The organism is Streptomyces sp. NPDC101219 (genome assembly GCF_044767675.1).
Taxonomy (GTDB): domain Bacteria; phylum Actinomycetota; class Actinomycetes; order Streptomycetales; family Streptomycetaceae; genus Streptomyces.
On record NZ_JBIWOK010000003.1, the window covers coordinates 164,696 to 221,750 of the forward strand.

The 57,055-nt window shown below is 73.8% G+C and carries 48 protein-coding genes (2 of these 48 cut by a window edge); 26 read left to right on the forward strand and 22 right to left on the reverse strand.

Annotation, left to right across the window (positions count from 1 at the left end; translation table 11 throughout):
• Positions 1 to 595 carry the 5' portion of a M23 family metallopeptidase gene (locus tag ACIRPP_RS06940; protein ID WP_403638609.1) on the reverse strand. The gene continues 101 nt to the left of window position 1, outside the view, so the window shows 595 of its 696 coding nt (coding positions 1-595); the start codon lies at positions 593 to 595; the stop codon falls past the left edge of the window.
• 793 nt (positions 596 to 1,388) lie between these two features.
• On the opposite strand from ACIRPP_RS06940, the gene ACIRPP_RS06945 reads away from it, so the two are divergent.
• Both ACIRPP_RS06945 and ACIRPP_RS06950 read left to right on the forward strand, forming a co-directional pair.
• Positions 1,389 to 4,568: a sacsin N-terminal ATP-binding-like domain-containing protein gene (locus ACIRPP_RS06945; protein WP_403638611.1), complete on the forward strand. Its 3,180-nt coding sequence runs from the start codon at positions 1,389 to 1,391 to the stop codon at positions 4,566 to 4,568.
• A gap of 180 nt (positions 4,569 to 4,748) precedes the next feature.
• On the forward strand, positions 4,749 to 5,627 hold the full coding sequence (locus tag ACIRPP_RS06950; protein WP_403638612.1) for a hypothetical protein: 879 nt from the start codon (positions 4,749 to 4,751) through the stop codon (positions 5,625 to 5,627).
• A 228-nt stretch (positions 5,628 to 5,855) separates the two neighbouring features.
• Here ACIRPP_RS06950 and ACIRPP_RS06955 read toward each other — a convergent pair whose 3' ends face one another.
• A complete protein-coding gene (locus tag ACIRPP_RS06955) occupies positions 5,856 to 8,258 on the reverse strand; it encodes an HAD-IC family P-type ATPase (RefSeq protein WP_403638614.1) in 2,403 nt (800 codons plus the stop codon).
• 142 nt (positions 8,259 to 8,400) lie between these two features.
• A complete protein-coding gene (locus ACIRPP_RS06960; RefSeq protein WP_403638616.1) occupies positions 8,401 to 8,712 on the reverse strand; it encodes a DUF2530 domain-containing protein in 312 nt (103 codons plus the stop codon).
• 284 nt (positions 8,713 to 8,996) lie between these two features.
• On the opposite strand from ACIRPP_RS06960, the gene ACIRPP_RS06965 reads away from it, so the two are divergent.
• Entirely contained in the window at positions 8,997 to 10,448 is a 1,452-nt protein-coding gene (locus ACIRPP_RS06965) for an NCS2 family permease (protein WP_403638618.1), read from the forward strand.
• Positions 10,449 to 10,485: 37 nt separating this feature from the next.
• Here the strand turns inward: ACIRPP_RS06965 and ACIRPP_RS06970 are convergent, their stop codons facing one another.
• Positions 10,486 to 10,668: a ribbon-helix-helix protein, CopG family gene (locus ACIRPP_RS06970; protein ID WP_403638620.1), complete on the reverse strand. Its 183-nt coding sequence runs from the start codon at positions 10,666 to 10,668 to the stop codon at positions 10,486 to 10,488.
• Between the two features lie 155 nt (positions 10,669 to 10,823).
• Here ACIRPP_RS06970 and ACIRPP_RS06975 point away from each other — a divergent pair, with 155 nt between their 5' ends.
• From ACIRPP_RS06975 to thpR, 3 genes are all read left to right on the forward strand, one after another.
• Complete coding sequence (locus tag ACIRPP_RS06975) at positions 10,824 to 11,261, forward strand: MarR family winged helix-turn-helix transcriptional regulator (RefSeq protein ID WP_403638622.1); 438 nt, start codon at positions 10,824 to 10,826, stop codon at positions 11,259 to 11,261.
• Between the two features lie 96 nt (positions 11,262 to 11,357).
• Positions 11,358 to 12,719, forward strand: coding sequence for an MFS transporter (locus ACIRPP_RS06980; protein ID WP_403638624.1), 1,362 nt, complete (start codon positions 11,358 to 11,360; stop codon positions 12,717 to 12,719).
• 363 nt (positions 12,720 to 13,082) lie between these two features.
• Positions 13,083 to 13,655: an RNA 2',3'-cyclic phosphodiesterase gene (gene thpR / locus ACIRPP_RS06985; protein WP_403638626.1), complete on the forward strand. Its 573-nt coding sequence runs from the start codon at positions 13,083 to 13,085 to the stop codon at positions 13,653 to 13,655.
• Positions 13,656 to 13,785: 130 nt separating this feature from the next.
• On the opposite strand, the gene ACIRPP_RS06990 is transcribed toward thpR, so the two are convergent.
• From ACIRPP_RS06990 to ACIRPP_RS07000, 3 genes are all read right to left on the reverse strand, one after another.
• Entirely contained in the window at positions 13,786 to 14,778 is a 993-nt protein-coding gene (locus ACIRPP_RS06990; protein ID WP_403638628.1) for an aldo/keto reductase, read from the reverse strand.
• A 43-nt stretch (positions 14,779 to 14,821) separates the two neighbouring features.
• Positions 14,822 to 15,409 (reverse strand): Uma2 family endonuclease, encoded by a 588-nt coding sequence (locus ACIRPP_RS06995; protein WP_403638630.1) that lies wholly within the window; start codon positions 15,407 to 15,409, stop codon positions 14,822 to 14,824.
• 110 nt (positions 15,410 to 15,519) lie between these two features.
• Positions 15,520 to 16,197 (reverse strand): GDSL-type esterase/lipase family protein, encoded by a 678-nt coding sequence (locus ACIRPP_RS07000; RefSeq protein ID WP_403638631.1) that lies wholly within the window; start codon positions 16,195 to 16,197, stop codon positions 15,520 to 15,522.
• A 107-nt stretch (positions 16,198 to 16,304) separates the two neighbouring features.
• Here ACIRPP_RS07000 and ACIRPP_RS07005 point away from each other — a divergent pair, with 107 nt between their 5' ends.
• Positions 16,305 to 17,312, forward strand: a complete 1,008-nt coding sequence (locus ACIRPP_RS07005; protein WP_403638633.1) for a WD40 repeat domain-containing protein — start codon at positions 16,305 to 16,307, stop codon at positions 17,310 to 17,312.
• Positions 17,313 to 17,359: 47 nt separating this feature from the next.
• Here ACIRPP_RS07005 and ACIRPP_RS07010 read toward each other — a convergent pair whose 3' ends face one another.
• Positions 17,360 to 18,175, reverse strand: a complete 816-nt coding sequence (locus tag ACIRPP_RS07010; protein WP_403638635.1) for a TetR/AcrR family transcriptional regulator — start codon at positions 18,173 to 18,175, stop codon at positions 17,360 to 17,362.
• An 85-nt stretch (positions 18,176 to 18,260) separates the two neighbouring features.
• Between ACIRPP_RS07010 and ACIRPP_RS07015 the strand changes: the two genes are divergently transcribed.
• Positions 18,261 to 19,235 (forward strand): ATP-binding cassette domain-containing protein, encoded by a 975-nt coding sequence (locus ACIRPP_RS07015; protein ID WP_403638637.1) that lies wholly within the window; start codon positions 18,261 to 18,263, stop codon positions 19,233 to 19,235.
• Positions 19,232 to 20,053, forward strand: coding sequence for an ABC transporter permease (locus tag ACIRPP_RS07020; protein ID WP_403638639.1), 822 nt, complete (start codon positions 19,232 to 19,234; stop codon positions 20,051 to 20,053). Before ACIRPP_RS07015 ends, ACIRPP_RS07020 begins: the two co-directional genes overlap by 4 nt.
• A 55-nt stretch (positions 20,054 to 20,108) precedes the next feature.
• On the opposite strand, the gene serC is transcribed toward ACIRPP_RS07020, so the two are convergent.
• From serC to ACIRPP_RS07055, 7 genes are all read right to left on the reverse strand, one after another.
• The gene (gene serC / locus ACIRPP_RS07025) at positions 20,109 to 21,227 is read right to left on the reverse strand and encodes a phosphoserine transaminase (protein WP_403638641.1); all 1,119 of its coding nucleotides are present in this window, start codon (positions 21,225 to 21,227) and stop codon (positions 20,109 to 20,111) included.
• Positions 21,228 to 21,324: 97 nt separating this feature from the next.
• Complete coding sequence (locus ACIRPP_RS07030) at positions 21,325 to 22,611, reverse strand: cytochrome P450 (RefSeq protein ID WP_403638643.1); 1,287 nt, start codon at positions 22,609 to 22,611, stop codon at positions 21,325 to 21,327.
• Entirely contained in the window at positions 22,608 to 23,855 is a 1,248-nt protein-coding gene (locus ACIRPP_RS07035) for a cytochrome P450 (protein WP_403638645.1), read from the reverse strand. Before ACIRPP_RS07035 ends, ACIRPP_RS07030 begins: the two co-directional genes overlap by 4 nt.
• Complete coding sequence (locus ACIRPP_RS07040; protein WP_164350803.1) at positions 23,852 to 24,487, reverse strand: ATP/GTP-binding protein; 636 nt, start codon at positions 24,485 to 24,487, stop codon at positions 23,852 to 23,854. Before ACIRPP_RS07040 ends, ACIRPP_RS07035 begins: the two co-directional genes overlap by 4 nt.
• Positions 24,468 to 24,815, reverse strand: a complete 348-nt coding sequence (locus ACIRPP_RS07045) for a DUF742 domain-containing protein (protein WP_164350805.1) — start codon at positions 24,813 to 24,815, stop codon at positions 24,468 to 24,470. The genes ACIRPP_RS07040 and ACIRPP_RS07045 overlap by 20 nt, the downstream gene beginning before the upstream one ends.
• Positions 24,812 to 25,219 carry a roadblock/LC7 domain-containing protein gene (locus tag ACIRPP_RS07050; RefSeq protein ID WP_164332398.1) on the reverse strand — a complete coding sequence of 136 codons (408 nt, stop codon included), beginning with the start codon at positions 25,217 to 25,219 and terminating at the stop codon, positions 24,812 to 24,814. Before ACIRPP_RS07050 ends, ACIRPP_RS07045 begins: the two co-directional genes overlap by 4 nt.
• Complete coding sequence (locus ACIRPP_RS07055; RefSeq protein WP_403638648.1) at positions 25,216 to 27,684, reverse strand: ATP-binding protein; 2,469 nt, start codon at positions 27,682 to 27,684, stop codon at positions 25,216 to 25,218. The genes ACIRPP_RS07050 and ACIRPP_RS07055 overlap by 4 nt, the downstream gene beginning before the upstream one ends.
• A 432-nt stretch (positions 27,685 to 28,116) precedes the next feature.
• On the opposite strand from ACIRPP_RS07055, the gene ACIRPP_RS07060 reads away from it, so the two are divergent.
• Positions 28,117 to 31,224, forward strand: a complete 3,108-nt coding sequence (locus ACIRPP_RS07060; protein ID WP_403638650.1) for an FAD-binding and (Fe-S)-binding domain-containing protein — start codon at positions 28,117 to 28,119, stop codon at positions 31,222 to 31,224.
• Positions 31,225 to 31,254: 30 nt separating this feature from the next.
• Here ACIRPP_RS07060 and ACIRPP_RS07065 read toward each other — a convergent pair whose 3' ends face one another.
• Positions 31,255 to 31,548 carry a hypothetical protein gene (locus tag ACIRPP_RS07065; RefSeq protein WP_403638652.1) on the reverse strand — a complete coding sequence of 98 codons (294 nt, stop codon included), beginning with the start codon at positions 31,546 to 31,548 and terminating at the stop codon, positions 31,255 to 31,257.
• Between the two features lie 87 nt (positions 31,549 to 31,635).
• Here ACIRPP_RS07065 and ACIRPP_RS07070 point away from each other — a divergent pair, with 87 nt between their 5' ends.
• Positions 31,636 to 31,905: a GntR family transcriptional regulator gene (locus ACIRPP_RS07070; protein ID WP_403638654.1), complete on the forward strand. Its 270-nt coding sequence runs from the start codon at positions 31,636 to 31,638 to the stop codon at positions 31,903 to 31,905.
• Positions 31,906 to 31,918: 13 nt separating this feature from the next.
• Here ACIRPP_RS07070 and ACIRPP_RS07075 read toward each other — a convergent pair whose 3' ends face one another.
• Entirely contained in the window at positions 31,919 to 32,371 is a 453-nt protein-coding gene (locus ACIRPP_RS07075; RefSeq protein ID WP_403638656.1) for an NUDIX hydrolase, read from the reverse strand.
• A gap of 271 nt (positions 32,372 to 32,642) precedes the next feature.
• Between ACIRPP_RS07075 and ACIRPP_RS07080 the strand changes: the two genes are divergently transcribed.
• The 11 genes from ACIRPP_RS07080 (at position 32,643) to ACIRPP_RS07130 (ending at position 46,363) form a co-directional block, all read left to right on the forward strand.
• On the forward strand, positions 32,643 to 33,602 hold the full coding sequence (locus ACIRPP_RS07080) for an EamA family transporter (protein ID WP_403638658.1): 960 nt from the start codon (positions 32,643 to 32,645) through the stop codon (positions 33,600 to 33,602).
• A gap of 94 nt (positions 33,603 to 33,696) precedes the next feature.
• Complete coding sequence (locus tag ACIRPP_RS07085) at positions 33,697 to 35,469, forward strand: serine/threonine-protein kinase (protein WP_403638660.1); 1,773 nt, start codon at positions 33,697 to 33,699, stop codon at positions 35,467 to 35,469.
• 279 nt (positions 35,470 to 35,748) lie between these two features.
• A complete protein-coding gene (locus ACIRPP_RS07090) occupies positions 35,749 to 36,543 on the forward strand; it encodes a TIGR03084 family metal-binding protein (protein WP_403638661.1) in 795 nt (264 codons plus the stop codon).
• On the forward strand, positions 36,540 to 38,222 hold the full coding sequence (locus ACIRPP_RS07095; RefSeq protein WP_403638663.1) for an acyclic terpene utilization AtuA family protein: 1,683 nt from the start codon (positions 36,540 to 36,542) through the stop codon (positions 38,220 to 38,222). The genes ACIRPP_RS07090 and ACIRPP_RS07095 overlap by 4 nt, the downstream gene beginning before the upstream one ends.
• Positions 38,219 to 39,817: an acyl-CoA carboxylase subunit beta gene (locus ACIRPP_RS07100; protein ID WP_403638665.1), complete on the forward strand. Its 1,599-nt coding sequence runs from the start codon at positions 38,219 to 38,221 to the stop codon at positions 39,815 to 39,817. Before ACIRPP_RS07095 ends, ACIRPP_RS07100 begins: the two co-directional genes overlap by 4 nt.
• A 5-nt stretch (positions 39,818 to 39,822) precedes the next feature.
• Complete coding sequence (locus ACIRPP_RS07105) at positions 39,823 to 41,691, forward strand: biotin carboxylase N-terminal domain-containing protein (protein ID WP_403638667.1); 1,869 nt, start codon at positions 39,823 to 39,825, stop codon at positions 41,689 to 41,691.
• Positions 41,688 to 42,851 (forward strand): acyl-CoA dehydrogenase family protein, encoded by a 1,164-nt coding sequence (locus tag ACIRPP_RS07110; protein ID WP_403638669.1) that lies wholly within the window; start codon positions 41,688 to 41,690, stop codon positions 42,849 to 42,851. Before ACIRPP_RS07105 ends, ACIRPP_RS07110 begins: the two co-directional genes overlap by 4 nt.
• Positions 42,852 to 42,888: 37 nt before the next feature.
• Positions 42,889 to 44,469 (forward strand): 4-coumarate--CoA ligase family protein, encoded by a 1,581-nt coding sequence (locus ACIRPP_RS07115; protein WP_403638671.1) that lies wholly within the window; start codon positions 42,889 to 42,891, stop codon positions 44,467 to 44,469.
• On the forward strand, positions 44,466 to 45,200 hold the full coding sequence (locus ACIRPP_RS07120; RefSeq protein ID WP_403638673.1) for an enoyl-CoA hydratase family protein: 735 nt from the start codon (positions 44,466 to 44,468) through the stop codon (positions 45,198 to 45,200). Before ACIRPP_RS07115 ends, ACIRPP_RS07120 begins: the two co-directional genes overlap by 4 nt.
• Positions 45,188 to 45,802: a TetR/AcrR family transcriptional regulator gene (locus tag ACIRPP_RS07125; protein ID WP_403638675.1), complete on the forward strand. Its 615-nt coding sequence runs from the start codon at positions 45,188 to 45,190 to the stop codon at positions 45,800 to 45,802. The genes ACIRPP_RS07120 and ACIRPP_RS07125 overlap by 13 nt, the downstream gene beginning before the upstream one ends.
• Before the next feature lie 3 nt (positions 45,803 to 45,805).
• Positions 45,806 to 46,363 carry a hypothetical protein gene (locus ACIRPP_RS07130; protein ID WP_403638677.1) on the forward strand — a complete coding sequence of 186 codons (558 nt, stop codon included), beginning with the start codon at positions 45,806 to 45,808 and terminating at the stop codon, positions 46,361 to 46,363.
• A gap of 30 nt (positions 46,364 to 46,393) precedes the next feature.
• On the opposite strand, the gene pdxH is transcribed toward ACIRPP_RS07130, so the two are convergent.
• The gene (gene pdxH, locus ACIRPP_RS07135) at positions 46,394 to 47,080 is read right to left on the reverse strand and encodes a pyridoxamine 5'-phosphate oxidase (RefSeq protein ID WP_403638678.1); all 687 of its coding nucleotides are present in this window, start codon (positions 47,078 to 47,080) and stop codon (positions 46,394 to 46,396) included.
• A gap of 367 nt (positions 47,081 to 47,447) precedes the next feature.
• On the opposite strand from pdxH, the gene ACIRPP_RS07140 reads away from it, so the two are divergent.
• The gene (locus ACIRPP_RS07140; RefSeq protein ID WP_403638680.1) at positions 47,448 to 48,548 is read left to right on the forward strand and encodes a citrate synthase 2; all 1,101 of its coding nucleotides are present in this window, start codon (positions 47,448 to 47,450) and stop codon (positions 48,546 to 48,548) included.
• A 489-nt stretch (positions 48,549 to 49,037) separates the two neighbouring features.
• A complete protein-coding gene (locus tag ACIRPP_RS07145; RefSeq protein WP_403638682.1) occupies positions 49,038 to 50,438 on the forward strand; it encodes a PAS domain-containing protein in 1,401 nt (466 codons plus the stop codon).
• 50 nt (positions 50,439 to 50,488) lie between these two features.
• Here the strand turns inward: ACIRPP_RS07145 and ACIRPP_RS07150 are convergent, their stop codons facing one another.
• A complete protein-coding gene (locus ACIRPP_RS07150) occupies positions 50,489 to 51,244 on the reverse strand; it encodes an SIS domain-containing protein (RefSeq protein WP_403638684.1) in 756 nt (251 codons plus the stop codon).
• 285 nt (positions 51,245 to 51,529) lie between these two features.
• Here ACIRPP_RS07150 and ACIRPP_RS07155 point away from each other — a divergent pair, with 285 nt between their 5' ends.
• Both ACIRPP_RS07155 and ACIRPP_RS07160 read left to right on the forward strand, forming a co-directional pair.
• Positions 51,530 to 52,222, forward strand: a complete 693-nt coding sequence (locus ACIRPP_RS07155; RefSeq protein ID WP_164334528.1) for a metal-dependent transcriptional regulator — start codon at positions 51,530 to 51,532, stop codon at positions 52,220 to 52,222.
• 645 nt (positions 52,223 to 52,867) lie between these two features.
• On the forward strand, positions 52,868 to 53,752 hold the full coding sequence (locus tag ACIRPP_RS07160) for an alpha/beta fold hydrolase (RefSeq protein ID WP_403638686.1): 885 nt from the start codon (positions 52,868 to 52,870) through the stop codon (positions 53,750 to 53,752).
• Positions 53,753 to 53,994: 242 nt separating this feature from the next.
• On the opposite strand, the gene ACIRPP_RS07165 is transcribed toward ACIRPP_RS07160, so the two are convergent.
• From ACIRPP_RS07165 to ACIRPP_RS07175, 3 genes are all read right to left on the reverse strand, one after another.
• On the reverse strand, positions 53,995 to 55,560 hold the full coding sequence (locus ACIRPP_RS07165; RefSeq protein ID WP_403639163.1) for a transporter: 1,566 nt from the start codon (positions 55,558 to 55,560) through the stop codon (positions 53,995 to 53,997).
• A gap of 23 nt (positions 55,561 to 55,583) precedes the next feature.
• Positions 55,584 to 56,360, reverse strand: coding sequence for an ABC transporter ATP-binding protein (locus ACIRPP_RS07170; protein ID WP_403638688.1), 777 nt, complete (start codon positions 56,358 to 56,360; stop codon positions 55,584 to 55,586).
• Positions 56,361 to 56,433: 73 nt separating this feature from the next.
• Positions 56,434 to 57,055, reverse strand: the 3' portion of a protein-coding gene (locus tag ACIRPP_RS07175; protein WP_403638690.1) for a bifunctional DNA primase/polymerase. 32 nt of this gene lie beyond the right edge of the window; the window shows 622 of its 654 coding nt (coding positions 33-654); the start codon falls outside the window, past its right edge; the stop codon is at positions 56,434 to 56,436.

The following is a 57,055-nucleotide window of genomic DNA, read 5'->3' on the forward strand; positions in this document are numbered from 1 at the left end:
AGTTTCCGGTGTTGCCGGACAGGGCGATCTTCTGGCCGGTCTTGACGACCTGGCCGATCTTGACGTTCACCTTCGAGAGGTGGGCGTACTGGGAGTAGGTCTTGTTGCCGTGCTTGATGACGATGGCGTTGCCGTAGGCGGGGCCGTCGCCGCCGCCGTTGGGGCCGGCCTTGACGACGGTGCCGCCGTGGGCGGCGACGACCGGGGTGCCGGTGGGAATGGCGTAGTCCTGGCCGCTGTGCTTGGAGGCCCACATGCCGCCGTTCGCGGCGAAGCTGGCCGACAGCTTGTACTTCTTGACCGGGTCGACCCAGGAAGCGGCCTTCTTCTTGGCGGCGGCCTTCGCGGCCTTCGCCGCCTTGGCGGCCTGGGCGGCCTTCTTGGCCTCGGCGGCCTTCTTCGCCTGGGCGGCCTTGGCCTGGGCGGCGGCCTGGGCCTGGACCGCGTGGGCGACGCCGGACGTGGTGGTGTCGGCGGCGGCGGTCGCGACTCCGGCTCCCAGGGCGACCGAGGCACCGAAACCGGCGACCAGGACGGCGGCGCGGGTACGGATGCGGGCCGGACGGAAGGAACGGGACGTGACGCGCTGGGACATCGAAACCTCACGGGATGGGGACAAAGGTGAACCACCCGGTGCACAGGACCGCGCCGTGGTGGCCGTTCCTTGGTAACCGCCCCCGGTCAAAAGCCGCAAAGGTGTGACCTACGACGAAAGGCCGTAGGTCAGGCGTGAGACCCATATCTCTTGACGGAGGGGGTCGCACGGGGTGAAACCCCCCATTTCAAGCTGATCGATCAGAACGGCGCACCAAATGTCCGATTTGGCATGGGGTGCTTCGCCACTATTCCGGGTAGTACGGCACCTCGGCCCTGTGCCGCTTGTCACCGGGGGCCGGATCCGGGCCGCTCGGGGATGTGGCGTGGGTCTCCGGTCTGCGACGGAAATCGACCATCAGCCGGTCGAGCCCGGCGGGCTGTTCGGTGGGGGATCGAGTGGTGGTGGCACCCGGAAGGATCACGGCCTCCGCCCCGGGCAGGACACGGCGTGCGGCGGCCGCCGCCCGGGGTGTGCCGTGGACGCGACTCCACCCGGCAGGGGGCCTGCCCTGTCGACGGCGGCCTGCGACGTGGATGCCTCGACGGGGGCCCGCGACGTGGATGGCACCCAAGTCCGCGTTGCGTGCACAGCGGGCGCGTCATCGTCCGCGCGGCGCTCAGACGAGCGGTCCGCGAGCAGTCGGTGCCGCGGTGCTCACACGTGCCGGCCCCACCCCACCGGCCCGGCCGACAGGCCGTCCGGTGCGGAACGCGGGCGGCGGACCGGGGCCGACCAGGGGCGTCGCCGGGAACGCGGGGCACCCGGCTCGCGGTACCTTCGTCGTCACCCGATGAGGAGAGTCAACGTGAGCAAGTTCGTGCGGCCCGCCGCCGAGGGGGCCGACCCGTTCGGCACGGTGCAGTTGCGGCGGGGTGTTCTGGACGCCTGGGCCGCCAGTCCCGCCCGGTTCCGGGAGGACGCGAACGCCGAGGAGGACCTCGTCCTCGGCGGCTACCGCGACCGTCTCGTCGTCGAGCTCGCGCAGAACGCCGCCGACGCCGCCGCCCGCGCCGGTGTGCCGGGACGGCTCCGGCTCACCCTGCGGGACGGGGTGCTCGTCGCCGCCAACACCGGCGCGCCCCTGGACGCGGCCGGGGTGGAATCGCTGTCCACGCTGCGCGCCTCCGCGAAGCGGGACACGCCCGACAGCTCGGTGGGCCGGTTCGGTGTCGGATTCGCGGCGGTGCTCGCCGTCACCGACGAACCCGCCGTGGTCAGCCGCCACGGCGGTGTGCGCTGGTCGCTCGCCGAGGCCCGGGGGCTCGCCCACGAGGCCGCCGGGACCAGCCAGGCCCTGGGCGACGAGATCCGCCGCCGGGACGGGCACGTGCCGCTGCTGCGGCTCCCCTTCGCCGCCGAGGGCAGCGCCCCCGCCCCCTACGACACGGCCGTCATCCTCCCCCTGCGCGACACGGCCGCCGCCGACCTCGCCGAACGGCTGCTGCACGCCGTCGACGACGCCCTGCTGCTGGCCCTGCCGGGGCTGGAGGAGATCGTCGTGGAGGCGGGCGACGCCCCGTCCAGGACGCTGCGGCGCCGCACCGAGGGCGCGCTCACCGTCGTGGAGGACTCCCGCGAGGGCACCACCCGCTGGCGCAGCGTCGCCGCGCACGGGCCGCTCACCCCCGACCTGCTCGCCGACCGGCCGATCGAGGAGCGGCTGCGGCCGCACTGGTCGGTCACCTGGGCCGTGCCGGTGGACGCCGACGGCTCTCCGGCCCGCCCCCGCACCAGCCCCGTCGTGCACGCGCCGACGCCCAGCGAGGAACCCCTCGGGGTCCCCGCCCTGCTCATCGCTTCCTTCCCGCTGGACTCCACCCGGCGGCACGCCGCCCCCGGCCCGCTCACGGACTTCCTGGTGGAGCGCGCCGCCGACGCCTACGCCGAGCTGCTCGCCGGCTGGCGGCCGGTGACCGCCGGGATCCTCGACCTGGTGCCCGGGCCGCTCGGCAAGGGCGAGCTGGACGGCGCCCTGCGCCGGGCCGTCCTGGAGCGGCTGCCGCGCACCTCCTTCCTGCCGCCCGCCGCCGAGGCACGGGACGAGGACGACGAGTCCGGGCTGCCCGAGTCGCTGCGGCCGAGGGACGCGGAGGTCGTGGAGGGCGCGGGCGCCGACACCGTCCGGGTGCTGGCCGAGGTGCTGCCCACCCTGCTGCCCGCCGGGCTCGAACGGCGCGCGGAGCTGCGCGTGCTCGGCGTGGCCCGGATCCCGCTCGGCGACGCGGTCGACCGGCTCGCCGGGCTGGAGAAGGAGCCCGGCTGGTGGCGGCGGCTGTACGAGAGCCTCGCGGGCGTCGACCCGGACCGGCTGTCCGGGCTGCCCGTGCCGCTCGCCGGGGACCCGGCCGGCGGGTTCGGCTCCGGTGCGGCACGCACCGCCATCGGCCCCCGTCAGGTCCTGCTGCCCGGCGACGGGGTGGCCGGCATCGAGCCGGGGGTGCTGACCCGGCTCGGGCTCAAGGTCGCCCACCCGGACGCCGCCCACCCCCTCCTGGAGAAGCTGGGCGCGCTGCCCGCGAGCCCGCGCGCCGTCCTGACCACCCCGCAGGTGCGGGCCGCCGTTGCCGCGTCCCTCGACGACGACGGCGGCGGCCTCGGCTGGGAGGACGACGCCCCGGACGCCGAGGAGCTCGCCGACACCGTGCTCCGGCTGGTCCGGGACGCCGGGCTCGAACCGGGTGACGAGCCCTGGCTCGGCGCCCTCGCCCTGCCCGACGAGGACGGCGAACTGTCGCCCGCCTGCGAACTCGTCTTCCCCGGCGGCCCCTTCGCGTCCGTGATGCGGGCGGGCGAACTCGCCGCGGTGGACGCCGAACTGGCCGAGAAGTGGGGCGAGGCCCCGCTGGCCGCCTGCGGGGTGCTGGTCGGCTTCGCGCTCGTCCGCGCCACCGACGTCGTCCTCGACCCCGACGAACTCGAACCCCGCGACGGCGACTTCACCGAGCCCGACGACGCCGGGCTGCTGGACGCCGTGGACGTGTGGTGCGAGGACGTCCTCGACCGGTTCCCCGACAGCCCGGTGCCGCCGGTCGCCACCGAGATCGTCGCCGTGCGCGACCTCGACCTCGTCGACGACGACCAGTGGCCCCGCGCGCTCGCCCTGCTCGCCCGCCCGCCGCTGCGCGACGCCCTCACCCAGCCGGTGCGGATCCTGCTGCCCGACGGCACCCACGAGACCGTCCGCCCCTACACGGCGTGGTGGCTGCGCGGGCACCCGGTGCTCGGCGGCCGCCGCCCCGCCGGACTGCGGGCCGCGGGCGGCGACCCGCTGCTGCGCGGGCTGTACGACGAGGCCGACGCCACCGGGTTCGAGGACGAGCAGGTCCTGCGGGCCCTCGGCGTGCGCACCTCGGTCGCCGCGCTGCTCGACGAACCCGGCGGCGCCGCCGAACTCCTCGACCGGCTCGCCGACCCCGGCCGGGAGGTCACCGCCGCCCAACTCCACGCCCTGTACGGGGCGCTGGCCGACCTCGACCCCGAGGACGTGACCCTGCCGGACGAGCTGCGGGCCGTCGTCGACGGGCAGGTACGGGTAGTGGACGCCGCCGACGCGGTCGTCGCCGACGCGCCCGACCTGCTGCCGTTCACCGCGGGCATGCCGCTGCTGCCGGTCCGCCCCGGGCGCGCCGCCGACCTCGCCGAGCTGTTCCAGGTGCGGCGGCTCAGCGAGTCGGTGACCGGGCGGGTCGGCTCCGACGGCACCGAGCACGAGGTGCCGGAGCCGGTGCGCGTGCTGCTCGGCCCGCGCACCCCGGCCACCTACGTGGAGCACGAGGAACTCGTCGTGGACGGCGTGGAGACCGACTGGCGGCTCGCACCGGACGGTGTCCTGCACGCGGCCACCCTGGAGGGGGTCGCCGCCGGTCTCGCCTGGGCGGCCGGCCAGTGGCCGCGCCGGTTCGAGGTGGCGGCGCTGCTCGAAGACCCCTCCCGCACCGAGGAGTTGGCGCGGGACCGCTGGTTCGACTGATTCGACCGACCGGAAACGATCGCGCTTACAAATTTTTCACTTTCCGTACAACCATTGGCCCCACTTGGAGATCTGATCATGCGAGCCAACAGGCTCCACGATCACTCGGGGCCCCGCGCCGACGACGAGCCGTACGAAACGACCAGAGCCGGGGCCCCCTTCCTCCACCAGGGGAAACGCATGCGTATACGCGCCACCGTGGCCGCCGTCTCCGGCGCCCTGGCCCTGTCCGCCCTCGCTGTTCCGGCGGCGCAGGCCGACGACGCCCCCTCCTTCCGGGAGGCTGCCGCCGCCGCGCTGGAGGCGGACCGGAACGCCCCGGCCGAGCGGTCCGCCTTCGCCGCCGCTGCCGCCATCGGTGACCTGGACGTCTCCTTCTCCGGCCTGAAGATCGCCGCCGCGGTCAAGGTCGGGACGACGAACAAGGTCTCCACCACCGTCACCTACAAGATCACGCACGGCGCCGACGTGGACATCAAGTCCGCCGACTTCGCGACCGGCCCGTACATCTACAAGGGCTCCTACGAGCAGCCGGTCAACCTGCTGCTCGGTGACAACCCGGCCACCTGCACCGCCACCTCGGCGACCACCGCCACCTGCAAGGGCAAGATCGACGTCTACCCCGCGTACGACGAGCTGATCAACTCCGACGCCGGCACCTGGCGGGCGGGCGCGCTGGCGCTGAACTACGCCACCGAGCAGTTCTCCGACCAGGGCGCGATGGGCACCACCAAGGTCCAGCGCATCTCCCGCCTGACCGTCAACGCCTCCCCGGAGCCGGTGAAGAAGGGCAAGACCATCACGGTCACCGGCAAGCTGTCCCGGGCCAACTGGGAGACGCACAAGTACCACGGCTACAGCACCCAGAAGGTGCAGCTGCAGTTCCGCAAGAAGAACTCCAGCACCTACACCACCGTCAAGACCATCAAGACCAGCACCACCGGTCAGCTGAAGACCACGGTCAAGGCGACGGTCGACGGCTACTACCGCTACAACTTCGCGGGCACCACGACCACCCCGGCCATCAAGGCCGCGGGTGACTTCATCGACGTGAAGTAGACCGTGAAGCACGGCGTGAAGCAGACGTGCGGCAGACGGTGAAGTAGCGGCACCGCGCGTCAGGCGCACCCACCCGGTTCCCCGCGTCCCCGCCAGGGACGCGGGGAACCGTGCGTCGTGGGCCCGTTCCTGCGCGGGGAACCGTGCGTCGTGGGCCCGTTCCTGCGCGGGGAACCGTGCGTCGTGGGCCCGGCCCTGTGCGGGGAACCGCGCGTCGTGGGCCCGGCCCTACGCGGGGAACCGGCGGTCCACCCACCGCCACAGGAACTCCAGCGTCGCCGCCGCCACCGCGGCGATCCCGACCGCCGTCCACGGCATCGTCATGCCGACCAGCTTCAGGGCGAAGAACTCCTGCAGCCACGGCACGACCAGCACCAGCAGGAACCCGGCGCCCATGGCCGCGACCAGACCGACCCGCCACCAGGTGTAGGGGCGGGCGATGATCGCCAGCACCCACATCGAGATCAGGAACAGCGTCAGGGTCGCCGCGCTGGTCTCCGCGCCGAGCGCGTCCGGGCCGCTGTAGTGGTGCCGGGCGATCAGATACGTAGCGAACGTCGCCAGCGCGGCCAGCGCGCCGCCCGGGATCGCGTACCGCATCACCCGCCGCACGAAGTGCGGCCGGGCCCGTTCCTTGTTGGGGGCCAGGGCCAGGAAGAACGCCGGGACGCCGATGGTGAGGGTGGACAGCAGGGTCAGGTGCCGCGGCAGGAACGGGTACTCGACCTGCCAGCACACCACCAGGATCGCCAGCAGCACCGAGTACACCGTCTTCACCAGGAACAGCGTGGCGACCCGGGTGATGTTGCCGATGACCCGCCGCCCCTCGGCGACCACCGACGGCAGCGTGGCGAAGCTGTTGTTCAGCAGCACGATCTGCGCGACCGCCCGGGTGGCCTCCGAGCCGGAGCCCATCGCCACCCCGATGTCCGCGTCCTTCAGCGCCAGCACGTCGTTCACCCCGTCGCCCGTCATGGCGACCGTGTGGCCGTGCGACTGGAGCGCGCCCACCATCTCCCGCTTCTGCTGCGGGGTGACCCGCCCGAACACCGTGCCCTCGTCCAGCGCCCCCGCCATCCCGTCCGGGTCGGACGGCAGCCGGCGGGCGTCCACCGTCGACCCCTCCAGGCCCAGCTTGGCGGCGACCGCGCCGACCGACACCGCGTTGTCCCCGGAGATGACCTTGGCGCGGACGTCCTGCTCGGCGAAGTAGCGCAGGGTGTCCGCCGCGTCCGGCCGCAGCCGCTGCTCCAGCACCACCAGCGCCACCGGCCGCACGCCCTCGGCGGCCTCCGGGGCGTCGACGTCCACGCCGTCCCGGGCCCGGGCGAGCAGCAGGACCCGCAGCCCCTGCTCGTTCATCCGCACCGTCTCCGCCAGCGCCGGGTCGCCGGGCGCCAGCAGCACGTCGGGCGCGCCCAGCAGCCAGGTCACCGGACGCCCGCCCGGCTCCTCCTCGAAGGCCGCGCCGCTGTACTTGCGGGCGGAGGAGAACGGCAGCGTGTCCGTCAGCCGCCACTCGGTGGTGTCCGGGTACGCGTCGATGATCGCCTGGAGGGAGGCGTTCGGCCGGGGGTCCGCCGACCCCAGCTCGCCCAGCACCTTCCGCAGATACGCCTCGTCCCCGTCGCCGAGCACCCGCAGCTCGGTGACGTCCATGCCGCCCTCGGTGAGCGTGCCCGTCTTGTCCAGGCAGACCGTGTCGACCCGGGCGAGACCCTCGATGGCGGGGAGTTCCTGCACCAGGCACTGCTTGCGGCCCAGCCGGATCACACCGATCGCGAAGGCGACCGAGGTGAGCAGCACCAGCCCCTCGGGGACCATCGGGACGATGCCGCCGACGGTGCGGGCGATGGAGTTGCGCAGCTCGTTGTGCTTCACCACCAGCTGACTGATGATCAGGCCGATCGCGGTCGGCACCATCATCCACGTCACGTACTTGAGGATCGTGGAGATGCCCGAGCGCAGCTCGGAGTGGACCAGCGTGAAGCGGGACGCCTCCTCGGCGAGCTGCGCCGCGTACGCCTCGCGGCCCACCTTGGTCGCCTGGAAGGCGCCGCCGCCCGCGACCACGAAACTGCCGGACAGGACCGGGTCGCCCGGCTGCTTCACCACGGGGTCGGCCTCGCCGGTGAGCAGCGACTCGTCGATCTCCAGCCCGTCCGCCTCCGCGCACGTGCCGTCCACGACCACTTTGTCGCCCGGACCGATCTCGATCAGGTCGCCGAGCACGATCTGGGACGTGCTGACCTCCACGGCCGTCCCGTCCCGCCGGACCGTCGGCCGCACCTCACCGATCAGCGCCAGCGAGTCCAGGGTCTTCTTCGCCCGCCACTCCTGGATGATGCCGATCCCGGTGTTGGCGAGGATGACGAAGCCGAACAGGCTGTCCTGGATCGGCGCCACGATCAGCATGATCACCCAGAGCACGCCGATGATCGCGTTGAACCGGGTGAAGACGTTGGCCCGCACGATCTCGGCCATCGACCGGCTGCTGCGCACGGGCACGTCGTTGACCTGCCCGCGGGCCACCCGCTCGGCCACTTCCGCGGAGGTCAGTCCGGTCACGCGGGACGTGACCGTGCCGGGCTGCTCCGCCGTGATCCGGCCGCCCGTGTCGAGATGCGTCATGCCTCTGACGTTACGTGCGGCCGGGGCGGCTCACCCACCGGACCCCGGCAACTTCCGACCTGGGAAGGAGAGGCGTCCTGCCGTGGTCGTACGGGACCCTCGAAGGGGACCCCCGAACAGCGCGCCGGACCGGGGCCGTCCGTCAGTCGGCCGGGGTGGCCGGGGCGCGGCCGTCGGCCCGGGCCGCGCCGCCCGCCGTTGCGTCCCGTGCGGCCTGCGCCTGCTTGATCGCGGCGTCGCGCCGACGGACGTACCAGATGCCGATGAAGCCGAGCCCGCCGCCGGCCAGGCAGGTCCACAGCCACCAGGTGCTGTCGCGGTCGTCGAACCAGCCGTAGAACGGCAGCTGCACCAGGAAGAGGACGAACCAGACGACGGTGCCGCCGACGATGGTGGCGACCACGGGGCCCTCCAGGGGCTCCGGTGCCTCGTGCTTGGGGGTCCACTTCTCCATGCGGGCAGTCTACGAGGGGCCGCGGCGGGCCGTCGTGCCACGTCCGCGGGGTGCTTCCGGCGTCGTTCTCCCCAGCCGGTCCGCGTGCGGTCCGCGTACCCGGCACGCACGCGGCACGCACGCGGCACGCACGCAGCGCCTACGCAGCGCGCACGTGCGTCTACGCGCGGAGATAGCGGAGCGGCCGTTATATGTTCATACTGAAACGGTTTGTCTCTGACCACTTCTGTTCGTAGGAAACGCCAAAGAGTCTCGCTTTGAGGCCACCGGTGATGAGGTCCCGCATGTCCACGTCGGCTCCCGCCAAGGCGCCCACCCCGGAACACCCGGAGGGCGGCCCGGCGTACGGCGCCCTCGACCGCTACTTCAAGATCTCCGAGCGCGGCAGCACCCTCGCCCGCGAGATCCGCGGCGGTTTCGCCACCTTCTTCGCGATGGCCTACATCATCGTGCTGAACCCGATCATCCTCGGCAGCGCGAAGGACATGTACGGCCACCAGCTCGACAACGGCCAGCTGGTCACCGCGACCGCACTGACCGCCGCGTTCACCACCCTGCTGATGGGCGTCATCGGCAACGTGCCGATCGCGCTCGCGGCCGGGCTCGGCGTCAACTCGGTCGTCGCGCTCCAGCTCGCGCCCCGGATGTCCTGGCCGGACGCCATGGGCATGGTCGTGCTGGCCGGCTTCGTCGTCATGCTGCTGGTCGCCACCGGGCTGCGGGAACGCGTGATGAACGCCGTCCCGTACGGCCTGCGCAAGGCCATCGCCATCGGTATCGGCCTGTTCATCATGCTGATCGGCCTGGTCGACTCCGGCTTCATCACCCGCATCCCGGACGCAGCCCAGACCACCGTCCCGCTCCAGCTGGGCGTCGGCGGTCACCTGAACGGCTGGCCGGTGCTGGTCTTCGTCCTCGGCGCGCTGCTCACGCTCGCGCTGATCGTGCGCAAGGTGCCCGGCGCGATCCTGCTCTCCATCGTCGCCATGACGGTCGTCGCGATGATCATCAACGCCGTGGCCGACATCCCCTCCTGGGGCCTGACCGACCCGACCTGGCCCGGCAACCCGGTGGCCAGCCCCGACTTCGGCCTGATCGGCGAGGTCAGCCTGTTCGGCGGTTTCGCCAAGGTCGGCGTGCTGACCGGCGTGCTCTTCGTCTTCACCGTGCTGCTGTCGTGCTTCTTCGACGCGATGGGCACGATCATGGGCGTCTCCGACGAGGCGAAGCTGACCGACGGCGACGGCCACATGCCCGGCATCAACAAGGTCCTGTTCATCGACGGCGTCGCGGTCGCCGCGGGCGGCGCCAGCTCCTCCTCCGCCACCACCGCCTTCGTCGAGTCCACGGCCGGGGTCGGCGAGGGGGCCCGGACCGGCTTCGCCAACGTCGTCACCGGCTCGCTGTTCGCCGTCGCGCTGTTCCTCACGCCGGTGGCCACCATGGTCCCGAGCCAGGCGGCCACGCCGGCGCTGCTCGCGGTCGGCTTCCTGATCCTGGCCGGCTCGGTCAAGGAGATCGACTGGGCGGACTACACGATCGCCGTCCCGGCCTTCGTCACGATGGTGATGATGCCGTTCACCTACTCGATCACCAACGGCATCGGCATGGGCTTCATCACCTTCTCCGTGCTGCGCCTGGCGGCCGGGCGCGGCCGGGAGGTACCGGTGGCGATGTACGCGGTGTCGGCGGTGTTCGCCTTCTACTACCTGATGCCGGCCCTGGGCCTGACCTGATCACCCGGACCGCCGCCGTGAGCGGTTCTGCGGGGTCTCAGGTCACCCCGTAGAACCGCTCCGTCTCCTCGACGGCGGTCTGGAACCGCTGGTCGAAGTCGTCGCGTCGGAGTGTCCGGACGACATAGTCCTGGACGCTCATGCCGCGTCTGGCGGCATGCTCCCGGAGCCGTTCGAGCAGCTCCTGATCGATCCGCAGGCTGAGCACGTCGGTCCCCATGGCCACGAGCGTTGCCGCACTTCTCGCCCCCGTGCGTCCCCTTCGCCGTATTGATCACTCGTACGAGTGATCCGGGACGGTAGTGGCCGGAGTCACGGCCGATTCCGTGCCTCACCGATGGTCCTTAGCGAGAGTAATGAGTTACGCTAAGCACCATGCCGGACTTCAGCCATGGCGACGACGCAGCCGCCGTGAACTCCCTCCGCTCCGCCGTGATGCGGCTGTCCCGTCGGCTCAAGCACCAGCGGGTCGACGAGTCGCTCAGCCCCACGGAGATGTCGGTGCTCGGCACCCTGGCCCGCTGCGGCCAGGCCACCCCGGGCGAGCTCGCCCGCAGGGAGCACGTCCAGCCGCCCTCCATGACCCGCATCGTCGCCCTGCTCGAGGGCAAGGGTCTGGTCCGGCTGGACCCGCATCCCGACGACCGGCGCCAGAAGGTCGTGCGGCAGACCGAGCAGGCGGAGGCCATGCTTGCGGAGAGCCGCCGCCGGCGGAACGCGTTCCTGGCCACGCTGGTGGAGGGGCTCGACGAGGACGAGTGGGCGAAACTGCGCGCCGCCGCCCCCGTGCTGGAGAAACTCGCACACCTGTAGGCCCGCCGCCGCGGCCCCACCGGCAGACCGCCGCCCCGGCGACGCCCACGCAGAAAGCGCTGTAGCACCCGCTGTAGCAACAAGGAGATGAACCCTTTGAGTACGGGATCCGGAGCAGCTTCCGCCCCCGCACCAGACACCCACGACACCCCGGCCGCCCTCGACGGCTCCCCCCGCACGTCCTCGATGTTCTCCTCGTTGAGGGTCAGGAACTACCGGCTGTTCTTCCTCGGCCAGGTCGTCTCCAACATCGGCACCTGGATGCAGCGCATCGCCCAGGACTGGCTGGTGCTCACCCTCACCGGCTCCGCCGCCGCCGTCGGCATCACCACGGCCCTGCAGTTCCTGCCGATGCTGCTGTTCGGCCTCTACGGAGGCGTCCTCGTCGACCGGCTGCGCAAGCGCCCCACCCTGCTCGTCACCCAGACCGCGATGGCGCTCACCTCCCTGGTGCTGGCCGTCCTCACGCTCACCGACAGCGTCCAGGTCTGGCACATCTACGTCGCCGCGTTCGCGCTCGGCCTGGCCACCGTCGTCGACAACCCGGCCCGCCAGTCCTTCGTCGCCGAGCTCGTCGGCCCCCGCCAGCTGCAGAACGCGGTCAGCCTGAACTCCGCGAACTTCCAGTCCGCCCGCCTGGTCGGCCCCGCCGTCGCGGGTGTGCTGATCACCGGCGTCGGCACCGGCTGGGCCTTCCTCCTCAACGGCCTGTCCTTCGTCGCGCCCATCGCCGGCCTGCTGTTGATGCGCTCCCGCGAACTGCATGCCGCCACGCCGTCCAAGCGCGGCAAGGGCCAGCTCCGGGAGGGCCTGCGCTACGTCGCCGGGCGGCCGGAACTGGTGTGGCCGATCGTCCTGGTCGGCTTCATCGGCACCTTCGCCTTCAACTTCCCGGTCTACCTCTCGGCCTTCGCCGACGACGTCTTCCAGGGCGGCGCGGGTGCCTACAGCCTCTTCAACATCCTGATGGCCGTCGGCTCCCTGGCCGGTGCCCTGCTCGCCGCCCGGCGCGGCACCGCACGCCTGCGGCTGCTCATCCTCGCCGCGCTCGCCTTCGGCACCGTCGAGATCGTGGCCGCCTGGGCACCGGCGATGTGGATGTTCGCGCTGCTCATGATCCCCATCGGCCTGTTCGCGATGACGGTCAACGTCACCACGAACACCAGCATCCAGATGTCCACCGACCCGGCCGTCCGGGGCCGCGTCATGGCCCTGTACATGATGGTCTTCCTCGGCGGCGCCCCCGTGGGAGCGCCCATCGTCGGCTGGATGACCGACACCTACGGCGCCCGGATCGGCCTCGCCGTGGGCGGTGCGATCGCCGTGGCCGCCGCGGCCGTCATCGGCCTCATCCTGGCCCGGCTCGGCAACCTGCGCCTCACCGTCGGCTGGCACGGCGGGCACCCCAGGGTGCGGTTCGTGCCGCGCGAGCGGGAGAAGACGCTGGTGGCGGCCTGACCCCTGCCTGATCCCTGCCTGATCCCTGCCGGAGGGCCGCCGGGAGGGTGCGCGCGGGTCCGGCCCCGGGCGCGCCGCGCCCCTCCCCGAAGTCCTCCGGCGCCGGGTCGCCCGGGGCCGGCCCTCCCTGCCGCGCGACCGGGGGGAAGACCCGGCGGCGGCCGCGGATGGGAGACGCTGGGAGACGGCCCGGCGGCGGCCGCGGATGGGAGACGGCCCGGCGGCGGCCCGAGGGTCTTTCGGAGCCCTGACCACCGACGACAACACGGCGAGGCGCGGTGCCGGGGCCCGCGAGCCCCGCGTGATCCAGCCGAGCGACCCTTGGAGCCGTCGGGGCCCCGGCCCACCCGCGAAACTGGCCCCATGAGACTCTTCGCCGCCCTGCTGCCCCCCGAGGACGTCATCCGCGAGCTGGCCGCCGAGGTGGACCGGCTGCGGGCGCTGCCCGGCGCGGACGCCCTGCGGTGGACCGGGCGGCCCGGCTGGCACCTCACCCTCGCCTTCTACGGCGAGGTCGACGACGTCCTCGTCCCGGACCTGGACGCCCGTCTGGAACGGGCCGCCTCCCGCACCGCACCCTTCGAGCTGGCGCTCGGCGGCGGCGGCCACTTCGGCCGGGGCCGGGCGCTGTGGGCCGGCGTGGACGGCGACCTCCGCACCCTGCGGCTGCTGGCCGACCGGTCCGAGGCCGCGGCCCGCAAGGCCGGCGTCCCGATGGGCGAGCACCGCCGCTACCGCCCCCACCTGACCCTGGCCCGCAGCCGCACCGCCCTCGACGTCCGGCCCCACCTTGACGTCCTCGGCGGCTTCCGCGGCCGCGCCTGGACCGTGACCGAGCTGGCCCTCGTCCACAGCAGCCTGCCGAGGCCGGGCGTCCCGGGTGAGCAGCCCCGTTACGAGGCGGTCGCCCGTCACGCCCTGGGAGCGGCCGGTTAGTCTCGAAGGCGTGGACCCGAAGACCCGTAACCGGATCATGGCCGGTGCGCTGATGCTGATGTTCGTCGTCGTGGCGCTGGCGGCGGCCCTGGGCAAGTAGCGCCGCCGCCCGCGCCCCGACGTGCGGATGTCACCAGGCGAACGCCTCCGGTGAGGGCCCCGGGCCCGGGAAGATCTCGTCCAGCGAGGCCAGCAGCTCCTCGCTCAGCTCCAGCTCCACCGCCCGCAGGGCCGAGTCGAGCTGCTCCGCGGTGCGCGGGCCGACGATCGGCCCGGTCACGCCGGGCCGGGTGAGCAGCCAGGCCAGGGCGGCCTCGCCGGGTGCGATGCCGTGCTTGTCGAGGAGGTCCTCGTACGCCTGGATCTGCTCGCGTGTCTTCGTGTCCTTGAGCGCGTCGGCAGCCCGGCCGGACGCCCGGCGCCCGCCCTCCGCCTGCTTCTTGAGCACCCCGCCCAGCAGACCGCCGTGCAGCGGCGACCAGGGGATGACACCGAGGCCGTACTCCTGCGCGGCCGGGACGACCTCCATCTCGGCGCGCCGCTCGGCCAGGTTGTACAGGCACTGCTCGCTGACCAGGCCGATGGTGCCGCCGCGCCGGGCGGCGATCTCGTTGGCCTGGGCGATCTTGTAGCCGGGGAAGTTGGAGGAGCCGACGTAGAGGATCTTGCCCTGCTGGATGAGGACGTCGATCGCCTGCCAGATCTCCTCGAAGGGGGTGCTGCGGTCGATGTGGTGGAACTGGTACAGGTCGATGTAGTCGGTCTGGAGCCGCTTCAGGCTGGCGTCCACGGCCCGCCGGATGTTGACCGCGGACAGCTTGTCGTGGTTGGGCCAGGCCTCGCCGTCGGCGGCCATGTTGCCGTACACCTTGGTGGCGAGGACGACCTTGTCGCGGCGGTCGCCGCCCCGGGCGAACCAGTTGCCGATGATCGACTCGGTGCGGCCCTTGTTCTCGCCCCACCCGTAGACGTTGGCCGTGTCGAAGAAGTTCAGGCCGGCGTCCAGCGCCGCGTCCATGATGGCGTGGCTGTCGGCCTCGTCGGTCTGCGGACCGAAGTTCATCGTCCCGAGGACGAGGCGGCTGACCTTGAGTCCCGTGCGTCCGAGCTGCGTGTACTCCATGGTTCCCCACCCAACGTCCTGGAGTGCGCTCCAAGCAAGGGGCTCAGTCCCGGGGGAACCCGTCCGTGGGCAGCGTCAGATCGGCCACGGTGCCCGTCAGGTCGATGTCGTCGCCGAAGTCCACCCTGGTCCGGGTGACGTAGTCACCGTTCTTGGGGTCGGTGTAGACGAAGCAGCGCCCCAGGCAGGGGTCGGCGATGACGTACAGGGGGATTCCGGCGGTCGCGTACGCGGCCTTCTTCGGGCCGTAGTCGTTGGCGGCCGTGCCCTCGGAGATGACCTCGAAGACGAACCGGACGTCCGTGTGGCGCCACCGGCCCCGGTCGTCCTTCTCGGCGTCGGCGCCGAGCACCGCCACGTCGGGGCAGAAGCCGTTCTCATGGCCGGGGAAGTCGATGCGGACGTCGGAGAACACCTTCGCGTCCTTGCCGAACCGCGCTTCGACGGCCATGGCCATCCGGAAGATGATGGCCCAATGGGTGTCGCGCTGCGGCGTCAGGTAGACGTTGCCCCCGACGATCTCGACCCTGAATCCCTCGGGGACGGGCATCCGCTCCAGCCGCTCGAACCACTCGTCCAGACGCTCGGAGTCGACGTCGGCCAAGGCGATCCTGTCTTCGACGACGGTCATCGTGGCGCTCCTCCCCGTCGCACCCACGGACGAATGCGACCGCGCGGTACAACGATATGCACGGTGAGCAGGACACGGTGCCGTCCTGCCCGGGCCGTCTCGCCGGGTGGCTACGCCTGCTCGTAGGGGCCGCCCAGGTCCCAGTCGCGCCACATCGCGTCGGCGAAGGCGGCCGCCATGCGGTGTTCGCCCGACTCGTTGGGGTGGGTGCCGTCGTAGGTGTCGGTGTGGAAGTCGTAGGCGGCGGTCGGGTCGGCGAGGAGGAGGGGGGAGGCGTCGGTGCCGAGGTCTATGACCGCCTTCGCGAGCAGGTCGTTGAAGCGGGCGACCTGGGCGGCGAAGGGGGCGTCCTGGTCGGCGCGGATGTTGTGCAGCACCGGCATGATCACCATGCGCACCGACGGGCGCGCGGCGCGGGCGCCGGCGACGAAGGCGCGGACGTTGTCCGCGGTCTGCTCGGCGTTGGTGTAGAAGCCGAGGTCGATCAGGCCGAGGGAGACCAGCAGGACGTCGGCACGGGCGGTGCGGACCGCGTCGCCGATCAGCGGGGTCAGGTGGTGCCAGCCCTCGCCCCAGCCGGCGAGGTGGCCGCGGGGGAAGTCCGGGTCGGCGTAGGCGTACGAGGTGGGGGCCTCGGCGGCCTTGTCGTAGAGCGTCTCGCGCGGGCCGGTGAAGGTGAACGGGCCGCCGAACGTTCCGCACAGGTGCTGCCACAGCCGGTAGCGCCAGGTGTGTTCACCCGCGCTCCCGATCGTCATCGAGTCACCCACGGGCATGAACCTGAGCATCCGCTCATCATCGTGGATCACCCCCGCCGACGGGGTGTGAGACCGGCCACGCGTCCGGGTGATCCCCACCGGCGCTGAACTGCCCTGCCTGATGGCAGGCTTGGGGCATGCGCCGACCCTTCGCCCTGCTCGCCGCCGCCCTCCTCACGGGCGCGCTCGCCGCGCCCGCCTCCGCAGCCGAGGGGGAGGGCCCGCGGACGCGGAGCGCGGGCGACGAAGGGTTCACGATCAAGGACCCGCGGATCACCGAGTCCAGCGGTCTCGCCGCCTCCCGGCAGCACCCCGGCATCTACTGGACGCACAACGACAGCGACGACGGTCCCTACCTGTACGCCGTCGACAGCGCGAGCGGGGAGACCGTCGCCCGGGTCACGCTGTCCGGCATCGGCGCGCCCCGCGACGTGGAGGCGATCTCCATCGGCCCCGGCAACCGGATCTTCGTCGGCGACATCGGCGACAACCTCGGCGGGTCCTGGCCGCACGTGTGGATCTACGAGCTGCCCGAGCCGAAGGAGCTGAAGGACCAGACCGTGCGGGCCACGCAGTACGTGGTGACGTACTCCGACGGCGCGCGGGACGCCGAGTCGATGGTCGTGCACCCGAAGACGGGGCGCGTCTACCTCATCGACAAGAACGAGGAGGGCGGGCACCTGTACGAGGGGCCCGCCGAGCTGTCCGCGTCGGGCACCAACGTCTTCCGGCGGACCGTCCCGATCGACCTGTGGGCCACCGACGCCGCGCTCTCCCCGGACGGCGAGCACCTCGCCGTGCGCGGCTACCTGGGCGGCATCCACTACGCCTGGAACGACGGGAAGCCGCAGCGCAAGGGCCGGCTGAGCGTGCCCCTCCAGGGCCAGGGGGAGTCCGTCACCTTCTCGGCGGACGGCACCCGGCTGCTGTACGGCACGGAGGGCGCCGAGAGCCCGGTCGAGGCGCGCGAGGCGCCCGGGGCGAAGGGCGCGGAGGGCGCCTCCGGCGACGGCGACGGGGCGCGGGCCGGGGACGACGGCGGCGCGGGGGGCGACGGACTCGACGACGGCGTCATGATCGGCGGAGCGGCCGTGGCCGTGATCGCCGCGCTGCTGTTCGCACGGGGACGGCGCCGCCGGGGCTGACGGCGGGCGCGGCACGGCCGTGCGGTGGTCCGGGGTGCCGCGTCCGGTCAGGCCGTTTCCGCCCGGCGGGCGACGTGGACCTCCAGGCCGTCGAGGATGCGCCGCAATCCGAAGCCGAAGTGGTCGAAGTCGGGGCCGAAGGTGTCCTCGGAGAGGGCCGCCATCACCGGGTAGCGCCCGGTGCTCATGGCCTTTTCCAGGGTCGGCCGCTGGGCCTCCCAGAACTGGGACTCGGTCAGTCCCGAGGTGCGTTCCGTCTCCTGCCAGAACAGGTCCGTGCGGGCGGCGCCGACGACGTAGCCGTCGATCATGATGATGACCGACAGCAGTTCGGGATCGGACAGTCCCATGGGCCTGATCCGGGCGAGCACCCGCTCCAGGCCGTCCAGCGCGTGGGGGCCGAGGACCGGGCGGGACTGGTTGACGCCCAGCAGCCACGGGTGGCGGTGGTACCGGGCGAGGGTGGCGCGGGCGTGTTCCTCCAGAGCCGCCCGCCAGCCGCCGTCGCCCGGTGACGCGGGGGCGTCGGGGGAGGCGGAGGGGGCGCGCCCGGGGCCGGGCGCGGCGTCGTCCTCGGGGCGCTGCACGCGGTCCAGCATCAGGTCGAGCAGTTCCGCCTTGCCGGGGACGTAGCGGTACAGGGTCATCGTGCCGGTGCCCAGTTCGGTGGCGATGCGGCGCATCGACAGGGCGTCGAGTCCGTCCCGGTCCGCGACCTCGACGGCCGCGTCGACGATCCGCTCCAGCGTCAGGCCCGGTTTCGGTCCCCGGCTCGGCCGCCGGTCGGTGTTCCACAGCAGGTCCAGGGTCCGGGCCAGGTCACCGCCCCCGCTGCTGCGGGTGTCGCCCGCACTGCTCGTCATGGGAAGCAGTCTAGGTCCGCCGAGAAAACCGGGTACGGTGTACGCGCTATCGGGTACGGTGTACTCGGTTTTCGGAAGGGGGACCATGAACGACGACGAACACGCGGTGCGCGCACGGGCCCTGGAGAAGCGCTACGGCGACAAGCGCGCCCTCGACGGCTTCGATCTGACCGTCCGCACCGGCACCGTGCACGGACTGCTCGGTCCGAACGGGGCGGGCAAGACCACCGCCGTGCGCATCCTGTCCACACTGATCCGGCTGGACGGCGGACGCGCCACGGTCGCCGGCCTCGATGTCGCGCGGCGGCCCCGCGAGGTGCGGGCGCGGATCGGGCTCGCCGGGCAGTACGCGGCGGTGGACGAGGTGCTCACGGGGCGGCAGAACCTGGAGATGTTCGGCCGGCTGTTCCATCTGGGCGGGACCGGCGCCCGGGCACGGGCGGCCGAACTGCTGGAGCAGTTCGAGCTGACCGACGCGGCCGACACCGGGGTCGGCGACTACAGCGGCGGCATGCGGCGCCGCCTCGACCTCGCCGCCTCCATGATCCTCGCCCCGGCGGTGATGTTCCTGGATGAGCCGACCACCGGGCTCGACCCCCGCAGCCGGGGAGAGGTCTGGGATTCGGTACGGACGCTGGTCGAGGGCGGCACGACCGTGCTGCTGACCACGCAGTATCTGGAGGAGGCCGACCGGCTGGCCTCCCGCGTCACGGTCATCGACCGGGGGAGGGCCATCGCCGACGACACCCCGGACGGCCTGAAGAACCAGATCGGCGGCGACCGCGTGGAGGTCGTGGCCGCCGAACGGGCCGACCTGCCCCTGGTGGTGAAGATCGTCGCCCGGGTCGCCGACGGGGAACCGGAGACGGACCCGGTCGGGGCACGCGTCCACGCGCCGGTCACCGACCGGGTGGGGGCCCTCACCACGGTGGCCCGCAGCCTGCAGGACGAGGGCGTGCGGGTCGAGGACCTCGGGCTGCGCAGGCCCAGCCTCGACGACGTGTTCCTGCGCCTGACGGGCCATCGGGCGGACGCCGACGACCAGGGGGAGGCGGCATGAGCGCCCCGCACACGGTCCGGCCGGCCGGGCACGGCCCTGCGTACTGGGCCGTCGCCGACTGCTGGAACGTGGTCCGCCGCGGACTCACCCACTACACGCGCCAGCCCGCCAACATCGCCTGGCAGCTTGGCTTTCCGATCATGTCGGTGCTGCTCTACGGCTATGTCTTCGGCAGCGCCATGAAGGTGCCGGGCGGGGGGAACTACACCGACTTCCTGATGCCCGGGATGTTCGTCATGACGATGGCGTTCGGGTTCATCAACACGGCGACCGTCATGGTGTACGACTCCACCAAGGGCGTGATCGACCGGTTCCGCTCGATGCCGATGGCCCCGTCCGCGGTGGTCGCCGGGCGGGGCGTCACTGACATCGCCGTCGCCTGCGCCGAGTTGGCCATCATGATGCTGACCGCGCTGGCCATGGGGTGGCGCCCGGACGTCGGCTGGGGCTTCCCGGTGGCCTTCGGCCTGCTGCTGTGGCTGCGGTTCGCGCTGATCTGGCTCGGGGTCTGGCTGGGGCTGCTGGTGCCCAACCCGGAGGCCGCGGGCGGCCTGTTCGCGGTGGCGTTCCCGCTCACGATGATCTCCAGCGTCTTCGTCGCGCCGCAGCTGATGCCCGACTGGCTGGGCCTGGTGGCCGCCTGGAACCCGATCTCGTTTACGGCCGTCGCGGTCCGCGAGCTGCTCGGCGCGCCGGCCGCCGTCGGCGACTCCTGGATCGAGCAGCACGCGCTGCTCATGGCGGGGGTGTGGCCGCTGGTGCTGACGGCGGTTTTCCTGCCCTTGGCGGTGGGGAGGTTCCAGCGGCTCAGCCGGTGAGACCACGAGGGGCGCCCGGCCGGTAGGCCGGGCGCCCCTCGTGGCGGTGGTGCGGTTACAGCTTCTCGATGACGTGGTCGACGCACTTGGTGAGCGCCTCGACGTCGGACGGGTCGATCGCCGGGAACATCGCCACCCGGAGCTGGTTGCGGCCCAGCTTGCGGTAGGGCTCGGTGTCGACGATGCCGTTGGCGCGCAGCACCTTGGCGACGGCGGCGGCGTCGACCTCGTCGGTGAAGTCGATCGTGCCGATGACCTGGGAGCGCTTGGCCGGGTCGGTGACGAACGGGTTCGCGTACTTGATGTCCTCGGCCCAGCCGTACAGGGTGCGGGCCGAGGTGGCGGTGCGGCGGACCGCCCAGTCCAGGCCGCCCTGGCCGTTGAGCCACTCCAGCTGCTGGTTCAGCAGGAACAGGGTGGCCAGGGCCGGGGTGTTGTACGTCTGGTTCTTGCGGGAGTTGTCGATCGCCGTGGGCAGGGAGAAGAACTCCGGGATGTGGCGGCCGCTCGCGTGGATCCGCTCGGCGCGCTCGATGGCGGCCGGGGAGAACACGCCGATCCACAGGCCGCCGTCGGAGGCGAAGGACTTCTGCGGGGCGAAGTAGTAGACGTCGGTCTCGGCGATGTCGACGGGCAGGCCGCCCGCGCCGGAGGTGGCGTCGACCAGGACGAGCGCGCCCTCGTCGGCACCGGCCGGCCGCTTGATCGGCATGGCGACGCCGGTGGAGGTCTCGTTGTGGGTGAAGGCGTAGACGTCGACACCGGCGGCGGCGGCCGCCTCGGGGTGGGTGCCGGGGTCGGCGGCGATGACGTCCGGGTCGGCGAGCCAGGGGGCCTGCTTGGCCGCCTTGGCGAACTTGGAGCTGAACTCGCCGAAGGTGAGGTGCTGCGACCTGTTCTCGATCAGGCCGTGGGTCGCGATGTCCCAGAAGGCGGTGGAGCCGCCGTTGCCGAGGACGACCTCGTAGCCCTCGGGGAGCTGGAACAGCTCGCGGATGCCCTCGCGCACGCTGCCGACCAGGTTCTTCACCGGGGCCTGGCGGTGGGAGGTGCCGAGCAGGGACGTGCCGGTCGCGGCCAGTGCGTCCAGCGCCTCCGTCCGCACCTTGGAGGGACCCGCGCCGAAACGTCCGTCGGCGGGCTTGATGTCAGCGGGAATCTGGATCTCAGCCACGAAAGGGGAGCCTAGCGGCTGACGGAGGGGCGCGGCGCGTTTCGTCCGTCCGCTGAGACGGCCGGTGGACCGTGCGGGCCACCGGCCGTCCCGGGCGTCAGGTGCCGAGGCGCACGGGCAGCTCGTACAGGTCGTTCTGCGTGACGACCGGCTTGTTGCGCAGCTCGGCGGCCGGAACGGCCAGGTCGAGGCCGGGGAAGCGGGCGTAGAGCGCCGGGAGCGCCACACCGGCCTCCAGCCGGGACAGGGCGGCGCCCGGGCAGACGTGCGGGCCGTGGCCGAAGGAGATGTGCCGGCCTGCGGTCTCCCGGGTGATGTCGAACTCACCGGCCGTCGGCCCGTGCGCCTGCTCGTCGCGGCCGATCGCCGCGTACGACACGATCAGCGCGTCCCCGGCGGGCAGCACCTTGTCGCCGACGGGCACGTCCTCGGTGGCGAACCGGATGAGGACGTGCGAGGTGGGCGTGGACCAGCGCAGCGTCTCCTCGATCACCGCCGGCCACTCGGCCTTCCCGGACAGCACCAGCTCGCGCTGCTCGGGGTGGGTGGAGAGGTTGACCACCGCGTTGACGATCAGGGAGATCGTCGTCTCGTGTCCGGCGGCGACCATCAGCTGGAGCGTGGAGACGATCTCTTCGTCGGTGAGCCGGTCGCCGTTCTCCGACGCCAGGATCAGCGCGGACGTCAGGTCGTCGCCCGGGTTCTCACGCTTGTGCGCGACCGTCTCCGCCATGATCGCGGCCAGCTCGGTGAGCGTGGCGACGACCTCCTCGGGCGGGGTCTGGGTGGAGAAGAACTTCTCGAACAACTCCCCCAGCCGCGGCAGCCGTTCCTCCGCGAGCCCCATCAGGTCGGCGATGACGTACATCGGCAGCGGGTACGCGAACAGCGCCTTCAGGTCGACGGTGTCGCCCGGCTCGGCGGCCACCCGGTCGAGCAGCGAGTCCGTCAGCTCGGTGATGCGTTCCCGCATGTGCTCGACCCGGCGGGGCGTGAGCGCCTGCGCGACGAGCGTGCGCAGCCGGCGGTGGTCGGCGCCGTCCACGGTCAGCATGGAGCGGGGCGGGTTGGCCAGGCCGATCAGGGGCCAGTCGGGGGCTATCTCGCCGCGCTGCCAGGCGCCCCACACGTTGATGTCCTTCACCAGCCGCGGGTCGGTCAGCAGCTTCTTCGCCTCGGCGTGGTGGGTGACCGCCCACACGTCCACGCCGCCCGGCAGCGTCACCGCGGCCAGCGGCCCGGCCGCCCGCAGCGCGGCGCTCTCCCCGTCCAGGTCGGAGACGAAGGGATCGAGGTGGATGCGGTCCGTGCCCGCCGCCGGGTGCGGGGCGGTGGGGCGCGGTGCGGTCGGGTCCGGTGCGGTGGGGTCCGTGGCGGCCGTCATGCGGGCGTTCCTCCAAGGGCGGGGGTGGGAGTGAAGGTGACCGGAAGTTCCGACAGCCCGCGCAGCCAGGGCGACGGGCGGCGGGAGAGCGACGCGGCCGGCACCGCGAGGTCGATGTCCGGCAGCCGGTCGAGGACGACCTCGATGCCGGTGCGCGCGATCACCTCGGCGATCTCCTGCGCCGGGAAGGGGCAGCGGTGTTCACCGTGGCCGAAGGAGAAGTGCGCGCCGTTGCCTCCGGTCAGGGCGGAGCCGTCGGTCCGCACCTGCGGGTCGGCGTTGGCGCCCTGGAGGCCGAGCAGCAGCAGGTCCCCGGCGCGGATGCGGCGCCCGCCCAGCTGGGTGTCGCGGGAGGCCCAGCGCCCGGCCACGTTCTGCGTGGGGGTGTCCTCCCACAGCACCTCGTTCATCGCTTCGGCGATGCTGTTGCGGCCGCCGAACAGGGAGGCGGCGAACCGGGTGTCGGTCAGCATCAGGTGGAGCGAGTTGCCGATCCAGTCGGCGGTGGGCTGGTGCCCGGCCGCCATCATCACCATGAGGTCCTGGACGATCTCCTCGTCGGTGAACCCGGAGGTGTCGGCGAGCATCCGGGTCACCACATCGTCGGCGGGCTGTTCCCTGCGCAGGGCCACCAGTTCGGTCATCGACGTGAACAGGTGGGTCTGCCCGGCGATGGCCCGTTCCCGCCCGTCGATCATGTCGTTGAGGGCGGTGACCAGTGCGGGGCCCTGGTCGTCGGTGAAGCCGTAGAGGCGGGTCAGGACCCGCACCGGGAGCAGCATCGCGTACTCGGCGACGATGTCCGCACGGCCCTCGGAGCAGATGCCGTCGATCAGTTCGTCGGCGAACTTCTCGGCGTGCCTGCGCAGTTCGAACGGGTCGACGGCCTCCAGGGCGGCCACCATCATCCCGGCCCGCTGCCGGTGCCGCTCCCCGACGGTGTAGAGGATCGACGGCTGCTTGCGGCCGATCATCGGCAGCAGCGGCCAGTCGTCGGGGATGTTCACCCACTGGCTCCACAGGTCGGAGTCGCGGCTGAACAGCACCGGGTCGCCGGTGATCTGGTGCAGTTCCCGGTAGCCCAGCACCAGCCAGGCCGGTACGTCGCCGTCGAGGAGGACGGGTACGACGCTGCCGTGGGCGCGCCGCAGCTCCCGGTACACCCGGGCCGGGTCGTCCTGGAGCAGGGGGCCGCTGAAGCGGACGGGACCGGGATCGGAATCGGGATGGGGGGCGGGGCTCACACCAGCTCCTGACGGGAGGCTCGGGCGGGGTCGGCGTAGTGGGCCCGGATGTGTTCCACCAGCGTGATCAGCACGATCTTGCTGGACTCCCGGGACCGCGCGTCGCAGTTGACCAGCGGCACGTGCGGGTCGAGGTCGAGCGCCTCGCGGATCTGCTGGGGCGTGAAGGTGGGCCCGCCGAAGTCGTTGCAGGCCACGATGAACGGCGTGCCGTGCTTCTCCAGCCGGTCGATGGCGTACCAGGAGTCGTCGATGCGCCGGGTGTCGACGAGGACGACCGCGCCCAGCGTGCCGGAGAACAGCCGGTCCCACAGGAACCAGAAGCGTTCCTGGCCGGGCGCGCCGAACAGGTACAGCACGTTGCGCGCGTCGAGCGTGATGCGGCCGAAGTCGAAGGCGACGGTGGTGGCGGTCTTGCCGCGCACCCCGCTGATGTCGTCGACGGCCTCACCCGCCCGGGTCATCGTCTCCTCGGTGTTGAGGGGACGGATCTCGCTCACCGAGCGGACCATGGTGGTCTTTCCGGCGCCGAAGCCGCCCACGACCACGATCTTGAGGCCGTTGTCGGCCGTCGAGCCCAGCGGGGTGCGCGTCTCGGCCGGGGGGCGCGGGTCAGAGGTTGCGGAGTCCAACGAGCACCTGCTCCAGGATGTCGGGGTCGGGAACGGCGGTCCTGCGCGGGTGCCGGGCACTGACCCGGCCGGCCGCGAGCAGGTCGGACAGCAGGATGCGGGTGATGCTCACCGGCAGTTTCAGTTCGGCGGCGATCTCCACGACCGCCGTGGGGCGGTCGGTCATGCGCAGGATCGCCGCGTGCTCGGACTGCATGCCGGGCACGGGGTCGCATTCGGCGACGACGAGGGTCACCAGGTCGAAGGGGTTGTCGGGGCCGGACCGGCTGCGTCCCTGGGTGAGGGTGTAGAGCCGGTCCGGTGCGTCGTCCCTGCCCGGCCTGCTCATGAGGTGCGCGGCTGGGCGGTCAGGTGCTCGCCGATCTGCTCCACGAGCTCGCTCATGTTGTGCCCGACGAGTCCGGCGTCCGCGTCCTCCGCGGTGACCACGGCCAGGTGCGCGCCCTCACCCGCCTCGACGATGAACAGCACGCCGCCGTAGAACTCGGTCATCGCCGAGCGCACGCCGCCGCTGCCGTCGCCGAACTCGACGGAGGCGCCGTGGGACAGCGACTGGATGCCTGCGGCGATGGCGGCGAGCTGGTCGGCCTGGTCGGCGGAGAGCTCCGGAGTGCGGCACAGCTTCAGGCCGTCACGGGACAGCACGAGCGCGTGCCGCGCACCCGGCGTGCGCTCCAGCAGGCCCTCGATCAGCCAGGTGAGCTTGTCGTCGGCGGTCGTCGTGCCGGTCATGTGGTCGTGTCGCCTTCCGGGGTATGGGGGGTTGCTGCTGCGGTGTCGGGGGTGGAGGGGGTGGGTGGGGAGGCTGGGGTGTAGGTCGCGTCCGCGTGGGTGGTGACGGTGGCCGGGTCGGCGTCGGTGGTGACGGTGGCCGGGGCGGCGTCGGCGGCCGGGTCGGCGTTGTGGTCGGGGCCGGGGCCGGGGCCGGGGGTGGCGGAGTCCGGGGCGGCCGTGGCGTCCGGGGTGTGCGTCGGGTCCGGGGCCGTGGGCTCCGGGATCTCGGCGGTGTCCGGGGTGGCTGCGCGGTCCGCGAGGGGGGACGTGTCCGCCGCGTGCGCGGTGTCCGGGGTGTCCGCCGTGCCGGTGGCGTCCGGGGTGTCGGCGGCCGGGGCGGTGGTGGGCGCGGGGGTGGCCAGGGCCGGGGCGCCGGTGGGCTGCGTCGGGGCGTCGGTGGCAGCGGGGGCCGTACCGGTTACCGTCCCCGTCCCCGTACCGGTGCCGGCGGCCGGTGCCTGGGGTGCCTCGTCGGCGGCGGTGGCGCGTACGGCCCGGCGGAAGGTGTTGAAGCGGGCCGTGCGGGCGCGTGTCTCGTCGGCGGTGGGCGCGGGGCGCGGCGCGGGCACGGTGTCGTGCCGGGTGCGCTCGGCCTCGGCGAGGGTGCGTCCGCGGCGGCGGCGCGGCAGCGTCAGCGGCGCGGGCGCGTCGGCGTCCGGGGCCGTCCGGTCGCCCGTCGTGGCACCGTCCGCGGCGGGGTCGGAGGCCGAGGCGCGGACAGGGTCCGGGGCCGGGGTGCCGTGGGCGGGCAGGGGGTCGGGGTCCAGGTCGGCGGCCCCGGCGCGGGACGCCGCGTAGGAGGGCGCGGCGGTGGGTTCCGCGGGGGTGGACGGGGTGGTGCGCGGCGCCGGCCGGACGGTGCCGTTCCGGGTGCCGTCGGCGGCGGCCGGGGCGGCGGTGCCGTGGCGCTCCTCCGGCTCGCGGCCGGTGGCGGCACGGGACGGGAGGGCCGGTTCCGGCGCGTCCGACGGGGCGTGCGACGGGGTGCGCGTCGTGGCGGGCGCGGGGGACGTGGTGACGGCGGCGGGCGGTGCGGTTGCCGCGGCCTCCGGCGGTACGAGGATGTCCTGCGGGACGAGCATCAGCACGCCGGTGCCGCCGCGGGCCGACGGGCGGTACGAGACCCGCAGGCCGTACCGCCGGGCCAGCCGGCCCACCACGGCGAGGCCCAGCCGGGTACCGGTCAGGCCGCCGAGGTCGGCCGACTCGCCGGAGACCGCGCGTTCGGCGCGGCGCAGCTGGGCCTCGCCCATGACGAGGCCGCTGTCCTCGACGGACACGATGACCCCGGCCGGCACCTCCTCCACGTAGACGTGGACCTCGGCGGTCGGCGGCGAGAAGTTGGCGGCGTTGTCCAGGAGTTCGGCGAGTGCGTGCATGACGCCCTCGGCGGCGTGCCCGGCGACGGCGGTGTCGCTGGTGGAGTGGACGCGGATCCGCTGGTAGCCGCTGATGCGGCCCATGGCGCCGCGCAGGATCGACTCCATGCCGATGGGCCGGGCCCAGCGGCGGCCGGAGCGGGCGCCGGTCAGGACGGCGACGGAGTCGGCGAGGCGGCCCGCCTGGGCGGTGCGGTGGTCGAGGTGCAGCAGGTCGGCGAGCACCTCCTCGTCCTGGTGCTTCTCCTCCATGGCGCGCAGGTCCGCGAGCATGCCGGTGGCCAACGCCTGCATCCTGCCTGCGGTGTTGGCGGTGGCGGACACGGCGGCGGCCCGGGCGCTGTTGGCGTCGCGCAGCTTCTTCGCGAGCCGGGTGTTCTCCTCGCGGAGCCGGTCGGACTCCTCCTCGGCACGGGTCCGCAGCTCGGCCAGCCGAGTCCGCTCCTCGTCGTGGTCGCGGGTCAACCGGGCGGTGTGGGCGGCGTGTTCCTCGGTGATGAGGCGCAGCTTCTCGGCGTGCTCACCGGTGAGCCGTTCGAGCTCGGCGGTGTGGGCCTCGGTGAGGTGCGCCTTCTCCTCGGCGTGCTGGAGGGCCGACTGGGCGGTCTGGGCGGCGTGCTCACCGGTGAGGCGTTCGCGTTCGGCGGTCAGGGCCTCGGCGAGGTGGGCTCGCTCCTGGTCGAGTTCGGCCGTCAACCGGGCGCGCTCGCGGTTGAGTTCGCCGGTGAGCCGCTCGTGCTGGCGGCGGACGTCCTCGGCGGTCCGGGCGCGTTCCTGGAGCAGCCGGCCGACGTCCTGGGTGACGGCCTCCAGGCGTCCGCGGGCCGCGCGTGCCGTCAGGACGGCGTGGGTGGCCACCGTCACGGCCGCGCACAGCAGCAGGGCGGCGACGATCGCGGTCCATCCGACGGCGCCCCGGGCCGGCTCCGGTCCCAGCATGACGGCCGCGACGGCCCCCACGGCGCCGAGCACCAGGGTGAGCAGGGGGACGGGCAGCAGAGCACGCGGGGTGGGGCGGTCGCCGGGGAGCAGGGGGGAGGTCATCAATCAGGTCCTCGGTCGGGTCCTCGGGCTGGTCCGCTGGTGCGTGGGCCGGGGCCACCGTGTCTGCCGTGACCCGTGTGGCCATCACTGTCGTTTTGGGGTCGCGTTTCGTACGAGAGCGGTGGGACGCACGCAACTCGCGGTCACTATATGGGAGTTCGTGATCGCTTTGGGAAGTATCCCTTCCAGTTCTCGGGATGTGGCCGGGCTCCCACACGATCCGGGCCGGGGCCGGGCGGCTCCGGTCACATCGGGGGCCCGCATCGGCCGCATCCCGCCGTACCGGAGGCCCTCCCGGGGGCGGGCCCGGCTCGGATCCGGGTCCCGGCTCGGATCCGGGTCCCGGTCCGGGTTCGGGTTCGGGGTTCGGGGGCCGGAGTCAGTGGGCCGGGGGTCGTGGGCCGCGCCGCCCGGCCGGGGCATGCTGAGAACATGACGGGCACGACGGGCGGGAACGACGGAACGGACGGCACGAGCGGAACGGGCGCGGCCGGCGGAGCGGGCGCGGCGCCCCGGCGGGCGTCGGCGCCGCGGAAGGACCGGGAGCGGAGGGACCACCAGAACGGCCGGGAGGGCCGGGAGGAGCTGCGGGCCGCGCTGCGGTCGGCGGTGGCGGGCGAGGTGGACTTCGGCACGACCGCGCGGGCGCTGACGACCATGGACGCTTCCAACTACCGCCGGGTGCCGCTGGGTGTGGTCGCGCCCCGGGACGCCGACGACGTGGTGGCCGCGCTGGAGGTCTGCCGGGAGCACGGTGTCCCGGTGGTGGCGCGCGGCGGCGGCACGTCGATCGCGGGGCAGGCGACCGGTACCGGGGTGGTCCTGGACTTCACCCGGCACATGAACCGCCTGCTCGCCCTCGACCCGCGCGCCCGCACGGCCGTCGTCCAGCCCGGTCTCGTCCTGGACCGGCTCCAGGAGGCCGCCGCCCCGCACGGCCTGCGCTTCGGCCCCGACCCGTCCACCCACGGCCGCTGCACGCTCGGCGGCATGATCGGCAACAACTCCTGCGGCTCCCACTCGGTGGCCTGGGGCACCACCGCGGACAACGTCCGCGAGTTGTCGGTCGCCACCGCGCGCGGGGCCCGGCTGGACCCGGGGCGGGACTGGGCGGGCGCCCCGGCGGGCCTGCGGGAGCTGGTCCAGGCCGAGCTGGCCCGGCTGCGCACGGGATTCCCCGACCTGCCCCGCCGCATCTCCGGTTACGCCCTCGACGCCCTGCTGCCCGAGAACGGCGCCGACGTCGCCCGCTCGTTCTGCGGTTCCGAGGGCACGCTGGGCATCCTCACGGAGGCGGTGGTGGACCTCGTCCCGTCGCCGAGCGCCCGCGCCCTCGCGGTCCTCGGGTACGCCGACGAGAGTGCTGCCGCCGAGGCCGCGGCGGGACTGCTGCCGTGCGGTCCGCTGACCGTGGAGGGCATGGCGGCGGACCTGGTGCCGTCGGCGGTGGACCTGCCGCGCGGGGGAGCCTGGCTGTTCGTGGAGACCGGCGGGGAGACCGGCGCGGAGGCCAGGGCGCGGGCCCAGTCGGTGGTCCGCGCGGCCGACGCCGTGGACGCGGTCGTCGTCACCGACCCGGCCCGGCAGCGCACCCTGTGGCGGATCCGCGAGGACGCCAGCGGCACCGCGACCCGGATGCCGGACGGCACGGAGGCGTGGCCCGGCTGGGAGGACTGCGCGGTGCCGCCCGCCCGTCTCGGCGCCTACCTGCGGGAATTCCGGGGGCTGCTCACCGCCCACGGCCTGCGCGGCGCCCCCTACGGGCACTTCGGGGACGGCTGCATCCACGTCCGTATCGACTTCGACCTGCTGACCGGGCCGGGAGTCGCCCGCTTCCGCCGCTTCTCCGAGGAGCTGGCCGACCTGGTCGTCGCGCACGGCGGCTCGCTGTCGGGGGAGCACGGGGACGGGCAGGCGCGGGCCGAGCTGCTGCCGCGGATGTACGGCGCGGAGACGGTCGCCCTCTTCGAGCGGGTCAAGGGCCTCTGGGACCCCGACGGGCTCCTCAACCCGGGCATGCTGGTGCGCCCCGCGCCCCTGGACGCGGATCTGCGGTTCGCCGTGCTGCCGCGCGAGCCGGTGGACGTGGCGTTCGGCTATCCCGCCGACGGCGGCGACTTCTCGGCCGCGGTCCGCCGGTGCGTGGGGGTCGCCAAGTGCCGTACGACGGCGGCTTCCGGGCCGGCCGTGATGTGCCCGTCCTTCCGGGCGACCGGCGAGGAGGAGCACTCCACGCGCGGGCGCGCCCGGCTGCTGCACGAGATGCTCGCCGGTGAGCTGGTGACCGACGGGTGGCGGTCGACGGAGGTGCGGGACGCCCTCGACCTGTGCCTGTCCTGCAAGGGCTGCCGCTCGGACTGCCCGGTGGGCGTCGACATGGCCACCTACAAGGCGGAGTTCCTCCACCACCACTACGCCGGCCGGCGCCGTCCGGCCGCCCATTACGCCCTGGGCCGGCTGCCGGAGTGGCTCGGCTGGGTGGCGCGGACGAGGTCGGCGACCCTGGTCAACGCCCTCGCCTCGGTGGGCCCGCTCGCGCGGCTGGCGAAACGGCTCGGCGGGATCGCCGGGGAGCGGGACATCCCCCGGGTCGCGGACCGGACGTTCACCCGCTGGTGGCGGGAGCGGCGGGGGCGCGACGCGGCCGGGACGCCCGACACGGCAGGGACGCCCGACGAGGCCGGGACGCCCGACACCGCCGGGACGCCCGACACGGCCGGCACGACGGTGGTCCTGTGGCCGGACACGTTCACGGAGCATCTGTCGCCGTCCGTGGGCCGCGCCGCCGTGCGGGTGCTGGAGGCGGCGGGCCTGCACGTGGTCCTGCCCCCGACCCTGCGCCCCGGCCGCCGCCCGGTGGGGGACGTCCGCTCACGCTCCGCCCTGTCGCTGCTGGCGGTCCGCCGCGGGCGGGTCTGCTGCGGCCTGACCTACATCTCCACCGGGCAGCTCGACCGCGCCCGTACGGTGCTGCGGCGCACCCTGGACCTGCTGGAACCGGTCCTCGCCACCGACGCCCCGCTGGTCGTCCTGGAGCCGAGCTGCGCGGCGGCCCTGCGGACGGACGCCCCCGAACTCCTCCACGACGACCCCCGGGCCGCCCGGCTCGCCGCCCGGGTCCGCACCTTCGCGGAGACGCTTCAGGAGTACGCCCCCGGCTGGGCCCCGCCCGCCCTGGACCGCCCCGTCACCGGCCAGACCCACTGCCACCAGCACGCGGTCCTCGGCGACGCACCCGACCGCCGCCTGCGGGACGCGGCCGGCCTCACCGGCGAACTGTCCGGCGGCTGCTGCGGCCTGGCCGGCAACTTCGGCTTCGAGAAGGGCCACTACGACGTCTCCACGGCCTGCGCGGAGGAACAGCTGCTCCCCGCCGTCCGGGACGCCCCCGACGACGCGGTGGTCCTGGCCGACGGCTACTCCTGCCGCACCCAGCTCGACCAGCTCGCGGGCGTGCGCGGCCGTCACCTCGCGGAGGCGCTGGCCGAGGCGTTGGACGACGGGGTGTCGGACGGCGGGGCGTTGGACGACGGGGCGTGAGCACCGGGGGTGCGCGTGTCCGGACGGCGCTCAGACGAGCCGTCGCAGCCGTCGGCCCCGGCTCTCCGCCACCCGCAGCGCGTCCGCGAGGGCCACGGTCAAACACTCGGCCAGGTGCCGCAGTTCGCCGGGCAGCGCGTCGGGGATCAGCGCGAGGGCGTGGGCGAGGGCGTCGGCCCCCATACCGAGCTGGACGGACTCCGTGGTGTCGGCGAGCCGGGAGACCGGCCCGTCGGGGTCGTCCGTGATCAGGTAGCAGGGCTTGCCACCCGCCCCGGACCAGGGGAGCAGGCGGGGTTCACGCCCGGGGAGGGGATCGGTCATGGCGGCGGCTCCGGTTCCATGGACACTGCGGTCTACCGCAGTGTACTGCGGTCGCGCGGTATACCGCGGAGTTCTAGCGTCCACCGCATGAGCATCGAACTCGATCGCACCCGTCCGGTATGGCGGCAGGTCGCCGCGGTCGTCGTGGCGCGCATCGCGGACGGGACCTACCCCGTAGGTGCTCGGGTGCCCTCCGTGGTCGAGCTGTCGGCCGAGTTCGGCATCGCGGCGTCGACCGCGCAGAAGGTGCTCGCCCATCTCAAGGCGGAAGGGCTGATCCGTGCCGAGGTCGGCCTCGGCTCCTTCGTCGCAGAGCGGCCCGAGGCGGCCGGCGGCGGCTCCGCAGCCACCGCCTGAAGGTCCCGTACGCCTACGGCGTTGTCTCGCCCCGGACCAGGGGGTGGCACACCGGCTGGACCTCCTCGGGGAGGTCGTCGGGTTGGCACCAGCGGGCCTCCAGGATCTCGAACGGGTCGAGGCGCAGCTCGCCGCCGATCAGGCGGGCCTCGTAGGCCACCTCCAGGCGGGTGCGCAGGCCGCTGTTCAGCATGACGAGGTGGCCGGCCTCGACGTCGAGGCCGGTCTCCTCCTTGACCTCGCGGACGACGGTCCGCCGGAAGTCCTCGCCCTTGCGGGCGAAGCCGCTCGGCAGCCCCCACTGGCGGCCCGGCGGCCACATCCGGTGCCGGAGCAGCAGCACCCGCCCCTCGTCGTCGCGCACCACGCCGGTCACGCCCACGACGAACTTGGCGTGCAGCAGCCACATGATGCGGCTCTGGACGGGGCGCAGGAGTCGCCAGACACGGGTGAGAAGTCGTCGCACGGGACCTCGGGGGGTGCGGTGGGGGAGCGGACGGGGGATCACCGCTGGGAACCGTACCCGCCCGGCCGTGCGGGTATGGCCACGGGCCGGGGCGTGCCGTGTGGTCCGTATGGCGGACGGGGTTGACCAGGCCGCCCGCCGAGCCTCATCGTCAGGTACGTACTGGCTCCACGGTCCTGTCCGCAGGACATTACCCTGGACTGGTTGATGCATTCGGATGCACGATGCCCCAGGAGTTCCGCTCCCCGCACCACGTCCCCAGGAAGGTCTCGTGACCACGCCCAGCCCCGCCACCCCGTCCACTCCGGCCGCCGCCCCCGTGCCGGGCGCCGGCCCGTCCGCCCCGGCGGGCGCGCCGAGCGGGCGGGGTTCGCTGGGGCCGGTCGGTCTGGTCCTCGCCGGGGGGATCTCCGTCCAGTTCGGCGGCGCCCTCGCGGTGACGCTGATGCCGCGGGCCGGGGCGCTCGGGGTGGTGTCGCTGCGGCTGCTGGTGGCCGCGGTCGTCCTGCTCGTGGTGTGCCGGCCGCGGCTGCGCGGGCACTCGCGCGCCGACTGGACCACGGTGATCGTCTTCGGCATCGCCATGGCGGCGATGAACGGCCTGTTCTACCAGTCCGTGGCGCGCATCCCGCTGGGTACGGCGGTCACCCTGGAGGTCCTCGGCCCGCTGGCCCTGTCCGTGCTGGCGTCCCGGCGCGCGATCAATTTCCTCTGGGCCGCCCTCGCCCTCGCGGGGGTCTTCCTGCTGGGCGGCGGGGGCTTCGACCACCTCGATCCGCTGGGTGTGGCGTTCGCGCTGGCGGCGGGCGTCATGTGGGCCGCGTACATCGTCTTCAGCGCCCGTACGGGCCGCCGCTTCCCCCAGGCCGACGGGCTCGCCCTCGCCATGGGCGTGGCGGCGCTGCTGTTCCTGCCGCTGGGCATCGCCGAGTCCGGCGCCAAGCTGATCGAGCCGACGACGTTCGCGCTGGGCGCGGCGGTCGCCGTGCTGTCCTCCGTGCTGCCGTACACGCTGGAACTCCTGGCCCTGCGCCGGCTGCCCGCCTCCACGTTCGCCATCCTGATGAGCCTGGAGCCCGCGATCGCGGCCATGGCGGGCTTCCTCGTCCTCAGCCAGGCCCTCAGCCTGACTGAAGCCGCCGCCATCTCCCTGGTCATCGCGGCGAGCATGGGCGCCGTGCGTACGCAGGTGGGGCCGCGCCGGGCGAAGGTGCGCGCGGACGCCCCGTAGCGGGCGCCCGAGCCCGTCGTCCCCGCCCCGGCCCGTGGCGATGTCGAGCACTTAGGCTGCTGATCGACTCATCGGGACAACGGGGAGGGAACCGATGACGGACACTGCCGAGGCGTTCCAGCCGCTGCAGGACGACGATCCGCGCACCGTGGGGGAGTACCGGCTGGCGGCACGGCTGGGCGCGGGCGGCATGGGGCGGGTGTACCTCGCGCACACGCACGGGGGCCGGCCGGTGGCCGTCAAGGTCGTGCGGCCGGAACTGGCCGACGACCCCACCTTCCGGCGGCGCTTCGCCCGGGAGGTCGGGGCGGCGCGGACGGTGAAGGGCGCCTACACCGCCGAACTGATCGACGCCGACCCGGAGGCCGTACCGCCCTGGCTGGCCACGCTGTACGTGCCGGGCCCCTCCCTCACCGAGGCCGTCGCCCGGCGCGGGCCGCTGTCCGAGACGGCGGTGCTGTGGCTGACGGCGGGGATCGCCGAGGCGTTGCAGGCCATCCACGGGGCCGGCATCGTGCACCGGGACCTCAAGCCGTCCAACGTCCTGCTGGCCTCCGACGGGCCGCGGGTCATCGACTTCGGCATCGCCCGCGCCGTCGACGCCACCGCCCACACCGCCACCGGCGCCACCATCGGCACGCCCCATTTCATGGCCCCCGAGCAGGCGTCCGGCGGCGAGGTGTCGGCCGCCACGGACGTCTTCGCGCTCGCCCAGACGGCCGCCTTCGCGGCGCTGGGCCGACCGCTGTACGGCGACGGGCCGGGGGTGAGCGTGCTGTACCGGATCGTGCACTCCGCCCCCGACCTGTCCGAACTGCCCGACCGGCTGCGCGGGCTGCTCGCCCGGTGCCTGGTGGAGGCCCCGGAGGAGAGACCCACCCCGGCGGAGGTCGTCGCGTTCTGCCGCGAGGAGCTGGGACGGGACGCCGATGCCGGGGCCGGGGCGGACGTCTGGCGGGAGATCGCCGGGCCGCAGGTGACGGTGCCGCCGCCGGTCGCGCACCCGGAACCGGCGGCGACGCCGACCGCCGTGCACACGGTGCCGGTGCCCGCGGGGGCCGTGGCCGGTGCGGCCCCGTACCCGCCCGCCGGTCCCCACGGGCACCCGTACGGGGCCCCGTACGGGCCCTTCGCCGCGCCCCGGCCGCCGTCCACCCCTCAGGACCGGCGGAGCCGACGGCGGCCCCTGGGGCTGTACGGAGCGGCCTCAGTCGCCGCCGTCGGGCTGGTGGTCGCGGCGGCCTGGACGGTCCTGGACGCGGTGGGCGACCTCGGCCGGGGAGGCGGTGAACGCGGCCGCGACACGGCCGCCTCCGCATCCGGCACACCCGGACCGGACGCGGACCGGACGGCGGGGTCCGGTGGCGCGGGGAAGGGCACGGGAGAGGGCACGGACGCGGACGTGGACACGGACAAGTCCGGGACCGGAGCGGACGCGGACGCGTCGGCCGGGCGGGACACCGGGGCCGGAGCCGACGCGGACGGGAAGCCGCGGGCGCACGGCTACAGCGGCCTGATGCTGACCCCCGACGACTCCCTGCGCTACGACGACGGCACGGTGTACGACAACCGTAAGGAGGACATCCGGTTCAGCTGTTCCGCCGTCAGCTGCGAACTGGAGAGCGACACCGTGGTGTTCACCCGGGTCTACGGCGATCCCGGTGACGGCACCCACGACATGTGCGACCTCATGACCGCGAACACGAAAACCCGTCGCGTCCCGACGGCCGCCATCGCGGCGGGCACCGAGATCTGCGTGCGGGACCAGGACGGCAACGTGGGGCTGCTCGTCGTGGAGACGAAGTCGACCGCGATTCCGAAGCTCGGCTTCCTCAGGGTGGACCTGACCGTCTGGCGCACGGCCTGAGGGGCGCGGCGCTCGGCGGCTCGTGACATGGGCAGGAACGACCCGGAACAAAAAAAAGCATGCACGCATGCTTGATAAGCGTCCGTCCCCCTGCCATGCTCACCGCGTCCGCACCGCGTCCGCACCGCGTCCGCACCGCGTCCGCACCGCGTGCCGCGACCCGCGCACTGCTGACCCGCACCACGCACCACGCACCACCCACCGCGTCCGCACCGCGGACCACGCACCGCCGCACCGCCGTGTCCGCACGCCGTGTCCGTGCCCCGAGGGGAGCGCCTCGTGTCCGATCCGACGCCTGTGATCGACGATCTGCGGGAGGAGAGCGAGGAGCTCGACCGGCTCGTGGCCGGTCTCGAGCCCGGGCAGTGGGACCTCGCGACGCCCGCCGCCGGCTGGACCGTCGCCCACCAGATCGCGCACCTGGCCTGGACGGACCACTCCGCACTGGTCGCCGTCACCGACGAGGACGGGTTCCGGAAGCTGGTCGAGGCGGCCCTCGCCGCGCCGTACACCTTCGTGGACGAGGGTGCGGAGGAGGGCGTGCGGCTGCCGCGGGCCGAGCTGCTGCGGCGGTGGCGGGAGGGGCGCCGGGCGCTCGACGAGGCCCTGCGGGCCGTGCCGTCCGGGGTGCGCGTCCCCTGGTACGGGCCGCCGATGTCCGCCGCCTCCATGGCCACCGCCCGCCTCATGGAGACCTGGGCGCACGGCCTGGACGTGGCGGACGCGCTGGGCGCGGAGCGTGCTCCCACCGCGCGGCTGCGGCACATCGCCCGACTCGGCGTCCGCACCCGGGACTTCGCGTACGGGGTGCACGGGCTGACCCCGCCCGCCGAGCCGTTCCGTGTCGAACTCACCGCGCCCGGCGGGGAGATGTGGACCTACGGCCCCGAGGACGCGGCCCAGCGGGTCACCGGACCGGGGCTGGACTTCTGTCTGCTGGTCACCCAGCGCGCCCACCGCGCCGACCTCGCCCTGACCGCCGTGGGGCCGGACGCCGACCGCTGGCTGGACATCGCGCAGGCGTTCGCCGGGCCGCCCGGCGGCGGGCGGGCGCCGAAGGGGGACGCCTCGTGACGGCCGCCCCCTTGCGCATCGGCAACTTCTCCGGGTTCTACGGGGACCGCGCCCACGCCCTGCGCGAGATGCTGACCGGCGGGGAACTCGACGTCCTCACCGGCGACTACCTCGCCGAGCTGACCATGCTCATCCTGGCCCGCGACCGGATGAAGGACCCCGCCGCCGGGTACGCGCGCACCTTCCTGCGGCAGCTGGAGGACACCCTCGGCCTCGCCCACGAGCGGGGCGTCCGGATCGTCACCAACGCGGGCGGCCTCAACCCGGCCGGGCTCGCCGACGCCGTGCGGGCCCTGGCCGGCCGGCTCGGCATCCCGCTGCGGGTCGCCCACGTGGAGGGCGACGACCTCACCGCGCGCCACCCCGGCAGCCTCGCCGCGCACGCCTACCTCGGCGGTTCCGGCATCGCCGCCTGCCTGCGCGAGGGCGCCGACCTCGTCGTCACCGGGCGGGTCACCGACGCGGCCCTGGTCACCGGGCCCGCCGCCGCGCACTTCGGCTGGGCGCCGACGGACCACGACCGGCTCGCGGGTGCCGTGGCCGCCGGGCACGTGCTGGAGTGCGGGACGCAGGCGACCGGCGGCAACTACGCCTTCTTCGACGGGGCGAGGACCGTCCGGCCCGGCTTCCCCGTCGCCGAGCTGCACGAGGACGGCAGCAGCGTGATCACCAAGCACCCCGGCACCGGTGGCCTCGTCGACGTGGGCACGGTGACCGCGCAGCTGCTGTACGAGACGGGCGGCGCCCGGTACGCGGGCCCCGACACCACCACCCGTCTGGACACCGTGCGGCTCACCGCCGAGGGCCCGGACCGGGTGCGGATCGACGGCGTGCGCGGCGAGGCCCCGCCGCCCCGTCTCAAGGTCGGCGTCAACCGGCTCGGCGGCTTCCGCAACGAGGTCGTGTTCGTGCTCACCGGGCTCGACATCGAGGCCAAGGCGGACCTGGTGCGCGCCCAGATGACCGAGGCGCTCGCCAAGTCGCCGCCCGCCGAGGTGCGGTGGGAGCTGGTCCGCACCGACCGGCCCGACGCGCCCACGCAGGAGACGGCCAGTGCCCTGCTGCGACTCGTCGTCCGCGACCCGCGGCAGGAGGCGGTCGGCAGGGCGCTCAGCGGGGCCGCGATCGAGCTGGCGCTGGCCAGTTACCCCGGTTTCCACGTGCTCGCGCCCCCCGGGAAGGGCTCCCCGTACGGGGTGTTCGAAGGGGTGTACGTCCCGCAGGAGGAGGTGGCCCAGGTGGCCGTCCTCCACGACGGGCGCCGCGTGCCGGTCGGCCCGCCGGGGGAGTACGCCGAGTTGCGGGACGTGCCCGGGCCCGCGCTGCCGGAGCCGCTGCCGCCCGGCCCGGTGACCCGGGCGCCCCTCGGGCGGGTCGCCGGGGCCCGCAGCGGCGACAAGGGCGGCGACGCCAACGTGGGGGTGTGGGTGCGCTCCGACGACGCCTGGCGGTGGCTCGCGCACGAGCTGACCGTCGAGCGGTTCCGCGAGCTGATCCCCGAGGCCCGCGACCTTCCCGTCACCCGGCACGTGCTGCCCCGCCTGCGCGCCCTGAACTTCGTCGTCGCCGGGATCCTCGGCGAGGGCGTCGCCGCGCAGGCCCGCTTCGACCCGCAGGCCAAGGCGCTCGGCGAATGGCTGCGCTCCCGCCACGTCGACCTCCCGGAGGTGCTGCTGTGACGGTCCTCGGCTCGGCCCTGGACACCGGAGACCCGGAGTACCGGGCGAACCGCGAGGCCATGCTCGCCAAGCTGGCCGACCTCGACACCGAACACGCCAAGGCCCTCGCGGGCGGTGGCGAGAAGTACGTCGAACGGCACCGCGGGCGCGGCAAACTCCTCGCCCGCGAGCGCATCGAGCTGCTCCTCGACCCCGACACGCCGTTCCTGGAGCTGTCCCCGCTGGCGGCCTGGGGCAGCGAGTACGCCGTCGGTGCGTCCCTGGTCACCGGGATCGGTGTCGTCGAGGGCGTGGAATGCCTGATCACCGCCAACGACCCGACCGTGCGCGGCGGTGCGAGCAACCCCTGGTCGCTGAAGAAGGCCCTGCGCGCCAACGACATCGCGCTCGCCAACCGGCTGCCCGTGATCAGTCTGGTGGAGTCCGGCGGGGCCGACCTGCCGTCGCAGAAGGAGATCTTCATCCCGGGCGGCGCGATCTTCCGCGACCTGACCCGGCTGTCCGCGGCCGGCATCCCGACCGTCGCCGTCGTCTTCGGCAACTCCACCGCCGGGGGCGCCTATGTGCCCGGCATGTCCGACCACGTCATCATGGTCGAGGAGCGGGCGAAGGTCTTCCTCGGCGGCCCGCCGCTGGTGAAGATGGCCACCGGCGAGGAGAGCGACGACGAGTCCCTCGGCGGCGCCGGGATGCACGCCCGGGTCTCCGGCCTCGCCGACCACTTCGCCGTCGACGAACCCGACGCGCTGCGCCAGGCCCGCCGTGTCGTGGCCCGCCTCAACCACCGCAAGGCGTACCGGGATCCGGGGCCCGCCGAGCCGCCGAAGTACGATCCGGAGGAGCTGCTGGGCATCGTCCCCGGCGACCTGAAGATCCCCTTCGATCCGCGGGAGGTCGTCGCCCGCATCGTCGACGGCTCCGACTTCGACGAGTTCAAGCCGCTGTACGGGACCAGCCTCACCACCGGCTGGGCCGCCCTGCACGGCTATCCGGTCGGCATCCTCGCCAACGCGCAGGGCGTGCTGTTCAGCGAGGAGTCGCAGAAGGCCGCCCAGTTCATCCAGCTGGCCAACCAGCGGGACATCCCGCTGCTGTTCCTGCACAACACCACCGGCTACATGGTCGGCAAGGAGTACGAGCAGGGCGGCATCATCAAGCACGGCGCGATGATGATCAACGCGGTCTCCAACTCCCGCGTCCCGCACCTGTCCGTGCTGATGGGCGCCTCCTACGGCGCCGGGCACTACGGCATGTGCGGGCGGGCGTACGACCCGCGCTTCCTGTTCGCCTGGCCGAGCGCCAAGTCCGCCGTCATGGGGCCGCAGCAGCTCGCCGGGGTGCTGTCCATCGTCGCCCGGCAGTCGGCGGCGGCGAAGGGACGGCCCTACGACGACGAGGCGGACGCGGCGCTGCGCGCCATGGTGGAGCAGCAGATCGAGTCCGAGTCCCTGCCGATGTTCCTGTCCGGGCGGCTGTACGACGACGGGGTCATCGACCCGCGCGACACCCGCACCGTCCTCGGCCTGTGCCTGTCCGCGATCCACACCGCCCCCTACGAGGGCGTGCGCGGCGGCTTCGGCGTCTTCCGGATGTGAGGCCCATGATCACCACCCTTCTTGTGGCGAACCGCGGCGAGATCGCCTGCCGCATCACCCGTACCTGCGGTGAACTGGGCATCCGGACCGTCGCCGTGCACTCCGACGCCGACGAGGACGCCCTGCACACGCGGCTGGCCGACGTGGCGGTACGGCTGCCGGGGGCGGCGCCCGCCGACACCTACCTGCGCGGCGACCTGATCGTGAAGGCCGCCCTCGCGGCCGGCGCCGAGGCCGTGCACCCCGGCTACGGATTCCTCGCCGAGAACGCCGGATTCGCGCGCGCCGTCCGGGACGCGGGCCTGGTGTGGATCGGGCCGCCGCCGGAGGCCATCGAGGCGATGGCGTCCAAGACGCGGGCCAAGGAACTGATGGGCGTCGAGCCGCTGGAGGAGGTCACCGAGGCCGACCTGCCGGTGCTGGTCAAGGCGGCGGCCGGCGGCGGGGGACGCGGCATGCGGGTCGTACGGCGCCTGGCGGACCTGGACGCCGAGCTGGCCGCCGCCCGCGCGGAGGCGGCGAGTGCCTTCGGCGACGGCGAGGTGTTCACCGAGCCGTACGTGGAGGGCGGGCGGCACGTCGAGGTACAGGTGCTCGCCGACACCCACGGCACGGTGTGGGCGCTCGGCACCCGCGACTGCTCCCTCCAGCGCCGCCACCAGAAGGTGATCGAGGAGGCTCCCGCGCCCGGCCTGCCCCCGCGGCTCACCGAGGAGTTGCACGCCCTCGCCGTGCGCGCCGCGCGGGCCGTCTCCTACGTGGGCGCCGGCACGGTCGAGTTCCTGGTGGCCGACGGCCGGGCGCACTTCCTGGAGATGAACACCCGCCTCCAGGTGGAACACCCGGTGACGGAGGCCGTGTTCGGCATCGACCTGGTCGCGGAGCAGATCCGGATCGCCGAGGGCCACGCCCTCGACGGCGAGCCGCCCCGCCCGCACGGGCACGCCGTCGAGGCCCGCCTCTACGCCGAGGACCCCGCCCGGCAGTGGGCGCCGCAGACCGGCCGGCTGCACCGCCTCTCCGTCCCCGACTCCGTACGCCTGGACACCGGCTACACCGACGGCGACACCGTCGGCGTGCACTACGACCCCCTGCTCGCCAAGGCCGTCGCCCACGCCCCCACCCGCGCGGAAGCGGTCCGCAAGCTCGTCTCCGCCCTCGAGCGCGCGGTGATCCACGGCCCCGTCACCAACCGGGACCTCCTCGTGCGCTCCCTGCGGCACGAGGAGTTCGCCCGGGGCCGCATGGACACCGGCTTCTACGGCCGTCACCTGGACGCGCTGACCGGGCCGGCCGCCGACCCGTACGCGCCGCTGGCCGCCGCCCTGGCCGACGCGCACGGCCGTTCCCGCTTCGGCGGCTGGCGCAACCTGCCCGCACAGCCCCAGGTCAAGCGGTACGCCATGGCGGGCGAGGAGCACGAGGTCCGCTACCGGCACACCCGCGACGGTCTGGCCGCCGACGGGGTGCGGGTGGTGCGCGCCGGGCCGGACCTCGTGGTCCTGGAGACCGACGGCGTCCGGCGCCGCTACACCGTCGGCCGCTACGGCGACCGGGTGTACGTCAACGACATCGCCCTGACCGCCCTGCCCCGCTTCCCCGACCCCGCCGACCGGCTCGTCCCCGGCTCCCTGCTGGCCCCCATGCCGGGCACCGTCGTGCGGATCGCGGACGGCGTCGCCGAGGGGGCCGCCGTGGAGGCCGGACAGCCCCTGCTGTGGCTGGAGGCCATGAAGATGCAGCACAGGATCACCGCCCCGGTCACCGGAGTCGTCACCGCCCTGCACGCGGTGACCGGCCGACAGGTGGAGCCCGGCACGCTGCTGGCCGTGGTGCAGCCGGCCGGCACCCCTTCCTCCGAGGAGTCCGCATGAGCGTGATCGAGTCCGAAGAGCACCAGGCCCTGCGCGCAGCCGTCGCCGCCCTGGGCGCCAAGTACGGCCGCGACTATCTCACCAACGCCGTCTCCTCCGGCCGGCACCCGGCGGAACTGTGGTCCGAGGCCGCGAAGTTGGGCTACCTCGGCGTCAACCTGCCCGAGGAGTACGGCGGCGGGGGTGGCGGAATCGCCGAACTGTCCATCGTCCTGGAGGAGTTGGGTGCGGCGGGCTGCCCGCTGCTGATGATGGTCGTGTCGCCCGCGATCTGCGGCACCGTCATCGCCCGCTTCGGCACCGAGGAGCAGAAGCGCGCGTGGCTGCCCGCGCTCGCCGACGGCACCCGCACCATGGCGTTCGGCATCACCGAGCCCGACGCCGGGTCCAACGCGCACCGCATCACCACCACCGCCCGCCGCGACCCGGACACCGGGGACTGGCTCCTCACCGGCCGCAAGGTGTTCGTCTCCGGCGTGGACACCGCCGACGCCACGCTCATCGTCGGCCGCATGGAGGACGCCCGCACCGGCAGCCTCAAGCCCTGCCTGTTCATCGTGCCGCGCGACGCCGAGGGCTTCCAGCGACGGGCCATCGACATGGAACTCAACGCCTCCGAGAAGCAGTTCGAACTCGTCCTGGACGACGTGCGGTTGCCGGCCGGGGCGCTGGTCGGTGACGAGGACGCGGGCCTGCTCCAGCTCTTCGCCGGCCTCAACCCCGAGCGCATCATGGGCGCCGCCTTCGCCATCGGCATGGGCCGCTACGCCCTCGCCCGCGCCGTCGAGTACGCCCGCGAACGCACCGTGTGGAAGGTCCCCATCGGCGCCCACCAGGCCATCGCCCACCCCCTCGCGCAGGCCCACATCGAGCTGGAACTGGCCCGGCTGATGATGCAGAAGGCCGCCCACCTGTGCGACGCGGGCGACGACATCGGCGCCGGCGAGGCCGCCAACATGGCCAAGTACGCGGCGGGCGAGGCGTGTGTGAAGGCCGTCGACCAGGCCGTGCACACCCTGGGCGGGAACGGCCTCACGCGCGAGTACGGGCTCGCCTCGCTGATAACGGCGGCGCGCGTGTCTCGTATTGCCCCGGTGAGCAGGGAGATGATTCTCAACTACGTCTCCCACCAGACCCTGGGTCTGCCCAAGTCGTACTGAGACCCGCCGGACCGCGTCCGGCGCGGGAGGAGGAACCATGTTCCGCAGCACGTACGCAGACGTCGCGCCGGTCGAACTGCCCATCCACGACGCGGTGCTCGCGCGGGCCGCCGAGTTCGGCAGCGCCCCGGCGCTCATCGACGGCACGGACGGCACCACCCTCACCTACGAGCAGGTGGACCGGTTCCACCGGCGGGTGGCCGCCGGTCTCGCCGAGGCCGGGGTGCGCAAGGGCGACGTGCTCGCCCTGCACAGCCCCAACACCATCGCGTTCCCCACCGCCTTCTACGCCGCCACCCGCGCGGGCGCCGCCGTCACCACCGTCCACCCGCTCGCCACCGCCGAGGAGTTCGCCAAGCAGCTCACCGACTCGGCGGCCCGCTGGATCGTCACCGTCTCCCCGCTGCTGGCGACCGCCCGCCGGGCCGCGGAGATCGCCGGCGGGGTCGAGGAGATCTTCGTCTGCGACAGCGCGCCCGGACACCGGTCGCTCATCGACATGCTGGCCTCCACCGCCCCCGAACCGCAGGTCGCCATCGACCCGGCCGAGGACGTGGCCGCGCTGCCCTACTCCTCCGGCACCACCGGCGTGCCCAAGGGCGTGATGCTCACCCACCGGCAGATCGCCACCAACCTCGCCCAGCTCGAACCGGCCATCACCGCGGGCCCCGGCGACCGCATCCTCGCCGTGCTGCCGTTCTTCCACATCTACGGCCTGACCGCCCTCATGAACGCCCCGCTGCGGCAGGGCGCCACCGTCGTCGTGCTGCCCCGCTTCGACCTGGAACAGTTCCTCGCCGCCATCCAGAACCACCGCATCACCGCCCTGTACGTGGCCCCGCCCATCGTCCTCGCCCTCGCCAAGCACCCGATGGTCGCCGAGTACGACCTGTCCTCCCTGCAGCACGTCATCAGCGCCGCCGCCCCCCTGGACGCCGGCCTCGCCGCCGCCTGCTCGAAGCGGCTCGGCCTGCCGCCCGTCGGGCAGGCGTACGGCATGACGGAGCTGTCGCCGGGCACCCACGTCGTCCCCCTGGACGCCATGGACGAGGCGCCGCCCGGCACCGTCGGCAGGCTGATCGCGGGCACCGAGATGCGCATCGTGTCCCTGGACGACCCCGGCAAGGACCTCGGGCCCGGCGAGTCCGGCGAGATCCTCATCCGCGGCCCGCAGGTGATGAAGGGCTACCTCGGCCGCCCCGACGCCACCGCCGCGATGATCGACGGTGAGGGCTGGCTGCACACCGGGGACGTGGGACACGTCGACGAGGCCGGCTGGCTGTTCGTCGTCGACCGGGTCAAGGAGCTGATCAAGTACAAGGGCTTCCAGGTGGCCCCCGCCGAACTGGAGGCGCTGCTGCTGACCCACCCCGGTATCGCCGACGCCGCCGTGACCGGCGTCTACAACGAGGACGGCAACGAGGTCCCGCACGCCCACGTGGTGCGCCAGCCGTCCGCCCCCGGCCTGTCCGAGGGAGAGGTCATGATGTACGTCGCCGAGCGCGTCGCCCCCTACAAGCGGGTCCGGCAGGTCACCTTCCTCGACGCCGTCCCCCGGGCCGCCTCCGGCAAGATCCTGCGCCGCGAACTCCGGGCGGCGCACAAGGAGCCCTCGTGAGCCTGATAGCCCGCACCCGTGACCGGGGCGTCGAGACCCTCACGCTCGACGCCCCGGAGCGCCGCAACGCCCTGTCCGCGGCCCTCGTCGGCGAGCTCGCCGACGCGCTGGCCGTGGCCGGGCGGGACCCCGGCGTCCGCGCCGTCGTCCTCACCCACACCGGCACCACCTTCAGCGCCGGGGCCGACCTGCGCGACCCGCCCGCCCCGGACGCGCTGGTGGGCCTGTTGCGGCAGCTCGTCGAGCTGCCCCGGCCCGTCGTCGCCCGGGTCACCGGGCACGTCCGCGCCGGCGGGCTCGGCCTGCTCGCCGCCTGCGACATCACCGCCGCCTCCCACGACGCCACGTTCGCCTTCACCGAGGTCCGCATCGGCGTCGCCCCGGCCGTCATCTCCCTGCCGCTGCTGCCGCGCACCGACCCGCGCGCCCTGGCCCGCTACTACCTCACCGGGGAGCGCTTCGACGCCGCCGAGGCCGCCCGCATCGGCCTGCTCACCGCGTCCGGCGCCGACGTCGACGCCGTCCTCGCCCCGGTCCTCGACGGGCTGCGCCGGTCCGCCCCCGAGGCCCTGGCCGCGACGAAACGGCTGCTCACGGCTAGGGTGCTGGAAACCTTCGACCGGGACGCGGCGGCCCTGACCGCGCTCTCGGCCGGGCTGTTCGCCTCCGACCACGCGCGCGAGGGAATGACGGCCTTCCTCGAACGACGGGATCCGACATGGGTGGTGTGAGCACGGCGGACCGTGCCGAACGAGTCCCCAAACAGGACCGCAGCCGGGCCACCCGGCAGCGCCTGCTGGAGGCCGCGGTGGCCTGCCTCGCCGAACACGGCTGGGCCGGCTCGACGGTCTCCGTGGTGGCCGAGCGGGCCGGGGTGTCGCGGGGCGCCGCCCAGCACCACTTCCCGACCCGCGAGGACCTGTTCACCGCGGCCGTCGAGTACGTCGCCGAGGAACGCTCCACCGCCCTGCGCGCCCTCTTCCCCGACGGCGCCGGGCCCGGGGAACGGCGCGCGGTGGTGGCCGCCCTGGTGGACCTGTTCACCGGCCCGCTGTTCCGGGCCGCCCTGCACCTGTGGGTCGCCGCCTCCAACGAGGAGCAGCTGCGTGCGCGGGTGACCGAACTGGAGTCCCGCGTGGGCCGCGAGACGCACCGCATCGCCGTGGACCTCCTCGGCGCCGACGAGAGCCGCCCCGGCGTCCGCGAGAGCGTGCAGGGCCTGCTCGACATGGCGCGCGGCCTGGGCCTGGCCAACCTCCTCACCGACGACACGGCCCGCCGCGAGCGCGTGGTGGCGCAGTGGGCGGCCCTGCTGGACGGGGCGCTGGGCTGAGCCGTGGGCGACCACTACCAGGTGATCGTCGACCTCGACGCGACCGGGGAGGAGGCGGAGCGCCTCGCGCGCCGCGCCGTCGCGTGGCTCGTGTCCGAGGGCATCGTCCTGCCCCCGCCCGGGCCGTCCGGGCCGGGCCGGCCCGCGGAGTACCCGCCCGGCCCGCACTGGCACCGGGTGGCGGCCGGCGAGCCGGACCGGCCCCCGACCGACGGCCTGGCCGTGCACACCGGGCGCGCCGGCTTCACCAGCGGCGCCGACCTCCCCGGCGCGGCCCTGTGCCCCGCCTGCGGGACGGCCACCGACCTGGACGACGGGCTCTGGGAGCGGTTCTGCGACGCCATGCGGACCTGGAAGCAGGCGGGTGCCGCGGCCGTCGCCTGCCCCGGGTGCGCCGTGCTTGTCCCGGTCCAGGAGTGGACCTGGGACGAGACCCCCCTCGCGCTGGGCGCCCTCGGCCTGGAGTTCCGGAACTGGCCCGGCCTCGGAGCCGGCTTCCGCGCCCGGACCGCCGCGGTGCTGGACGGGCACCGCACCGCGTACGTGTGGGGCAAGCTGTAGGGGGACCCGTCTCCGGGGCCACCCGTCCCGTCACGGCGCGAGCCGCTCCACCCGCCAGCCGCCGCCGTCCTGAGCCACGTACCGCAGCCGGTCGTGCAGGCGGTTCTCCCGGCCCTGCCAGAACTCCACGGCCAGCGGTGTCACCCGGAAACCGCCCCAGTGCGGCGGCACGGGCACCTGCTCGCCCTCCGGGTAGCGGGCCGCGAGCTCGGCGTAGGCGGCGTCCAGGTCCGCGCGGGAGGCGATCACCGAGGACTGGCCGCTGGCCCAGGCGCCGAGCTGGGAGCCGTGCGGGCGGGTGCGGAAGTAGCGGGCCGTCTCGTCGCGGCCGGTGCGCCGGGCCACGCCGGTGACGATGACCTGGCGTGCCATCGGGTGCCACGGGAACAGCAGGGAGACGTGCGGGTTCGCGGTGAGCTCGCGGCCCTTGCGGGAGTCGTAGTTGGTGTAGAAGACGAAACCGTCGTCGTCGAACTGCTTCAGCAGCACCGTGCGCGCGCTGGGCCGCCCTTCGGGGTCCGCGGTGGAGACGATCATGGCGTTCGGCTCGAACAGCCCGCCGTCCGTCGCGGCCTGCTTGAACCAGCGCGCGAACTGTTCGACGGGGGAGGCGGCCAGGTCGGCCTCACTGAGCCCGTCCGCCCGGTACTGCTTGCGCATCGCGGCGAGGTCGAAGGGCACGGCGTCTGGGTCGGTCACGTCGTCATCCTGCCGCATGCGCGGAGCCGGGGGACAGATGTGACCCCGGTCACGCAGCGCGTCCCAGGTGGCACTCAGTGCCGCGAAGACTCCCCAAAACTGGCACTCAGGGATATCGTGCTGGCACCGACCCGGTTGGCGGGCCGCCGGCCGGGCATCACAGGGGTGACGTCCCGGACCGCGAGCCCTCCTCCCGCGAGGACCGTGGATCCACCGGACGCCCCCCGAGCCGCCGAGAGCCGGAGCCGACCCCCGGTCGTCCAGCCCCCACCCACCCCACCTTCCTCACCAGCACTTCCGGCACCACCAGCCCCAGCGCCCCTTCTCCCCCCACCGCACCGACGCAGCACGCCCATCCGTCACCCACATCACGAGGAGCCGCCTGATGTCCGACTTCGTACCCGGGCTCGAAGGAGTCGTCGCGTTCGAAACGGAGATCGCCGAACCGGACAAGGAGGGCGGCGCCCTGCGGTACCGGGGCGTCGACATCGAGGATCTGGTGGGCAAGGTCTCCTTCGGCAACGTCTGGGGCCTGCTCGTCGACGGCGCCTTCAATCCCGGCCTGCCGCCCGCCGAGCCGTTCCCCATCCCCGTGCACTCCGGTGACATACGGGTCGACGTGCAGTCCGCGCTCGCCATGCTGGCACCCGTGTGGGGCCTGAAACCGCTCCTCGACATCGATGCCGCGCAGGCCCGCGACGACCTCGCCCGCGCCGCCGTCATGGCGCTGTCCTACGTGGCGCAGTCCGCGCGCGGACAGGGCCGGCCGATGGTGCCGCAGCGCGAGATCGACAAGGCCGACTCCATCGTCGAACGCTTCATGATCCGCTGGCGGGGCGAGCCCGACCCGCGGCACGTGGCGGCGGTGGACGCCTACTGGACGTCCGCGGCCGAGCACGGCATGAACGCGTCCACGTTCACCGCCCGGGTCATCGCCTCCACCGGCGCGGACGTGGCGGCGGCCCTCTCCGGCGCCGTCGGCGCCATGTCGGGCCCGCTGCACGGCGGCGCCCCCTCCCGGGTGCTGCACATGATCGAGGAGATCGAGCGCACCGGGGACGCCGAGGCGTACGTCCGCAGCACCCTCGACAAGGGCGAGCGCCTGATGGGCTTCGGCCACCGCGTGTACCGCGCGGAGGACCCCCGCGCCCGCGTGCTGCGCCGCACCGCCCGCGAGCTGGGCGCCCCGCGCTACGAGGTCGCCGAGGCCCTGGAGAAGGCGGCCCTGGCGGAACTGCACGCCCGCCGTCCCGACCGGGTGCTGGCCACCAACGTCGAGTTCTGGGCGGCCATCGTCCTGGACTTCGCCGAGGTCCCGGCCCACATGTTCACGTCGATGTTCACCTGTGCCCGCACCGCGGGCTGGTCGGCGCACATCCTGGAGCAGAAGCGCACCGGCCGCCTCGTCCGCCCCTCCGCCCACTACGTGGGCCCCGGCAGCCGGGACCCGCGCGAGATCGAGGGCTACGGCGACATCACCCGCTGACCCCGCCGCGCGAGGGGCGGGACACACCGCGGAACGCAGACGACCCGCGAGTCGGGTTCCTCCGGAGGAGGAGCCGGCCGGACGTACCGGCGACTCGCGGGTCGGGTGACTGCTTGGGACTGGGCCGGCTGCGCGCGTGGATCACGCGCTGGTCCGGCACCGCACTGAGTGGGTGACGGGCCGCTAGCCCGCAGTCACCTCACGCGTCCGGTATGCATACATCTGCCGAACCACCTCCCTTCTCGTGTACGGGAACCCTAAAAAGCCCCGCGTGCCGGAGGCAAGCGTTTTTTCCGTGATCCGCCCGGCCGGGGCGGTGGCGCCGCCGCGGGCCGCCCGGCGGGGGCAGGACAATGACGGTGGCGCAGTGCAACGATTCCCTCAATCTTGCGGGAACCCGGTGTGCGCTGAGTCACGTTCACGTTGAATAGTTGCAGTTGAGCGAACCGAACGTGCCGTACGTGCGGACGCAGCCGGCAGGGGGTCCAGGTGAGTGCTTCCCGGCGTAGTGGGACCACCGACGAGCTCGGGCCCGACGAGCCCGGGCGGGAGGGTCGGGACGGTGCGGACGGGGCCGATCTGCTCGCCGCACTGCTCGACGGCATGGACGCGGCGCTGTGCGCCTTCGACGCGGACGGTGTGGTGACGCACTGGAACCGCGAGGCGGAACGCATCCTCGGGTGGACCGCGGCCGAGGCGGTCGGGCGGCAGGGATTCGCCGGGTGGGCGGTGCGCCCCGCCGACGCCGAGGAGGTCGAGGCCCGGCTGCTGTCCGCCATGGACGCCCCCGGGCGCCAGGTGCACGAGTTCGCGCTGCTGACCAAGGACGGCGGCCGGGTGCTGGTGCGCACCCAGTCCGCCGCCGTGCGCGGACCCGAGGGGAAGCCGGCCGGGGTGTACTGCGCGTTCAGCGAGGTGCACGCCCAGATCGACCTGGAACGCTCCATCGCGCTCAGCGAGGCCCTGCTGGAGGAGGCGAGCTGGGGTGTCGTCCTGGTCGACGCCGACCTGCGGCCGGCCGTGGTCAACGCCCACGCGGCGAAGGCCCTGGGCGCCGGGCGCACCTCCGTCCTCGGCAGGCCGCTCGGAGAACTGCTGACCCAGGGCGTGGAGGAGCTGGAGAGCGCCCTGACCCACGTGCTGGCGGAGGGCGCCCCGCCCGCTCCCGCCGAGATCTGGGTGAGCGTGCGCACACCGGAGGGGGAGCGGCGGCGGTGCTGGCGCAGCGGGTTCGTCCGGCTGTCCTCGCCGCTCGCGGAGGAGCCGGTGCCGCTCGGCGTGGGCTGGCTGTTCCAGGACGTCACCGAGTCCCGCCAGGTCGAGCAGGAGGCGTCCCTGCTGCGGTTCCGGTCGCAGCAGCTGCACCGGGCCGCGCGCGCGGCGGCCGAGTGCGAGGACCCGGCGGAGGCGGTGACCGTCCACCTGGACTTCGCGCTCGCCGGGTTCGCCGACCACGCGCTCATCGACCGGATCGCCGAGGGCCCCGTCCTCGGCGTGGACCCGGCCGCTCCGGTCCGGCTGGTGCGGATCGCCGCCACCCCGTCCGGGGCCCCCGGCCCGAGCAGGCTGGCCGGGCGGGCGGGCCTGCCGGTGCGCTACGGGGAGAAGCACCCGGCGCTGCAGTGCGTGCAGCGGGCCGGGTCGGTGCGGGCCGCCGCGGGTGCGGCCGACGAGGCGCGCGCGTGGGCGGTGGCCCGGCAGTGGCCGCCGGACACCGCGCACGCCCTGTGCACGGTGCTGCGCAGCCGGGGCCGCACCCTGGGTGCCGTGACGTTTCTGCGCGGGGCGGGCCGCTCCCCCTTCGAACGCGCGGACACCCTCTACGCCGAGGACGTCGCCCTGCGCATCGCCACGGCCCTGGACCTGGCGGGCCTGGTGGGCGAGGGGTAGCCCTTCCCCGTTGGGCGCGGGCGCCCCCGGTCCCTGGCGGTGGACGGGGTTCAGTGGCGGTAGAAGATCCGGTCGCCGTACTCCCCGAAGACCCGGCCGTTCCACTCGTGGCCGCCGTCCACGTTGCCGGAGCGCAGCAGCGGCGGTTCGATGCCGCGGTCGGCCAGGCCGGCGGCGGCGGTCGCCATGACCGCCTGGAGCAGCGCGGTGGTGACCACGGTGGAGGCGGGGGCGAAGGGCGCCGGGACGCGGTCGTGGGTCAGCTCCGCGTCCCCGACGGCGATCTTGGAGTCGAGCACGACGTCGCAGTGGTCCTTCAGGAACGTCCCGGAGACGTGCCGGGAGGTGGTCTGTGAGGCGTAGGCGACCGAGGTGACCCCGACGACCCGTACGCCCAGGGCGCGGGCGTTCATCGCCATCTCCACCGGGAGCGCGTTGCGCCCGGACAGCGAGATGATCACCAGGACGTCGCCCGCGCGCAGCGGGGAGGAGTCCAGGACGGCCGCCGCGAGCCCGTCGACGCGTTCCAGGGCGGAGCCGAGCGTGGCGGGCATGACGTCGACGCCGACGACGCCGGGGACCACCAGCAGGTTCATCAGGGCGAGGCCGCCCGCGCGGTAGACGACGTCCTGCGCGGCGAGCGAGGAGTGGCCGGCGCCGAAGGCGAACAGCCGCCCGCCGTCCGCCACGGTGTCGGCGATCAGGGTGCCCGCGGACGCGATGGCGTCGGCCTCCTCGTCGCGGACCCGGTGCAGCAGGTCCGTCGCGGCGTCGAGGAACCGGTCGGCCGGCGTGCGGTCGCTCATGCGGCATCCCTTCGGGGTGGCTGTGTCGCGGATCACCGTGCGGTCTGGACCAGTGCGCTGTCAATACGGCGTGGGCGGGCCGCCCGCCGCGGTGCGGGAGCCCGGGTCCGCGGCCCCGGTCACGGGCGGCCGGGGAGCCCGGTACCACCGGCCGGACCCCTCGTTCGCACCGCGGGGCCCGGTTGTCGGCCGGATGCGTAAGAATTGAGTCCAGGGCCAGCGCATGCGCCGGTGAGCCGTCCAGCCTCCGGCAGAGCCAATCGCAGAGCTAATCGAGGGGCACGTATGTCCGGACTGATCGACACCACGGAGATGTATCTCCGCACCATCCTCGAGCTGGAGGAGGAAGGTGTGGTCCCCATGCGTGCCCGGATCGCCGAGCGGCTCGACCAGAGCGGGCCGACGGTCAGCCAGACGGTGGCGCGCATGGAGCGCGACGGACTGGTCTCCGTCGCGGCCGACCGGCACCTGGAGCTCACCGACGAGGGACGCCGCCTGGCCACCCGCGTGATGCGCAAGCACCGGCTCGCCGAGTGCCTGCTCGTCGACGTGATCGGGCTGGAGTGGGAGCAGGTGCACGCCGAGGCGTGCCGCTGGGAACACGTGATGAGCGAGGCCGTCGAGCGCCGGGTGCTGGAGCTGCTGCGGCACCCGACCGAGTCGCCGTACGGCAACCCCATCCCGGGACTGGAGGAGCTGGGCGAGAAGGACGGGGCCGACCCGTTCCTGGACGAGGGCATGGTCTCGCTGGCCGATCTCGACCCGGGCGCCGAGGGCAAGACGGTCGTGGTGCGCAGGATCGGCGAGCCGATCCAGACGGACGCCCAGCTGATGTACACCCTGCGCCGGGCGGGCGTGCAGCCCGGTTCCGTGGTGAGCGTGACGGAGTCGGCGGGCGGAGTGCTGGTGGGCAGCGGCGGCGAGGCCGCCGAGCTGGCGGCGGATGTCGCCTCGCACGTCTTCGTCGCCAAGCCCTGAGACGGGCCGGCCCGCCCCGGCCGCGGGCGGGCCGGGCGGCGTCGCCCCCTCCCGGGCCGGTCAACTCCCTTGCCCGGCACGCGGGTTGACGCGCGGTTGACGCCCCGTCGGCGGCAGGGGATGGCTGGTTCGCGCCGAATCCGGGGGCCAGTGCGCGGAACGGCGACGCCGGGCTCGTTCCCGTGCGAGGCTGTCGCCTGGTGCATATACCTGAAGGGCTCTTGGCCGGGCCGCCGCAAGGGGTGCCACCCGGTCGGGGAGGGGCGGGAGGATGTGCCGTGACCACGGGAGGGGCCCCGGCGCCGCACGGCGCCGGGGCCTGTCCTCCCCTGTGCTGACCCGGAGCCCCGAGCTCCCAGGGTCACCCCCGGCGGACCGATTTCCCCGAGCGGCCCGCCTCCCGATGAAGATCTCCCCTCGGCTGCGGCGGTCAATCATGACGGGGTGTCACTCGTATGAGGGGTGTTGCCGGGCGAAAGAGTATTTTCGAATACGCATTCGATAGTCTGCGGGTGGACGGCCGACGGCAGCGGCCGCGCCCCGGGCGCGCCGGACGACGCGCGAAGCGGCCCGGCGGACAGGAGCATCACGGCAGGGCCGTCAGGACACAGCACGACAGGCAGCGAGCTTGGGGGGTGCCAGGACATGGCGCGACGCATCGACGTGACGGGGGCGGGCGGCGTACGTCTGGCCGCCTGGGAGTTCGGCGACCCGCCCAAGACCGCGGCGGACCGCGACGACGGGGCCGAGGGCACCGGGGGCACCGGGGGCGTGCTGTTACTGCACGGTCTGATGGGCCGCGCCTCGCACTGGGCGTCCACCGCCCGCTGGCTCTCCGAGCGGTACCGGGCCGTCGCCCTCGACCAGCGCGGCCACGGCCGCAGCGAGAAGCCCCCGCGGGCCGCCTTCAGCCGCGACGCCTACGTGGACGACACCGAGGCCGCCCTGGAGCAGCTCGGCCTCGGCCCGGCCGTCCTCGTCGGCCACGCGATGGGCGCGCTGACCGCCTGGCAGCTCGCCGCGAAACGGCCCGACCTGGTGCGCGGGGTGGTCATCTGCGACATGCGGGCCTCCGCGCTCGGCGCGGCCTCCCAGCGGGAGTGGGACGCGTGGTTCAAGGCCTGGCCGGTCCCGTTCGCCACGCTCGCCGACGTCCGCAAGTGGTTCGGCGAGGACGACCCCTGGGTGGAGCGGCCGAACCCGGCCCGGGGCGCGTTCTACGCCGAGGTGATGGCCGAGGCCCCGGACGGCTGGCGGCCGGTCTTCGACCCCGAGCAGATGCTCCGCTCCCGCGAGACCTGGGTCTACGACGCGCACTGGGAGGAACTGGCCCAGGTGCGCTGCCCGGCGCTGGTGGTCCGCGGCCTCGACGGTGAGCTGGGCCGGGCGGAGGCCCAGGAGATGGTCCGCGTCCTCCCCCACGGCCGGTACGCGGAGGTCGCCGACGCCGGCCACCTCGTCCACTACGACCAGCCCGACGCCTGGCGCGCCGCCGTCGAACCTTTCCTCGACGGCCTCCGCCTGCCCTGACCGGCCCCTGCCGGGGCGTTCCCCCGCGGCCGCACCGCGTGCGTGGAGCCCGCCCGCCCTGCCCCGGCCCTCGCGTGAGCCGTCCTCCGGCCCTCGCGTGAGCTGTCCTCCGGCCGCCGCGTGAGCTGTCCTCCGGCCCTTGCGTGAGCTGTCCTCCGGCCGCCGCGTGAGCTGTCCTCCGGCCCTTGCGTGAGCCGTCCTCCGGCCCTCGCGCGAGCCGCCCCCCGGCCCCGCGCGAGCGGCTACGCCCTGCTGACCGCCGTGAGGATCTCCGGGAGGCGGGCTGCCGTGCGGGGGGCGGCCAGGCGGAGGCCGAGGGCGGTGAGGGCGGCGCCGTAGAGGGTGCCCGCGGGGAGGAGGAGCCAGGCCCACTGGCGGCCGTCCGCGCTGACGTTGAGCCAGATCGTCGCCGCGATGACCGGGGCGCACAGGACCGCCGCCGCCATCATGCCGCCGAAGACGGAGATCCAGGCGAGGCCGGTCTGGCCGGGGGCGACGTTCTTGTAGCCCTCCTGCGGGATCGAGTAGGGGAAGCGGGCCGAGGTCCAGGCGCCGGTCGCCAGCATCGCCCCGAGCAGGGCGAAGGACAGGCCCAGCGCCTCCGGCATCCGCTCCCAGTCGCCCAGCACGGCCGCGGTCAGGACGGTCACGAACGTGGCGTACGGCAGGGTGATCACCAGCAGGGCCAGTGCCCGGCCGCGCAGCTCGGCGTGGGCGTCCCGGGCGGAGGAGATCGTCGTCGCGACGATCCAGAACGCCGAGGTGTCCTGGCCGAACTGGTTGTACATCATGATGCCGAGCATCCCGGCGGCGAAGCAGGCGAAGTACACGGAGCCGGTGCCCTGCCAGGCGTTGAAGACGGGCACGATCAGGCCGATCGCGAGCGAGGTGACCCAGGCTGCCTTCGTCTTGGGGTCCCGCCAGACGTAGCGCAGGCTGCGGTCCATGACCGTGCCGGTGCGGCCCGCGGGCAGCAGCCGGGTGAGCCCGCCGGAGGCGCGGTCGCGGGCGGCCGGCCCGGACACCGGCAGGGTGGAGCCGTCGGGCGCCGTCATCAGCCGGGTCAGGGACCGTGTCCACAGCGCCAGCAGCCCGGCCAGGGCGCCCGCGGTGAGGGCGAGCCGGGCGGCGGCGACGGCGTAGGAGCCCTCACCGGCCGCGTGCACCGCGGCCAGTGCGGAGGCCGGCGGGATCCAGCCCAGGACGTCCGCCACCGGGCCGAGCTGTGCGAGCCCGGAGGAACCGAGCCGCTGGGCGCCGAAGTTGACCACCTGCGCGCCGACCGCGACCAGCAGACCGCTGAGCACCGCCAGGTCTCGGCCGCGGCGGCTGCTCAGCAGCCGTACGTTGGCCGCGGCGACCGCCCGCGCGAGCGCCACGCACACCAGCAGCGCCAGCGGGACGGCGACCACCCCGGCCGCGAAGGCGGCCCCGCCGTCGGCCACGGCGATCACCGAACCGGCCAGCAGGCACAGCGTGAACAGCGGCCCGATGCCCACCAGGGACGCCACCAGCAGGGACCGCACCAGCGGTTCGGGGCGCAGCGGCAGCATCACCAGCCGGGTCGGGTCCAGGGTCTCGTCGCCGCTGGGGAAGAACAGCGGCATCACCGCCCAGCCGAGCCCCAGCACCGCCACCAGCAGCACCACCAGGGACTCCACGTGGCCGACCCCGCGCAGCGCGACCAGACCGGCGAACTGGAGCACGGCGAAGAGCAGCGCGCAGACCGCCGAGGCGATGTAGGCGGCCCGGCGCCCGCCGGACCGGCGCAGGCCGTTGCGCAGCAGGGACAGCTTCAGCCGGACCATGACCGGGGTGAGGGCGGGCGCGCTCACCGGGCACCGCCGCCGCCGAGCCAGTCCAGGTCGGACGCCGCGTCGCGGCCGTGCGCGCCCACGAGTCCGAGGAACGCCTCCTGCAGTGAGGAGGCGTCGCCGCGGACCTCGGCGAGCGGGCCGTGGGCGCGGATCCGGCCCGCCGCCATCACCGCCACCCAGTCGCACAGCGACTCGACCAGCTCCATGACGTGGGAAGAGAACACGACGGTGGCGCCGGAGGCGGTGTAGCGCTCCAGGACGCCCCGGATGGTCTGCGCGGAGACCGGGTCGACGCCCTCGAACGGCTCGTCCAGGAAGAGGACTTCGGGGTTGTGGAGCAGGGCGGTGGCGAGGCCGATCTTCTTGCGCATGCCGGTGGAGTAGTCGACCACCAGCTTGTGCTGGGCCCCGGCGAGGTCCAGCACGTCGAGCAGCTGGCCGGCCCGCTTGTCGACCTCGGCGCCGGGCAGCCCGCGCAACCGGCCGGAGTAGCCGAGCAGTTCGCGGCCCGAGAGCCGCTCGAACAGCCGCAGGCCCTCGGGCAGCACGCCGATGCGCGCCTTCACCTCGACCGGGTCGCGCCACACGTCGTGGCCGACGACCTCGACCGTGCCCCCGTCGGGGCGCAGCAGCCCGGTCACCATCGACAACGTGGTCGTCTTCCCGGCCCCGTTCGGGCCGACGAGCCCGATGAACCGGCCCGCGGGCAGCTCCAGATCGATCCCGGCGACCGCGACCTGCTGCCCGAACCGCTTCCAGAGCCCTTCCACACGTACGGCACTAGCGCCCACCGCGTCTCCCTCCGTCGAACGAGAACCCTACGGCGGGACGGGGGAGTCGCTCAGGGGCGCGCGGACGCGCCCCCTACCTGTCCCGCCCGCACGCGTAGGCCAGCGGCGGGATCAGCTCCTCCGCGTCCGGCAGCCACCGGTTCGCCGGGGTCGGCCGGCAGGCCCACTGCACGGCCCCCCGGGACCCGGACCGGGTGGGCGGCGCGGCCACCCAGGCGCCCTCGCCGAGCACCGTCAGATCCAGCGAGGCGGGCGGCCAGCCCAGGGTGCGCACCAGGCCCGGCACCTTCGCCGCCGCGCCGGGCAGGACGAAGAACTCCATGCGCCGGTGCGGGGTCAGGGTCACCGGACCGAGTGTCAGCTCCATCCGTTCCATGCGGGCGAGCGCGAGGAAGCCCGCCGTCTCCGGTACGGAGATCGCGTCGAACGCACGGCCCGTGGGCAGCAGCACGGACGCCGCCGGGCGCTCCTGCCACATGCGGCGGGCGACGGTCGCGCTGCCCGTCGCCCGGTCCGCCCAGCCCGGCCCGTCGGGGTGTGCGCCGGGGGCGGGACACGCGGCGTCACCGCACGAACAGCGCTGGACCCCGCCGACGGGTTCGAGCCAGGTGCCCGGGACCACGTCCCAGTGCCGCTCCTCGGCGTAGCGAACTGCGGTGTCCAGCAACGATTCCCCGCGCTGCCTCGGGATCTGC

Coding starts and splice junctions, on each gene's coding strand:
- ACIRPP_RS06945 (WP_403638611.1), top strand. CDS start 1,389: ATGAGGAGAGTCAACGTGAGCAAGTTCGTGCGGCCCGCCGCCGAGGGG.
- ACIRPP_RS06950 (WP_403638612.1), top strand. CDS start 4,749: ATGCGTATACGCGCCACCGTGGCCGCCGTCTCCGGCGCCCTGGCCCTG.
- ACIRPP_RS06955 (WP_403638614.1), bottom strand. CDS start 8,258: ATGACGCATCTCGACACGGGCGGCCGGATCACGGCGGAGCAGCCCGGC.
- ACIRPP_RS06960 (WP_403638616.1), bottom strand. CDS start 8,712: ATGGAGAAGTGGACCCCCAAGCACGAGGCACCGGAGCCCCTGGAGGGC.
- ACIRPP_RS06965 (WP_403638618.1), top strand. CDS start 8,997: ATGTCCACGTCGGCTCCCGCCAAGGCGCCCACCCCGGAACACCCGGAG.
- ACIRPP_RS06970 (WP_403638620.1), bottom strand. CDS start 10,668: ATGGGGACCGACGTGCTCAGCCTGCGGATCGATCAGGAGCTGCTCGAA.
- ACIRPP_RS06975 (WP_403638622.1), top strand. CDS start 10,824: ATGCCGGACTTCAGCCATGGCGACGACGCAGCCGCCGTGAACTCCCTC.
- thpR (WP_403638626.1), top strand. CDS start 13,083: ATGAGACTCTTCGCCGCCCTGCTGCCCCCCGAGGACGTCATCCGCGAG.
- ACIRPP_RS06990 (WP_403638628.1), bottom strand. CDS start 14,778: ATGGAGTACACGCAGCTCGGACGCACGGGACTCAAGGTCAGCCGCCTC.
- ACIRPP_RS06995 (WP_403638630.1), bottom strand. CDS start 15,409: ATGACCGTCGTCGAAGACAGGATCGCCTTGGCCGACGTCGACTCCGAG.
- ACIRPP_RS07000 (WP_403638631.1), bottom strand. CDS start 16,197: ATGCTCAGGTTCATGCCCGTGGGTGACTCGATGACGATCGGGAGCGCG.
- ACIRPP_RS07005 (WP_403638633.1), top strand. CDS start 16,305: ATGCGCCGACCCTTCGCCCTGCTCGCCGCCGCCCTCCTCACGGGCGCG.
- ACIRPP_RS07010 (WP_403638635.1), bottom strand. CDS start 18,175: ATGACGAGCAGTGCGGGCGACACCCGCAGCAGCGGGGGCGGTGACCTG.
- ACIRPP_RS07015 (WP_403638637.1), top strand. CDS start 18,261: ATGAACGACGACGAACACGCGGTGCGCGCACGGGCCCTGGAGAAGCGC.
- ACIRPP_RS07020 (WP_403638639.1), top strand. CDS start 19,232: ATGAGCGCCCCGCACACGGTCCGGCCGGCCGGGCACGGCCCTGCGTAC.
- ACIRPP_RS07030 (WP_403638643.1), bottom strand. CDS start 22,611: ATGACGGCCGCCACGGACCCCACCGCACCGGACCCGACCGCACCGCGC.
- ACIRPP_RS07045 (WP_164350805.1), bottom strand. CDS start 24,815: ATGAGCAGGCCGGGCAGGGACGACGCACCGGACCGGCTCTACACCCTC.
- ACIRPP_RS07050 (WP_164332398.1), bottom strand. CDS start 25,219: ATGACCGGCACGACGACCGCCGACGACAAGCTCACCTGGCTGATCGAG.
- ACIRPP_RS07055 (WP_403638648.1), bottom strand. CDS start 27,684: ATGACCTCCCCCCTGCTCCCCGGCGACCGCCCCACCCCGCGTGCTCTG.
- ACIRPP_RS07060 (WP_403638650.1), top strand. CDS start 28,117: ATGACGGGCACGACGGGCGGGAACGACGGAACGGACGGCACGAGCGGA.
- ACIRPP_RS07065 (WP_403638652.1), bottom strand. CDS start 31,548: ATGACCGATCCCCTCCCCGGGCGTGAACCCCGCCTGCTCCCCTGGTCC.
- ACIRPP_RS07070 (WP_403638654.1), top strand. CDS start 31,636: ATGAGCATCGAACTCGATCGCACCCGTCCGGTATGGCGGCAGGTCGCC.
- ACIRPP_RS07085 (WP_403638660.1), top strand. CDS start 33,697: ATGACGGACACTGCCGAGGCGTTCCAGCCGCTGCAGGACGACGATCCG.
- ACIRPP_RS07105 (WP_403638667.1), top strand. CDS start 39,823: ATGATCACCACCCTTCTTGTGGCGAACCGCGGCGAGATCGCCTGCCGC.
- ACIRPP_RS07110 (WP_403638669.1), top strand. CDS start 41,688: ATGAGCGTGATCGAGTCCGAAGAGCACCAGGCCCTGCGCGCAGCCGTC.
- ACIRPP_RS07115 (WP_403638671.1), top strand. CDS start 42,889: ATGTTCCGCAGCACGTACGCAGACGTCGCGCCGGTCGAACTGCCCATC.
- ACIRPP_RS07125 (WP_403638675.1), top strand. CDS start 45,188: ATGGGTGGTGTGAGCACGGCGGACCGTGCCGAACGAGTCCCCAAACAG.
- pdxH (WP_403638678.1), bottom strand. CDS start 47,080: ATGCGGCAGGATGACGACGTGACCGACCCAGACGCCGTGCCCTTCGAC.
- ACIRPP_RS07140 (WP_403638680.1), top strand. CDS start 47,448: ATGTCCGACTTCGTACCCGGGCTCGAAGGAGTCGTCGCGTTCGAAACG.
- ACIRPP_RS07150 (WP_403638684.1), bottom strand. CDS start 51,244: ATGAGCGACCGCACGCCGGCCGACCGGTTCCTCGACGCCGCGACGGAC.
- ACIRPP_RS07155 (WP_164334528.1), top strand. CDS start 51,530: ATGTCCGGACTGATCGACACCACGGAGATGTATCTCCGCACCATCCTC.
- ACIRPP_RS07160 (WP_403638686.1), top strand. CDS start 52,868: ATGGCGCGACGCATCGACGTGACGGGGGCGGGCGGCGTACGTCTGGCC.
- ACIRPP_RS07165 (WP_403639163.1), bottom strand. CDS start 55,560: ATGGTCCGGCTGAAGCTGTCCCTGCTGCGCAACGGCCTGCGCCGGTCC.